Consider the following 56,340-nt stretch of genomic DNA (forward strand, 5'->3'; position numbering starts at 1 on the left):
ACAGCTGGGCTCGGTTCATCATCCGGCACGACGGTGATCGTCGGTTCAGGCTGGCGCCGATGCAGTCGGATGCGGGGCAGGCGGTCCTGCGACATTTCGGCCTGCCGACCACAACCTTCGATACGCTGCTGGTCGTCGAGGCGCGCACGGTCTATGGCAAGAGCGAGGCATTCCTGCGGGTCGTGGCCGGCCTCGGCTGGCCGTGGAAGGCACTGGTGATGCTCCGCGTGGTGCCGCGGCCGCTGCGGGACTGGATCTACGACCGGATCGCGCGCCGCCGATATCGGCTGTTCGGGCGCCACGCCTGCTGTGTCTCGCCGCCGCCGGATCATCCGGGGCGGTTCCTGGGCGACGACGGCCGGCACTGAGACGCGCCGAGCGGTGCGCTCACCGTTCGCGTGTTCGATGACGCCTCCGCGCCGGCTCGGGGAAACGCGCGTGGGCCGAGCGCGTCGCGGCTGCTCGCTACAGCGCGACCCGCGCCAGGCGCAGCACCGGGGCCGGGCAGCGCGGCTCAGCTCGGTGTCGGCGCGCTCTCGGCGATCAGGCCTTCGCTCTTGAGTTCATCCCAGAACGCTGCGGGAATCGACGCCCGCATGGAGGCCGCGTTCTCGTGCGCCTGCTCGGCGTTGCGCGCGCCCGGAATGGTCGCGCTCACGACGTCCGGCGCGGCCGTGAACTGCAGCGCCGCGGTGCGCAGGTCCACGTCGTGCGCCTTGGCGACGGCGCGCAGGCGCTCGCGCTTGTCGATCACGCCGTCGGGCATCTCGCCGCCGTAATGCCAGCGGTCGACGCCGGCAAGAAAGCCGGCGTTGTAGGGCGCGCCGATCACCACCGAGGCGTTGTTCTCGCGCACGCGCGGGAACAGGCGATCGAGCGCGTCCTCGTGCTTGACCAGCGAGTATTCGGTGGCCTGCAGGATCACGTCCGGGTCGGCCGCGTCGAGGGCGGCCAGCGCCGGTTCGATATCGTTCACGCCCATGCCCCAGGCCTTGATCATGCCTTCCTCGCGCATGCGGGTGAGCTCCGGCATGGCGCCGTCGATGGCGATCTGGAGCTGCTCGCGCCAGTCGTCGAAGTCGGTGTTGCTGGGCGCGAGATCGTGGATATAGACGATATCGATCTTCGGCACGCCCAGACGCTGCAGGCTGTCCTCGACCGAGCGGCGCACGCCGGCGGCGGTGTAGTCGTAGCGGTAGTCGAAGTTGAGATCGCCCTTCCAGTTGCCGACCGAATCCACCGAGGCGTCGGGGATGAGCAGGCGGCCGACCTTGGTCGAGAGCACGTAGTCGTCCGGGTTCTTGTCGTCGAGAAAATGCCCGAGCCGGCGCTCGCTCAGGCCCAGCCCGTACCAGGGTGAGGTGTCGAAATAGCGCACGCCCGCCTGCCATTGGGCGTCGAGCATGGCTTCGGCCTGGGCGTCGGGCGTGACCTTAAAGATGTTGCCCAGCTGGGTGGTGCCGGCGCCGAGCTTGTAGGGCGGCCGGTAGCGCGCGGCATCCTCGGGATTGGCCGGCAGGGTGTCGGGTTCGTATGCGGCGCCCGATCCGCTGTCGTCGCTGCGGCGGGCCGCAAGAAGAGGCGCGCTGACGGTCGCGGCCGCCGCAATGGCGGCGTTCTGTAGAAAACGACGGCGATCGATCATGACGGGTCTCGGTAAGGTGAAGACATCAATCTAACGTGGATGGCCATACCGATGCCGAAGCCAGGCCGGCAAAACAGCGCGCCGGTCTGCCGAGAGGCCGGCGGGCGGTCAAGCCGCGCCGCTGCATTCACCGGCCCGTGTGGCGCTCTTCGCGGCTCCGTGCGTTGTGGGTGCCCGGAGGCTATGGGATGATCCGCGCATGACGACACGCGGATTCTTCCTCGTCGGCTTCGCGCTGCCGGCGCTGGCTCTGGCTTTTGCCTACTATCTCGAATATGCGCTGGGTCTGGAACCGTGCCCGCTGTGCATCTTCCAGCGCGTGACGATGGCCGGCGTGGCGGTGTTCTGCCTGATTGGTCTGCTGCATGGGCCGGGCCCGCTGGGGCACCGCGTATATGCGGTGCTCGCGACGCTGTCGGCTCTGGCCGGCGCGGCGATCGCGGCGCGACACGTATGGCTGCTGCATCTGCCGGCCGATCAGGTGCCAGCCTGCGGGCCCGGGCTCGACTACCTGGTCGATGTGATGCCCCTCACGGAGGTGCTCGCCACGATCCTGCGCGGTGATGCCAGCTGCGCGACGGTCGAGGGTGCCTTCCTGGGCGTCAGTCTGCCGGCCTGGACCCTGCTGTGTTTTCTCGTGCTGTCGCTGTGGACGCTGGCCGGCGTGTTCGGCCTCGGCACGCGACGCGGCCACGACGACTGATTCGCGATTTTAGGAGACTCTGACCATGACGCCCGTAACCGATCTCTGCGACGAGTTCAGCGACAAGCTGCAGATCCTCGACCCGATCTTCACCGACTTCGGCGGCGCGCTGGACTTCGCCGGCCCGGTCAGCACCATCAAGTGCTTCGAGGACAATTCGCTCGTGCGCGCCGCCCTCGAGGAGCCCGGGGAGGGCCGGGTGCTGGTCGTCGACGGCGGCGGCTCCGAGCGCTGTGCGCTGCTCGGCGACAACCTCGCGCAGCTGGCGATCGACAACGAATGGGCGGGTATCCTGGTCTATGGCTGCATCCGCGATTCCGCCGATATTTCGCAGATGGGCGTGGCGGTGAAGGCGCTGAACGCGCACCCGAAGAAGTCGTACAAGAAGAATCAGGGCGAGCGCGACGCGCCGATACGATTCGCCGGCGTGTCCTTCATGCCCGGCGACTGGATCTACGCCGATCTGGACGGCGTGGTCGTGTCCGAATCGGAGCTCTCGCTCTGAACGATTCGATGGCCGGCGTTTCCGTCAAATCAGCCGCACAGGACGGTTAGTTGCAGTGAGGGCGAAGGCCATCGCGCGCCGGCCTCGGGGCACGGTCGGGCCGCAGCCCGCCGCCGTGTGACCTTGGGGGCGCCGCCCGAGCCGCCGTCGGACTGCGGCCGCTGCCCGCGGCTGGTGGCGTTGCGCGAGCGCGTGCGTCGGGACCACCCGGACCACCATGCCGCGCCCGTGCCCGGCTTCGGCCCGGGGGACGCGGCACTGCTGATCGTCGGCCTCGCACCGGGTCTGCACGGTGCGAATGCGAGCGGACGGCCGTTCACCGGCGATGGCGCCGGCGATCTGTTGTACCCGGCTTTGCACGCGCATGGCTTCGCGTCGGCGCCGTGCTCGCGCGGGCCCGGCGACGGCCTGACGCTGCGCGACTGTCGGCTGACCAACGCGGTGCGGTGTCTGCCGCCGGGCAATCGCCCGGTCGCGGCCGAGATCAATCAGTGCAACCACTTTCTGGCCGCGGAGATGCGGCGCCCGCGGGTGCTGCTCGCGCTTGGCGGTCTGGCACACAAGGCGGTGATCCGGGCGCTGGAGCTGCGCCAGGCGAGTCATCCCTTCGGCCATGCCGCCGAACACTCGCTGCCGGGTGAACGCGTACTGCTCGACTCCTATCATTGCAGCCGCTACAACACGAATACCGGCCGACTCACGCCGGCGATGTTCGCGGCCGTGTTCGCGCGGGCACGGCAACTGGTCGACGGACAGGGCTTGCCCGCGGATCGATAGACGCCATCATGCACGCATGACCACGGACACCGGTTTCGACCCCAATCGCTATGTGCGCCAGCTGACCCAGCGGCCCGGCGTGTATCGCATGTACGACGCCGAGGGCACCGTGCTCTACGTCGGCAAGGCGAAGAACCTCAAGAAGCGCGTTTCCAGCTATTTTCTCCGCGCCTCCGGCAACGCCAAGACCGAGTCGATGCTCGATCAGGTGGCCGATATCGAGGTCACCATCACGCATACCGAGGACGAGGCGCTGCTGCTGGAGTCGACGCTGATCAAGCGGCATCGACCGCGCTACAACGTCTATCTCAGGGACGACAAGAGCTATCCCTATCTGCTGATCACCGGCGACAACGATTTTCCGCGGGTGGTCTATCATCGCGGCGCACAGAAGCGCGAAGGGCACTACTTCGGGCCGTTCCCCAGTTCCGGTGCCGTGCGCCAGACGCAGGACACGCTCATGCGGCTGTTCAAGCTGCGCAACTGCCGCGACAGCTTCTTCGAGAATCGCACGCGGCCGTGTCTGCAGTATCAGATCAAGCGCTGTACCGCGCCCTGTGTCGGCTACATCAGCCAGGAAGACTATGCCCGGGATGTGCGGGATGCGGTCGAGCTGCTGCAAGGGCGCAACGAAAAGCTGATCGATCGGCTGGTCGGTGACATGGAGGCCGCGAGCGCGGCGCTCGATTTCGAGACCGCCGCCCATCTGCGCGAGAAGATCGCGGCGCTGCGCCGACTGCAGTCCCAGAGCCAGACGGTCGGCGGGCAGGGCGATTTCGACATCCTCTGTGCGGCCATCGACGGCGGCGTGGCGGCGGTCGTCGTGGTTACGGTGCGCGGCGGCATCAATCTGGGCCACCGCAGCTTCTTCCCGAACGCGCCGGCCGGAACCGAGGTGGCGGACATGATGGCCGCCTTCGTCAGCCAGTATTATCTCGACCGGCGACCGCCGCCGGAACTGCTGATCGACCCCTTGCCGAGCGACGATGCCTGGCTCGCCGAAAGCCTGTCGCAGCGCGCCGGCCGCAAGGTCGCGTTCAAGCCCCGGGTGCGCGGCGAGCGCCGCCGCTGGCTGGACAACACGCGCGCGACGCTCGAGCAGACGCTGTCCGCGCAGCTGGCGAGCCGCGCGGGCGTGGAGAAGCGTCTTGCGGCCCTGGCCGACGCCCTCGGGCTGGAAACACCGCCCATGCAGATGGCCTGCTTCGACATCAGCCATACGCGCGGCGAACGGGCCGTGGCCTCCTGCGTGGTCTTCGAGGGCGGGGCGCCGAACAAGTCCGCCTATCGGCGCTTCAACATCGACGGCATCGAGCCCGGCGACGACTATGCGGCGATGCGGCAGGCACTGACGCGACGCTTCAAGCGGGTCAGGAGCGGCGAGGCGCCGTTGCCGGATCTGCTGCTGATCGACGGCGGTAAAGGGCAGCTCGCCGTGGCCCGGGAGACGCTGGCAGAGCTCGGAATCGAGGGCGTGCAGCTGCTCGGCGTCGCCAAGGGGGCGACGCGCAAGCCCGGTCTGGAACAGCTGTTTTTGCCGGGCGACAACGCCCCTCTTATACTGCCGGCGGACTCTCCGGCACTGCATCTCATCCAGCAGATCCGTGACGAGGCGCATCGTTTCGCGATCGCCGCGCACCGCGGCCAGCGGGGCAAGGCGCGCAGCGGCTCGATGCTCGATGACGTGGAGGGCCTGGGACCGAAGCGCCGCAAGAAACTGCTGCAGACATTCGGCGGCCCGCGGCAGGTTGCGCGGGCCGGTGTGGCGGAACTCGCACGCGTGGACGGGATCAGTGCGAGAATGGCCCAGCGTATCTACGATCATTTTCACGACACGGCCTGACGCAGGGTCGTTACGGGCCCCGAGGAGACGCTCTTGAACCTCCCGATCTGGCTGACGCTCTTCCGGCTCGTGCTGATCCCGTTCGTCGTCGGGCTGATGTTCGTACCCATGTCCGGGTTCAACATCGCCGCGGCGATCCTGTTCGGTGTCGCCCTGGCGACGGACTGGCTGGACGGCCATCTGGCCCGGCGCTGGAACCAGACGTCCGCCTTCGGCGCGTTCCTCGACCCGGTGGCGGACAAACTCATCGTGTGCGCCGTGCTGGTCATCCTGGTGTATCGAGATCCGCACTATTACGTGGCGTTGCCCGCCGCGGTCACCGTCGGGCGCGAACTGACCGTGTCGGCGCTGCGCGAATGGATGGCCGAACTCGGCGAACGCGGCGTGGTGGCGGTCGGTTCGCTGGGCAAATACAAGACCGCGATCCAGATGGCCGCGATCTTCTGCATGCTGTTCCAGCTGACCGAGCAGGGGATCGTCTACGGCGTCGGCGTCGTGTTGCTGGTGATCTCCGCCGCGCTGACGATCTGCTCCATGATCGAGTATCTGCGCCAGGCCTGGCCGCGTCTGAGCATGGAGCGATAATCGATCAATACCAGCGTGGAAAATGGGTTGACACCCATCGCGCTGTGCCTACAATACGCACTCTCGATGAGCGGGAATAGCTCAGTGGTAGAGCACAACCTTGCCAAGGTTGGGGTCGCGAGTTCGAATCTCGTTTCCCGCTCCAACTGAACAAGCCGAAACCTCGGCCGAACGGTCGGGGTTTTTCTTTATCGGGGTCCGGCCGCTGCGCGCAAGCCGCCGGACCGTCGCCGGCCAGGTGGCAGAGTGGTGATGCAGCGGCCTGCAAAGCCGCGTACCTCGGTTCGATTCCGGGCCTGGCCTCCATCCCCGTTGCTCGTCCCGCAGTGCCCCGTCGCGGTCGGATGAACTGCTAGAATCCGGCGCTCGCGCCCGGATGGCGAAATGGGTAGACGCATGGGACTTAAAATCCCTTGGCCGCAAGGCCGTGCCGGTTCGAGTCCGGCTCCGGGCACCATAAAATCAGTAACTTACGAAATTTAGCTTGTTGAACGTTGTTGGCCGTGGGACACTCATGGGACAACAATAGCCAACAGGTGACAGTAAGTGGCAACGATCACACGGCGCGTGTCCCGCGACGGGACAGTGAGTTATCAGGCCAAGGTGCGAGTGCAAGGCGAGAAGCAGCGGTCTCGCACGTTCAAGCGCAAGACGGACGCGAAGCTCTGGGCGTCCAAAACCGAAACCGATCTAGGGCACGGCGCATACGTCCCCACAACGGCAGACCGCCGGCGCACGCTTGCCGAGGTTATCGACGCCTACAAATCCGATTACCTGCCGTATAAGACCCACAACAAAGACGCGACCAAACAGACCGCCATGCTCGGCTGGTGGCGGGACAACGCGGGACACGTCACGCTCGACAAGCTGACCCCGCAGACTATTGCGAGCTTCCGCGCCGACCTCGCGAAACGAAAGAACAAGCGCGGCGAGCCAATCAGCGGCCCGACGCAAAACCGCTATCTGGCCGCGCTGTCGGCGGTCTGCAAGTGGGCCTGGCGCGAACAGGGCTGGCTGCAATCCAACCCCGTCTTGAGCGTCACAAAGCGCGCCGAGAACACGAGTGCCGGCCGCTGCCTGTCGGATGCCGAGCGGCGGACGCTGCTGCGCGCCTGTCGCGACGATCACGATCCGAACATCTATACCGCCGTCATGCTCGCGCTGGCGACCGGCTGTCGCTACTCGAATATCCGCTACCTGCAATGGCGCGACGTGGACCTGGACGACTGGACGTTCAAGCTCGCCGCGACCAAGAACGGCGACGCCCGCACCGTGCCGATTGTCGGAGACGCGCAGAGCGCCATGCAGGCGCAATATGACGCCGACCCGACCGGCGAGGGCTGGGTATTCAAGGGCCAGCGTGACAACGCCCCCGCGACGCTGCACACCGCTTGGCAGCGCGTTCGGGAAAAGGCCGGGCTGCCCGACTTCCGGTTCCATGATCTGCGCCACAGCGTCGGCTCTTATCTGACCATGAACGGCGCGACACTGGCCGAAGTCGCCGAGGCGCTAGGGCACCGCACCCTGGTCATGGCGCGGCGCTATACGCACCTTACAGGCGAGCACACGCGCGGCGTGCTGGAGCGCGGGGTCAGGCTGGGCGCGGATGATGAGTAAACACATCACGCTCGATTGCACAACGCGCGACGAAGAAAAGCACGCGAAGATAGTTCAGTCACAGCGCGAGTACGTGCGAAAAATCGCCGACGTGCTGGATCGTGGCGATTCACTCGATATGTTGGACGACCCGAAGTTGGCGGGCGAGGTTGCGGCCGCCATACTCCGCGCGTGGGCTGACAACGTATCGGACAAGCCAAAACGCAAACGCGGACGCCCTGCGTACAAACTGAATCCGTTTAACGTCGCAATCGAGCATGAATTACTCAAAGCGCGGAAAGGGATGAGCGACAACGCGGCGAACGAGAACCTTGCCGAGAAACACGACGTTTCCGTTGAAGCAATCCGTGAGGCGATTAAAAAGAAGGGCGCTGACGCCCGATCCTTCCTTGAGTTTTTCGAGATGCCAAGAAAACCGGCCGAATAGTTCCCAAGTAATTCTTAGAATTACTTCCTAGAGGCATTTTCTAGCTTTCCGCAATCTTTGTCTTGCACGGCCAATAAGGGCCGAAACAGTGAGGCAAAGTTATGGGACGCAATCTACAGACCGTTGCGCAATTCGCTAACGGCACGCCATTCACCGAAGGACAAATCCGCTGGTGGATATTCAACTCTGCCAACAACGGCATGGACGATGCCGGGGTTATCTTACGTGTTGGCCGGCGCGTTTATCTCGACCCTGACAGATTTTTCGGAGTTTGGGTTGCTCGCCAGAATCGCGAGGGCGCGGCGTGATCGGCCGCACCTTCTACATGGTCGCCGAGGTCGAGCACGCCGACGACGGCCGCGTACTGCCGAAACGGTACGTATCCGGGCCGTATGGCGAATACCTGCTCGCGAAACAGGTTAGCGCCGAGCTGGGCGACGGCTACCACGTGTTCCAGGCGACCGACTTCGACGACGAGGTGCAGTCGTGAGCGTATCAGCGATTAATCAGGCCCGCCCGGTAAAACGCAAACGGCGCACCAAGGCGCAGGTCGAGCAACTAGAAAAACAGATATATGACGTGCTGAAGGATGACCATCCACAATCGGTACGTCACGTGTTTTACCGGATGACTGACCCGAGGCTAGATGAGCCGGTCGAGAAGTCAGAGCGTGGGTATAACCATGTTCAAGATCGCATGACCAAGATGCGACGCGCCGGCACATTGCCGTATGGCTGGATCACGGACTCGACGCGGCGCGGACACTTCACCTACACGTACCGCGACACCGCCGACTTTGTCCGGTCGGTCAAAGGGCTGTATCGCGGCGATCTGTGGATGCACGCCGATCATTACGTCGAAGTGTGGTGTGAATCGCGATCAATCGCGGGCGTGATCGAAAACACATGCCGCGAACTAGCCGTCAGTCTCTACCCGGCGGGCGGATTCACGAGCCTGTCATTCGCTCACGAGGCCGCGCAGTTCATCAGGGATGATGCACGCGGCCGGCCGGCGGAAATCATTTACATCGGCGACTTCGATCCGGCCGGCGTCACCATCGACAAATCCATCGAGACCGAACTGCGGCTGCATGTTGGTGATGAGGTCGATCTGAATTTTCACCGCATCGCGATCAACGAAGATCAGATTGCTGAATACGACTTGCCGACCAAACCAAGGAAGAAATCGGACAAGCGCGTCCTGCATCTCAAGGAGACCGTCGAAGCGGAGGCCCTGCCCGCATACATCATGCGCGACATGCTGCGCGATGCCGTCGAGCAGTTTCTGCCGCAAGGCGCGCTGCACGCAACGAAAGTTGCTGAAATCGAAGAATCGCGTTTTCTCGACGATCTTGCCTGCCGTCTTGATCGCGGGCTGGTATGAATCGTCCGATGCACTTCGATTAGATGCCGCCCGAGCTGATGGCGCGTGCCAACTGGCTTTTATGGCGACGGGAGAAGAAGGGCAAGGTGCCGTATCAGGCCGATGAGCCGCGCCGGCGGGCCAAGAGCACCGACCCTGCGACCTGGGCCTCGTTCGACGCCACACGCGCCGCCTACAAGCCACAGCGTGATGCGGGCGTCGGCTTTGCTCTGGATGGCGACGGTCTGGCTGTCATCGACATCGACGGCGATACCCGCGAGCAGGCTATCGACCTGCTGCACGACACCGGCTGTCGGTACATCGAGGCCAGCCCGTCCGGCAACGGACTACACGGCTGGGGCTTGTTCGATGGCGAGCTGCCCCGGAAGCAAGGCATCCACGACGGTATCAGCGTCGAGATATACAACTCGGCGCGATATATGAGCGTTACCGGAAACGTCATCAACGCCGGGCGCTTCAAAGAGCTGCACTCGCTGCATGAACTGTCGGCCTCGCTAAAAAGAGCTACCGCTACACAGAGCACACAAGAGACTCAAGAAACTCAGGAAGCACAAGAGACTCAAGTCAGGGGTGGCGTTGTGCCCATTGGCGATGAAGCTCTAAAACGGTTTTTACCGCCAACGGTCGGCACTCGAAACAAATACCTGTTTGCGCTCGCACGCCACCTGAAAGCACAAGTTCCTGATGCGAGCCGAGCCGATCTTCGCGGCATCATCAAGGACTGGCACAGGCTCGCGTTGCCAACAATCGGCACGCAAGACTTCACCGAATCGTGGGGCGACTTCATTCGTGGATGGGATGCCGTGCGCTGTCCCGAAGGTGAGCTGCTGGCCGAGCTACTCAAGGGCGTTGACGACGATCTGCTACCCGATGGCGTGCCAGATGACTACGGGCCGAAGTCACTGCGCCTGGTGAAGATATGCCAACGGCTTCAACATCATGCTGGAAATGAGCCTTTCTTCATTAGTGCGCGGACAACCGGCGACCTGCTAGGCATCCACTACACCAACGCCGCGAACATGCTGCGCGCCTTGATGGCCGACGAAGTAATCGAGCTTATACAGCGAGGCACGCGAAAGGATGGGCAGGCCAGCCAGTACCGGCTTGTAGCAGGCGCGGCGCACTGATGGCCGCCTGGCCGTACAACACACAGCAATGGCAACGCCTACGCCGGCTCAAGCTAAGCGACGAACCGTTGTGTGAACGATGCCGAGCACGCGATCGAGTGAAGCCCGCCAAGGCCGTTGACCATCGTGTCGCGATCAGCGCCGGGGGCGATCCATTCCCGACGCTGGACGCGCTGGCCTCGTTGTGTACGTCGTGCCACAGCATCAAGACCGCCGAAGACGAGGGCCGCGCCCGACCGACTATCGACCCGGCGACGGGCCGGCCGTTCGGCTCAAGCGAGTGGTGGTAGGCGTAACATGCTGAATATGCGAAATAAAATCGCTCAGGGCTGGTGGCTGAGTATCGCCCGTCCACCTATTTTTATAGTTAGTTTAGCCAAGGCTAAGTTTTAGGAGCCCAACATGGGACGACGAGGACCGGGCGCATCGGGCGCCGCCGAGCGTGACCCGAGTCAATTTGTCGATCTGACCGACGCCGCCGACTGGCGCGAGGATGGCATCGACCGGGCCGAAGCGGTGATTCGTTTCGTCGAGCAGTTGCCGATCACGGCGGGCGTGCTGGCAGGCGAGCGTATGCGCTTGCGCGACTGGCAGCGCGAGATCGTGCGCAGCATCTATGCCACCGACGACGACAACCGCCGTATCAAGCGCTCGGCTCTAATTACACTGCCGAGAAAGAACGGGAAGACCCAAGTATGCGCCGCGCTCGCCCTGGCGCATCTATGCGGACCAGAGGCCGAAAGCCGAGGCCAGATTATCTCCGCCGCCGCCGACCGCGAGCAGGCCGCGATCATCTTCGAGGAAATGCGCGCCATGATCGAGCGACACCCGGAGCTGACCGACCGCTGCAATATCCGTAGCTTCAACAAGCTGATCGAGGATGACGTGAGCGGCTCGACCTACCGGGCGCTCTCGGCGGATGCGCGAACGAAACATGGTCTGAACGCATCATTCGTTATTTATGACGAACTGGCGCAGGCACCGAACCGCAATCTCTATGACGTGCTGGCGACCAGTACGGCCGCCCGTGCCGAACCGTTGTTCGTGACGATCAGTACGCAATCGCCCGACCCGAATCACGTTCTGTCGGAGTTGGTGGCCTACGGCCGCAAGGTGCTCGACGGCAGCGTGGACGATCCGACCTTTCACGCCACGATCTATGCCGCGCCGGATGATGCCGACTGGCTGGATGAGAACGTCTGGCACGCCTGCAACCCGGCGCTGGGCGACTTCCGATCATTGGAGGAAATGCGCGTCGCCGCCCGACAGGCGCAGCACATCCCGGCGCGTGAATCATCATTCAGGGCGCTGTATCTGAACCAACCCGTCGAAGCCGATCACCGCTTCATCGCCGCCGCCGATTGGGATGGATGCCGCGACGAGATCGTTGTCGAAGCGCTCAAGGGCCGTCAGTGCGTCGCAGGGCTCGATCTGTCCGCAACCCGCGACCTGACCGCCCTGGTGCTGTACTTCCCCGACAGCGGCGCTGTGGTCCCGTATTTCTGGGCACCCGGCGAACGGATGGACGTGCGCGAGGAGACCGACCGCGTACCGTATCGCACCTGGCAGCGGCAAGGCTTGATCGAGGCCGCCGGCGAGCGGGCGATCGACAAGCGGGCTGTGGCGCTACGCATCGGCCAGATTGCGCAAGACTTCGATCTAACCGGCCTCGCCTTCGATCGCTGGGGCTTCGACGAGCTGAACCGGATTCTCGACGAGGAGGGCATCGACGGATTGCCGCTGGTCGAGTTTGGGCAGGGCTTCAAGGATATGTCACCGGCTGTCAGTGCCTTGGAGCGGGCCGTATTGCAACGAACCCTGATTCACGACGGCAACCCATGCCTGGCCTGGAATATGAGCAACATCGCAATCGACGAAGACCCCTCCGGCAACCGCAAGATCACGAAATCGAAAAGCCGCGACAAGGTAGACGGCGCAGTAGCGCTTGCGATGGCGGTCGGTCTGGCCGCGAAAATGCAGCCGGCACAGGAATATGACTTCGACCGCGATCTAGTGCTGGAAATATGAGGTTTACTCTCGCGCTCGCATATGCTACGTGATAACATTGCAATTGTACGTACATACACACGACGAGAAAGACCATGCCCAATATCCGCGATCTGCGCGAACAGCGCGCCCATACCGTCGAGGCCATGCGCGCCTTGTCCGACAAGCCCGCCGGCGACAACGGCGACCTGAGCACCGAACAGGCCGACAAGTTCGATGAACTGCGCGCCGACAACGAACGCATCGAGAAAGCGATCGAGCGACAGGCCGCGCTGGACGACGCCGAACGCCGGATGAGTGGCGCGACCGTCACCGGGCCTGAATCCCGCGACTACGCGCAGCTCGCCGAACGTGTGTCGATCGTGAAGGCGATTCGCGGCCAGATGCAGGGCGGCGCAGACGGCGCGGAGCTGGAATACTCCCGCGAGGCCGAACGGCGCAGCGGCCGAACGGCTCAAGGCTTGTTCATCCCGATGGCGAAGTTCGAGACTCGCACGACCACGACGGGCAATGCCGGCGAGCTGGTCGGCACCGATCACATGGGCAGCCAGTACATCGGCGCGCTGCGCAACAATCTGGTGGCGCGGCGCATGGGCGTTCGCATCATGTCCGGTCTTCAGGGCGATGTTGAGATCCCGAAGTTCAAGTCGGGCACGACCGCCGGATGGGTTGCCGAGGATTCGCCCGTACCCAGCGCAGATATGACGTTCGGCAGCGTCACCTTGAGCCCGAAGACCGCCGGCGGCATGTCGGAAATGTCGCGCAATCTGCTGCTGCAATCCTCGCCTGACATCGAGACGCTGGTTCGCGATGACCTGGGCTTCATGCTCGCCAAGATCATCGACGCCGCGATCATCAACGGCGGGGGCACCAATGAGCCGACCGGCGTTCTGAGCGCATCGGGCACGCAGTCGGGCAGCCTGGCGACACCGAGCTTTCAGGAAGTACTCGCCATGATCCAACTCGGCGAGGAGGCCAACGTCAACCCGAATAGCTGGCTGATGAGCCCGGCGGCCAAGGCCGTGCTGGCCGGCACGGAAAAAACCGCACAGACCGGCGAGTATCTGCTGACCGGCGGCACGCTGGCCGGTATCGGCGCGACCAGCACGAATCAGGTTCCCGAGGCCGGCGAAGGGCTGGCGAACGTGATTCTCGGCGACTGGAGTCAGATGTTGCTCGGCGTTTGGTCCGAAGCCGATCTGCTGGTCAATCCCTACGAATCCGACGCCTACGCACGCGGCGCGGTCAAAGTGCGCGTTATGTCCACGCTCGACACCGCGATCCGGCACGCCGAGGCATTCATCATCGCCAACGATCTGGGCACGGGCGCGGTTTAATGACCATCGAGACCCGCACCGTCACTGAGTACCGGGCGCAGGGGCGCACCCTGTCCGGCTACGCGGCGACGTTCGGCACCGAAGCCCGCATCGGCTCATTTAGTGAGTCGATCCGGGCCGGGGCCTTTAGCGACAGTCTGTCTACCGGTCGAGATATTCTCGCGCTGGTCGATCATGATGCGACGCGCGTGCTGGGGCGTACCAAGACCGGCACCTTGAAGCTGGTCGAGGATGCACGCGGCTTGCAGTTCGAGATCGACGTACCCGACACCGCCGCCGGCCGCGACGTGCTGACGATGGCCGAACGCGGCGACCTGGGCGGCATGTCTTTCGGCTTCAACGTCACCGATGAACATTGGACCGGCGAGCGGCGCGAGCTTCGAGCCGTCGATCTGCGCGAGATCAGCGTCGTGAACGCATGGCCCGCGTATGCCGGCACAAGCATCGACGCACGGGCCGCACGGCCGCGCCTGGCAGGTTTGCAGCGCTATCTAAGGACGATCTAGCTATGGGCCTACTGCGACGCATGGCCGACCGTTTCGACCCGGAAACCCGCGAGGCCGATCCGTCATGGGATGCGGTCAAGCAAGATCGGGGTCTGAACGTCTACGCGGCACGCCAAGCCGAAAATCTATCGACCGTTCTGGCCTGCACACAGGCCATTAGCAGCGCGATCGCCAGCCTGCCCGCGTATGTCTACCGCCGGGGCGATAGCGGCCGCGAGGTGGACGCACAGCATCCCGTCATGCGCCTGATTCATCTCGGGCCGAACCCGCGCCAGAGCTGGCCCGACTTCATGGAATGGATCGTCGCGCAAACCCTGCTGCGCGGTAACGGGCTGGCCCAAATCATGCCGGATTCGATGGGGCGGGTTAATTCGTTGATCCCGATCCCGTGGGAAGACGTGAGCGTTCAGGTATTGCCGTCGGGCCGCCTGGCGTTCGACGTGCACGACGGATACGGCTATCGGCGCCTGCTGCAAGACGAGGTGCTGCATCTCACCGATCGCACCGACGACGGCAAGATCGGGCGCAGCCGGCTCCAGCGGGCGCGTAGCGTCATCGGCGCGGGCCTTCAGGTGCAGGAATACGCCGAGTCCATGTTCGCGAATCAGGCCACGCCCAGCGGCGTTATCGAGGCCGACGGCAAGATCAACAACGAACAACTGCAAAGTCTGAAAAGCCAGTTCGCCAAGGCATACAGCGGTTCGGCCAACGCTCGAAAGGCGATGATTCTCGACCAAGGGCTGCACTTCAAGCCGGTATCGGTATCGCCCGAAGATGCCGAGCTGCTGGCGTCCCGGCGCTTCACCGTCGAGGAAATCGCGCGCGTCTACAGCGTCCCGCCGCCGATCATCGGCGATCTAAGCCACGGCACGTTCACCAACTCCGAAACCGCCGGGCGCTGGTTCGCCATGCACACCCTGACGCCCTGGTTGCGCAAGATCGAGGCGCAGATTGTGCGCAGCGTATTCAGCGAGCGCAGCCGCGCCACCCGCGAGTTTCAGTTCGATCTGTCCGGCTTTCTGCGCGGCGATCCTGAGCAGCGCTGGAACAGCCACAAGATCGCGGTCGATAGCGGCATCCTGACCGCCAACGAAGTCCGCGAGATCGAGGGTTACGAGCCGCGCCGCGACGGCGATCAACTGGAAGTGAACGATGCTCGAAATCACGACACCGCCACAGTCTGAACCGCTGTTGCTGGAAGAGGTGAAAGACCATCTCAGAATCGACACCGATGCGCACGACACCCGCCTCGCCGCGCTGATTCAGGCCGCACGCAAACAGGCCGAACGCTACCTGGGCCGATCCATTGGCCGGCAGACGCTGGCGCTCGCGCTCGACTATTTCCCCGACGAGATCGGGCTACCGCGCCCGCCCGTGGTGAGCGTGACTGAGATCGAATACACCGATCCCGAGGGCCTGCAAGAGACACTCGACCCATCCCTGTATCGCCAGTCTGGCGCGCGCCTGGCACCGCTGAATCACTGGCCGCGTACGGCGCGTTTCCCCGGCGTGGTCCGCGTCACCTATGAGGCCGGCGTTTCCATGACGCCCGAACCGATCCGACAGGCGATGCTGGTTATGATCGAGCGCTTGTTCGATCGGCACGTCGAGCAGTACGACGACACCCTCGCGCGCCTGTCCGACATGCTGCTGTGGCCGTATCGGCAGGTTGCGGTATGAGAGCGGGCGAACTGACCGAACGCATTACCGTCGAGGCTAAGACGATCATTCGCGACGGCGGTGGCGGCTACTATGAGGAATGGGCACCGTTCGCAACACTACGGGCGAAGATCATTCATCAAAAAGGCGAGGAGAGCTTTGTCGCGGCGCGAACGCAGGCCAAGGTAACCGTTAAGTTCAAGACCCGCTTTCAACCCGGCATTACCCCGTCGCACCGCATTCAGTGGCGCGACAAGACGTTCGATATCTACGACGTGGACGATACCCGCCGCCGGGATGATGAGTTATGGATCACGGCGACGGCTAAGAGCTAGATTTTCTACCCTGGCCGCGAGGGCCGGCATAGCCGGAAACGTGGCGACGGTCTTAGTCGGATAGTCACCGTCTCATGCAAGCAACCCCGACGACTCGCAGCGCAAAACCGGCATCGGGCCGGACTCCTCGCGCGTGGTGAGCGCCCGTCACGCTTCGCGCTGGCGGGCTTTTTATTGGTATCCTATTGTCACTCAAACACGGTACTTCAGGGCGTTGTCCGCGTGTCCCGTGGGACACTCATGGGACAACAGAGCCAAGAAAAGCCGTTAAGAGCCAATAAGACGAAAGCTATAAGTTGCTGTTTACAATAGCTTTCAATAGTTCTCAATGCCCGTAAATCCGGACTTAAAATCCCTTGGCCGCAAGGCCGTGCCGGTTCGAGTCCGGCTCCGGGCACCATCAGCGCGCCACGCCTGCCAGCCGACCACATCCGCCCATGCCGCGACTCGAGATCGACAATCTGTCCTGCGGTCGCGGCGAGAAGGCGTTGTTCGCCCGTCTCGATCTGACGCTTTGCGAAGGCGAGGTCGCCCGGGTCCTGGGGGAGAACGGCAGTGGCAAGACGACCCTGTTGCGCACCGTCGCCGGACTGTACCGGCCACTCGAGGGCACGATCCGCTGGCAGGAGCCGGCCGGCGCCGACGGTGAGCCCGCCACGCTCCACGAACGCCTCTGCTTCATCAGCCATGACAATGCGCTCAACGGCGCGTTGACGCCGGTGGAGAATCTCGATCTGTTGATGCGCGTCGCGGGGCGCCCGGCGAGTGAGGTGCAGATCCGCTCGATACTCGCCGACCTCGGCCTGAAACGGATCGCGCATCGCAGCTGCGAGCGGCTGTCGGCCGGTCAGCGCCGACGCGTGTCGCTGGCCCGGCTGTGGCTGACGGATGCACCGTTGTGGCTGCTCGACGAGCCGGCCTCGGCGCTGGACGTGGATGCGCGCGCGGTGCTGTGCGACCGCATCGCCGCCCATGTGCGCGGCGGCGGTCTCGCCCTGTTCACCACCCACGAGCGACTGGATCTGCCGGCGGTCACCCTCCGCGAGGTCACGCTGCCGGCATGCTAGGGGTCTTCTGGGCGGTACTGCGGCGCGATCTGCTGCTGGCGTTTCGCCAGCGCGGCGTGCTCGTGCATCACCTGCTGTTCTTCGTGCTGGTGGTGGCTCTGTTTCCGCTGGGCACCCGGGCGGAAGGCGCGATACTCGTGGCCGTGTCGCCGGCGCTGATATGGATGGCGGTGCTGCTGGCGGCGCTTTTGTCGCTGCAACGGCTGTTCCGGCCGGATTACGAGGACGGCACGCTCGAGCAGTATCTGCTCTCTCCGGAGCCGCTGGCCGTGATCGCGCTGGCCAAGGTCACGGCCTACTGGCTCGCCAGCGGGCTGATATTCGTGGTGGCGTCGCCGCTGTTGGTGCTGCTGCTGGGGGTGCCGGCCCATGCGGTAGGCGTTATCATGCTGAGCTTGCTGCTGGGCACGCCGACACTGGGGCTCGTGGGCGGCATCGGTACGGCGCTGACGCTGAGCCTGCCGCGCGCGGGCCTGCTGTTGAGTCTGCTGATCTTCCCGCTTTACGTGCCGGTGCTGATCTTCGGCGCGGGCGCGATGCAGGCCGTGATCGCGGGCTTGCCGGCGGCCGGCGCGCTCTATCTGCTGGGCGCGCTGCTCGCGCTCGGTGTGACCGCGGCGCCCTGGGCGATCGCGGCGGCACTGAAAATCAGTCTGGAATAGGGATCAAGTGCCTGTTTGCGTTGTCAGTAGCCACTGGGTGCGCGTTTGCGCCCGCGGGCCGCGCCCGCCGCGAGACGAGGAGATCACGGCACGCCGTGTCGAGCGTATGACGAGAACGATCCGACAAGGCGCCCCCGAGCGCGCCCGGCGCGAGGGCTGACGGCGCCATGGCCAAATCCGCTTTCATGCGCTGGTTTCATCGCTTCGGTTCACTGCCGTACTTCTACGGCGTGAGCGTGCCGATCGCGCGCGCGCTCGCCGTTCCGGGCGTGCTGCTGGCGGCCTGGGGAGTCTATGCGGGGCTCGTGCTCGCACCAGCCGACTACCAGCAGGGGGACGCCTTTCGCATCATCTACATCCACGTGCCCAGCGCCTGGCTGTCGATGTTCGGCTACACCTCGATGGCCGTCGCCGGCGTGGTCGCGCTGGTGTGGCGGCTCAAACTGGCCGAGATCTATATCGTGGCGGCCGCGCCCATCGGGGCGAGCTTCACGTTCCTGGCGCTGGCGACCGGCTCGATCTGGGGCAAACCGATGTGGGGCACCTGGTGGGTATGGGATGCGCGCCTGACCTCCGAGCTGATCCTGCTGTTTCTCTATCTGGGCGTGATCGCGCTTCATAACGCCATCGAGTCGCCGCGCACCGCGGCGCGGGCCTGTGCGCTGCTGTCGGTCGTCGGGGTGATCAACGTACCGATCATCCACTACTCGGTGGAGTGGTGGAATACGCTCCATCAAGGGCCGACCATCACCCGCTTCGACCGGCCGGCGATGGATCTGGACATGCTCTGGCCGCTGTTGTCGGCGGCACTCGGCTTCACGCTGATCTTCGGCTGGCTCACGCTCTGGGGCATGCGCGTGCAACTGCTCTGGCGGGAACGGCGTAGTCGCTGGGTCGGCCGCATGCTGGAGAATTCGCGATGACCTCCTGGCAGGCGTTCTGGGCCATGGGCGGATACGGCGCCTTCGTGTGGAGCAGCTACGGCATCGCCGCCGTCGTGCTGCTGGCCAACGTGATCGTACCGCTGGTCGCGCACCGCAGGCTCAAGCGGCGGATACGCAACGAGGAATTCGATGACTAGGACCCGACGTCGCCGATTGCTGCTGGTGGGCGGCCTGTTCGTGGGGCTGGCCGCGGCCGTGTCGCTGGCATTGACCGCCTTCAGCGAGAATCTGCTGTATTTCTATCAGCCCAGCGAGATCGCCTCCGGCCAGGTGCCGACCGACACACGTTTTCGTATCGGCGGTCTGGTCGAGGAGAATTCGGTGGAGCGCAACAGTGACGATCTGGTCGTGCGCTTCACACTGTCGGATTGCGATGCCAGCGTGCCGGTGCGGTTCAAGGGTACGCTGCCCGATCTGTTCCGCGAGGGGCAGGGCATCGTGGCCTACGGACAGCTCGAGCCCGGCGGCGATTTCGTTGCCGACGAGGTGCTGGCCAAGCATGACGAGAACTATATGTCACCGGACGTCGCCGAAGCCATGCAGGATGATCAGGGCGTGAGCTGCATGCCCACCAACATGCAGGCGCAACGATGATTCCCGAGATCGGCCATTTCGCGCTGTTTCTGGCACTGGGGCTGGCGCTGGTGCAGAGCGTGCTGCCGCTCTACGGCATCGCCCGCAATCGTGCCGACTGCCTCGCCGTGGCCGCGCCGGCCGCCATCGGTCAGTTCGTGATGCTGGCCGTGGCGTTCGTGGCGCTGTCGTTCGCGTTCTACGCCAACGACTTCAGCGTGACCTACGTGGCCCAGAATTCGAATACCGAACTGCCGTGGTTCTATCGGCTGGCGGCGGTCTGGGGTGCGCACGAGGGCTCGCTGCTGCTCTGGATGACGCTGCTGGCCTCCTGGAGTCTGGCCGTGGCGGCGGCCAGCCGCAGCCTGCCGCGCGAGGTCGCCAGCTGCGTGCTGGCGGTGATGGGCGCGGTCAGCGTGGGCTTTCTGGTGTTCACGCTGTTCACCTCCAACCCGTTCGCGCGGGAGTTCCCGGCGCCGGCGGAGGGGCGCGATCTGAATCCGCTGCTGCAGGATCCCGGTCTCGTGATCCATCCGCCCATGCTCTACATGGGCTATGTCGGCTTCTGTGTGGCGTTCGCATTCGCGATCACCGCGCTCATCACCGGCCGCGTGGACAGCGCCTGGACCCGCTGGACGCGGCCCTGGACGACGGCGGCCTGGGTGTTTCTGACCGTGGGCGTGACGCTGGGCAGCTGGTGGGCCTACAACGAACTGGGCTGGGGCGGCTGGTGGTTCTGGGACCCGGTTGAAAATGCCTCGTTCATGCCGTGGCTCGTGGGCACCGCCCTGATCCATTCGCTCGCGGTCACCGAGAAACGCGGCATCTTCAAGAGCTGGACCGTGCTGCTCGCGATCACGGCCTTCGCCCTGTCGCTGCTGGGGACCTTCCTCGTGCGTTCGGGCGTGCTCATATCGGTGCATGCGTTCGCGACCGACCCGACGCGCGGCGTCTATATTCTCGCGTTCTTCGCGGTCGTGGTCGGCGGTTCGCTGCTGCTCTACGCCATTCGCGCGCCGCGATTTGACGCCGGCACCGAGCCCGTGGCGGCGCTGTCCCGGGAAGGGCTGCTGCTGCTCAACAACATCTTTCTCGTGGTGGCCGCGGCCGGCGTGCTGCTCGGCACGCTCTATCCGATCCTTGCCGACGCCATGGGCATGGGCCGGATTTCGGTGGGCCCGCCGTACTTCAACAAGGTGTTCATTCCGTTGACCGTGCCGCTGGTGGTGCTCGTGGGCGTCGCGGCGGTGATGGCCTGGAAGCGCACGCGTGCGGAAGTGCTGCGTTCGCGGCTGTGGGCCCCGTTGCTCGTGGCCATCGCGCTCGGAGTGCTGCTGCCCTGGCTGGCACTGGGTACCAACGGCGTCGTGGCCGCGGCCGGCTGCGTGCTCGGCGGCTGGGCGATCGCGACCGCGTTCGAGGATGTCCTCCGTCGCATGCGCGGTCGGCGCGTCAAGCTGCCGCGAGCCGTCGTCGGGATGGCGCTCGCGCACGCCGGTGTGGGTGTATTCGTCATCGGCGTGAGCCTGGTCACCGCGTTCGGCGCCGAACACGACGTGCGGCTGGCGCCCGGCGAACAGGCGTCGCTCGCCGGCTACGACTTCACCTTCAAGGGCACCCGGCACGTGGAAGGGCCCAACTTCGTCTCCGAGATCGGCGATTTCATCGTTCGCGAGGACGGCGAGCAGATCGCCGAACTGTTTCCCGAGAAGCGCCGCTACAACGCCAGCGGCCAGACCATGACCGAGTCCGGCATCGACGCGGGTATCTTCCGTGACCTGTATGTCTCACTGGGCGAGCCGCTTTCGGGCGAGGCCTGGAGCGTGCGCATCTATCATCGACCGTTCGTGCGCTGGATCTGGGCCGGTGGCTTCCTGTCCGCGCTGGGCGGTCTCATCGCCCTGAGCGACAAGCGCTACCGTCGCCGTGAACGCGCCGCCAAGACGGTGACCGCGGATACCCGGGCGCGTGTCGCCACGGCGGAGGCCTGATGCGCTGGCGTCTGATCGTGCCGGTCGTCGTCGTGTTCGCCCTCATCGTGATGCTGGGCTACGGCCTCACGCGTAACCCGAGCGAGCTCCCGTCGGCGTTCATCGACAAGCCTGCGCCCTCGTTCGACGTGCCGACGCTGGACTCGGATCAGGAGCGGATCACCGACGCCGCCTTCCAGGGCAACATCACGCTGGTCAACGTCTGGGCGAGCTGGTGCGTGGCCTGTCGGGCCGAGCACGAACTGATTACCGAAATCTCGCGGCGGACGGGCGTACCCGTGATCGGGCTCAACTACAAGGACACCCGCGAGGGCGCCCTGCGCTGGCTCGGCCGCTACGGCAATCCGTTCGCGGTGGTCGCCTTCGATCCCGCCGGCGAGGTCGGCATCGACTGGGGCGTGGCGGCCGTGCCGGAGACGTTCGTGGTCGACCGGGACGGCACGATCCGATACAAGGTCGTCGGCGCGATCACGCGCGAGGAAATGAACGACACGCTCATTCCGAAACTCAGACAGCTCAAGCAGGCGTCATGAGACATGCGCTGTCGCTACTGCTGCTGCTCGTATGGTCCGCGCTGCCGACCGCGTTCGCACAGACCGCCGATCTCAACGACGCTCAGCTCGAGCGCTATCACGAACTCAATGCCGAACTGCGCTGCGTGATCTGTCAGAATCGCAGCATCGCGGAGTCCGATGCGCCGCTGGCCAAGGACCTGCGCGGGATCGTGGCGCGTCAGCTCGCCGAAGGTCGCAGTGACGACGAGATCAAGGCCTATCTGGTCGAACGCTACGGCGAATGGGTGCTCTATGATCCGCCGTTCTCCTGGTCCACCTGGGTGCTCTGGCTGGGGCCGTTCGTACTGTTGTTCGTCGGTCTGGTGTTCGTGATCGCCGTGATGCGCGGGCGCTATCGTGCGCCCGAGCCGCGGCCGCCGCTGGACCGGGAACGACTCGCACGGGTTCTGAAATCGCACGAAGCCGGGCCCGACGACACCGACAAGGATCGTTCATGACCGAATTTCTCGTGTTCGCGGCCCTGCTGGCGGCCGCGAGTCTGGTGTTCGTGCTGCTGCCGCTCTGGCGGGCCGGCCGACCCGCCGCGCATCGTCGTCGCGACGCCAACATCACGATCTATCATCAGCGCTACGCCGAGATCGAGAGAGAGGTCGCCGCCGGTCGTCTCGGTCGTCGCGAGGCCGAGGTCGAAAAGGACGAACTCGGCGCCCGGCTGCTCTCCGACCTCGATGAGACGCCGGCGCTTGCGCCGGACGCGACCGTTCGCCGCCGCCCCTGGGTCCTGACGCTGCTGGTGGTGATCCTCGTCGTCGGCCTGTCGTCCGGCGGCTACTGGCTGCGGGGCGACTGGGGGGCCATGCAGACCGACGATCGTCCCAATCTGCCCGCGATGATGGGCGAGCTGAAGCAAAGGATCGACGAATCCCCCGACGACCTGGAGGCGCGCGCGCTGCTCGCACGGGCCCAGGAATCGACCGGCGACTACGCCGGTGCGGCCGAGAATTATGGAGCCCTCAACGCCGCCATGCCGCAGCCGCAACCGGCGCTTCTGGCGGCGGAGGCCCGGGCGCGGCTGCAGGCCACCGATGACCTGCAGGGGCGTGCGAACGACCTGTATCGGCAGGTGCTCGAGCTCGACCCGGCCAGCCTGGAAGCGCTCTGGTACCTCGGTCTGGCGGCGGCCGAGCGCGGCGACGACGCGCAGGCCGTGTCCTATTGGGATCGGCTGCTTGCCGAGGAGCCGCCCGCGGAGTTCCGCGACATGGTGGAGACCCGTCGCGCCGAACTGGTCGGCGACAAGCCGCAGCTCCAGGACGGCTGACTGTATTGTTTCGGTACGGCAAAGGGGTTAACGTCGCGGCAGACGTTTCCGGCAGGCGCGCGCATCCATGACCTCTGACATCCGGCTCGACTACGATCAGTTGCCGCCGGTCGTGCCCGCCTACGTGCGGGCGGCCGTTACGTTGTCCGGCGGGCTGTCCGATGGCGAGACGATTCCGAACATCGTGGCCCGGCTACCGGGCATGGAGGTCCGGGCCGAGGCGCTCGCGCGGTACCGCCGCGTCTGCGGTTTCGATCACACCGAGCATCTGCCGGTGACGTATCCGCATGTGCTCGCCTTCCCGATGCACATGGCGGTGATGACGCACCGCCGGTTTCCGCTCAAACTGCTCGGCCTGATTCACGTGCGCAACGTGATCAATCAGTATCGTGCGATCCACGCGGAGGAAACCCTCCAGCTCGAGGTCGCGGTCGGTGGCCACCGCGATGTCGACAAGGGCATCGAGTTCGACCTGATCACGCGGGTTCGGGACACGGCCGGCGATATCATCTGGGACGAGACGGGCACCATGCTCTCCCGGCGCAAGACGAAACGATCGAGCGAGGGCAGCTCGTCCCGGAAAGCCGCCGAGACACTCGGCTTCGAGCCTTCGACGGAGAGCGACTGGCAGGTGCCGGAGAACATCGGGCGCCGCTATGCGGGCGCTGCCGGCGATTACAATCCGATTCATCTGAGTCCGATCACGGCCAAGGTGTTCGGCTTCCCGCGCCATATCGCGACCGGCATGTGGCTCAAGGCACATGCGGCGGCCGAGCTGGCGCCGGAGCTGTCCGGCGATGCCTATCGGCTCTCGGTGGCCTTTCGCAAACCGGTGTTCCTGCCCAGCCGACCGCGCCTGCTCTACGCGCATGCCGATAGCGGTCTGGATTTTGCATTGGTCGATCAGACAGGCGACGTTCAGCACCTGCTGGGCAGCGTCTCCCATCTTTAGACGCTTCGAGAATCAAAGGGCGGCGACGCCAAAGGACTGAATATGCGAATTCGCAAAGCGGTATTTCCAGTGGCCGGTCTCGGCACCCGATTCCTGCCGGCGACCAAGGCCAGTGCCAAGGAGATCCTGCCGGTGGTCGACAAGCCGCTCGTGCAGTATGCGGTCAAGGAGGCGATCGCCGCGGGCGCCGAAGAGATGGTGTTCATCACCAGCCATACCAAGAACTCGATCATGGACCATTTCGATCGGGACTATGAGCTGGAGGCCACGCTCGAGGAGAAGGGCAAGACCGAGCTGCTCAAGGCGGTTCGTGACGTCCTTCCGTCGGGGATCAGCTGTGTCTACATCCGGCAGCCGGAGCAGATGGGCCTCGGCCACGCCATCAGTTGCGCGATTCCCGCCGTCGGCGATCAGGATTTCGCCGTGATTCTGGCCGATGACCTGATCGCCGGCAGTTTCCAGCCCTGCATGGCCCAGATGCAGCGGGTGTATCAGGAATACGGCACCAGTGTGATCGCGGTCCAGCGCGTGCCCTGGGAGGAGACCTACAAGTACGGCATCGTCGAGGTCGAGCCGATCGGCCCGGGGCTGTCTGAGATCCGTGGCATCGTCGAGAAGCCCGACCCCGACCAGGCGCCCTCGAATCTCGCCGTCGTGGGCCGCTATATTCTGACGCCGCGCATCTTCCGGTTGCTGGACAAGACCAAGCCCGGCGCGGGCGGCGAGATCCAGCTCACCGATGCCATCGAGTCGTTGATGAGCGAGCAGACCGTGCTCGCCTATGAATTCGAGGGGACCCGCTACGACTGCGGCAGCAAGTTCGGTTATCTCAAGGCGAACGTCGAAATGGGTCTGCAGCATCCCGAGATCGGCGATGAGTTCCGCGACTATCTCAAGACGCTGACAGGGTCGTGGGACGATGACGACGACACCCCGGTCAAGGCGACAAGCTGACGTTTCAGTCATGACGGGCCCGCTCGCGGGCCCGTTTTGTTATCATTGCCCGTCTCCGGCGCCACCCGGAACACGCCGGTTCGGCACGGCACGCAAGAGGTGATTCCGGCGCCTCCCTCCGGCTACGAGCCCGTCTATGAAAAGCGAACTTAACGACAAGTTCATCGCCAATTCGCCGCTTTTCGGTGGCAACGCTTCCTACGTCGAAGCCTATTACGAACAGTATCTGAAGGATCCGGAATCGGTCGAGCCCAGTTGGCGCGACTATTTCAAGAGCCTCAACGGCGACGGATCGAACGACATCGCACACGGCCCGATCCGCGAATCCTTCGTGGACACGCAGGCCTCGGCGGGTCAGGGCGCCCGGCCGCGCACCGGCATGTCGCTGCAGGCCGCCCAGAAGCAGGCCGGCGTTCTGCGGCTGATCAACTATTACCGGGTTCGCGGTCATCAGGCAGCCGACCTCGATCCGCTCGGCCTGTACCAGCCGCCGCCCGTGCCGGATCTGGATCCCGCCTTCCACGGCCTCGGCAAGGCCGACATGGACACCGTGTTCAGCACCGGATCGCTCTTCGCGCCGGCCGACGAGATGCCGCTGCGCGACATCATCGATCTCTGCAAGCGAGTGTATACCGGCACGATCGGCGCCGAGTACATGTATATCACCGACACGCGGCAGAAGCGCTGGATCCAGCGCCGCCTGGAAGCCGGTGTCGACCAGGGGCTGCTTTCGGACAAGGATCGTTACGAGGTGCTTCGGCAGCTGACCGCGGCCGAGGGCATCGAGCGTTATCTGCACAAGAAATACGTCGGCCAGAAGCGCTTTTCGCTCGAGGGCGCGGATACCATGATCCCGGCGCTCGACGAGATGGTGCGCTCGGCCGCGCGCCACCACGTCGACGAGGTCGTGCTCGGCATGGCCCATCGCGGCCGACTCAACGTGCTGGTCAACATTCTCGGCAAGTCGCCGCAGGAGCTGTTCGCGGAGTTCGAGGGCGAATACGACCTCGACGAGCTCGATCTGTCGGGCGACGTCAAGTATCACCTCGGCTTCTCGACCGATATCGAGATCGAGGGCGAACGGGTACATATGGTGCTCGCCTTCAATCCGTCGCATCTGGAAGCGGTGAATCCGGTCGTCCAGGGCTCGGTCAAGGCGCGGCAGTCGCGCCGTGACGATGGCGCCGGCGAGACCGTGCTCCCGGTGCTCATCCACGGCGACGCCTCGTTCGCCGGGCAGGGCATCGTCATGGAGACCCTGCAGCTGTCCCAGGCCGAAGGCTACGCCACCGGCGGGACCGTTCATTTCATCGTGAACAATCAGCTCGGGTTCACGATGCAGAACCCGATCACGGCGCCCATGGGTGAAGTGTCGCGGACGTCGCAGTACTGCACGGACATCGCCAAGATGCTCGAGGCGCCCGTGTTTCACGTGAACGGCGACGATCCCGAGGCTGTGGTCTTCGTGACCCGGCTGGCGATGGACTATCGCGAGACGTTCGGCAAGGACGTGATCATCGACATGGTCTGTTACCGCCGTCACGGTCACAACGAAGCCGACGAGCCGGCAGTGACGCAGCCGCTGATGTATCAGAAGGTCAAGGAGACGCCGACCACGCGGGCCCGCTATGCCAAGCAGCTCGAATCCGCGGGCGTGATCGACAAGAACGAGGCGCAGCGGCTGTTCGACGCGTATCGCGACGGGCTCGACGAAGGCAAGAACATCTCGCGCACGACGCTCGGCCTGGTTGGCAACGAGCATACCGTCGACTGGCGGCGCTACACGCGCGATCACTGGTCGCATGTGGTTGACACCTCGGTGCCCGTGGAGACGCTGCAGCGGCTGTCCAACCAGCTGCATTCGCTGCCGGAGGGCTTCGAGCTGCACAAGCGCACGCAGCGCATCATCGACGACCGCCGCAAGATGGCGGCCGGCGCATCGCGCATCGACTGGGGCTTCGCCGAACACGTGGCCTACGCGTCGCTGCTCGACGACGGCTTCGACGTGCGTCTGTCCGGCCAGGATTCGGGGCGTGGCACGTTCTTTCACCGCCATTCGGTGCTCTACAACCAGAAGAATGGCGATGAGTTCATACCGTTGGCGCATGTGGGGCGTGACAACGCGCGCTTCGCCGTCAACGACACGCTGCTGTCCGAAGCCGGCGTGCTCGGCTTCGAATACGGCTACGCGACGGCCGACCCGGACACGCTGACCATCTGGGAGGCGCAGTTCGGCGATTTCGTCAACGGCGCGCAGGTCATCATCGATCAGTTCATCTCCAGTGGCCAAGCCAAATGGGGCCGGCTGTGCGGGCTGGTGATGTTCCTGCCGCACGGTTATGAAGGCCAGGGTCCGGAGCACTCCTCCGCGCGTCTCGAGCGCTTCCTGCAGCTGTGCGCGGAGCGACACATGCTCGTCTGCGTACCGTCCACGCCGGCCCAGTGGTTCCACCTGCTGCGCCAGCAGATGGTCCGCGATCTGCGCATGCCGCTGGTGGTGCTGACCCCGAAGAGTCTGCTGCGGCATCGGCTGTCGACCTCCACGCTCGAGGACCTGGCCGAAGGCCATTTCCAGTTCGTGATCGACGAACCGGCCGATATCGACGCCGACCGGATCGAGCGCGTCGTGTTCTGCAGCGGCAAGGTCTACTACGACCTGTACCAGGCACGCGAGGAGCGCGAGCTGGATTCCGTCGCGCTGGTGCGTATCGAACAGCTCTATCCGTTCCCGGCCGACGACTACTCGGCGGTGCTCGATCGCTACAAGAACGCCAATGAGGTGGTCTGGTGTCAGGAGGAGCCCGAGAACCAGGGCGCCTGGTATCAGATCAAGCATCGACTCCAGGTGCCGCTCGAGGACCGCCACCAGCTGATCTATGCGACCCGCCCGGGTGCGGCGACCACCGCGGTCGGCTACCACAAGCTGCACGTCAAGCAGCAGGAGGCGGTGATCGAGGCCGCGCTCACGGGCGGCGAGGCACTCCTGGACAAGGGCATGTCGCGCGATCTCAGTCGCGGCAAGAAGAACGCCACGCGCAAGAAAAAGTAGCGCGGGCCCAGTCAAATATCTGAACGCATTTTAGGAACGACAAGCATGGCGACAGAAGTCAAGGTCCCCGAGCTGCCGGAATCCGTCTCGGAAGCCACGGTCGGTGAATGGCAGAAGAAAAAGGGCGATCGCGTCGAACGCGACGAGAACCTGCTCGATCTCGAGACCGACAAGGTCGTACTCGAGGTGCCGGCGGCGGCATCGGGCGTGCTCGCCGAGGTCAAGGTCGCGGCCGGCGACACCGTCCAGGCCGGCGACGTGCTGGCCATTCTGGAAGAGGGCGAAGGCGGCGCCGGCGGCGACGACGAATCGGAGGCCGAAGACACGTCGTCCGATGAATCCGAAGCCGCCGAGTCGTCGTCGGAGGACACGGACGCCGGGGACGACAAGCCGGCCGGATCGGACGACGCCGTCGCCAGCCCCGCGGCCAAGAAGCTCATGGACGAGCACGACCTGGCCGCGCGCGACGTCTCGGGCACCGGCAAGGACGGGCGCATCACCAAGGCCGACGTACAGAAGGCCGTGGACGGCAAGAGCCAGGCCGAATCGTCGAGCGCCGAGGCGAAATCCGATGCCTCGGACGTGCCGGGCTCGGGCGTGGACGAGCGCGACGACCAGGCGGTCTCCGAAAAGGCCGATCGCCAGGCGCTCGCCGACGCGCCCGCCGAGCGCACCGAGCAGCGGGTGCCGATGACCCGCATTCGCCAGCGCATCGCCGAGCGCCTGCTGGACGCCAGCCAGAACACCGCCATGCTCACGACCTTCAACGAGGTCGACATGCAGGCGGTGACCGACCTGCGCAACCAGTACAAGGACAAGTTCGAGAAGGACCACGAGGTTCGTCTGGGCTTCATGTCGTTCTTCGTCAAGGCGGCGGTGGAATCGCTCAAGCGCTTCCCCATCGTCAACGCCTCGATCGACGAGGGCGACGTCGTCTACCACGGCTTCTATGACGTCGGCGTGGCCGTGTCCTCGCCGCGTGGCCTGGTGGTGCCGGTGCTGCGCGACGCCGACCAGCTGTCCTATGCCCAGGTCGAATCCACCATTCGCGATCTCGGCAAGCGGGCCCAGGACGGCAAGGTCACCATGGACGAAATGACCGGTGGCACCTTCACGATCACCAACGGCGGCGTGTTCGGCTCCTATCTCTCCACGCCGATCATCAACCCGCCGCAGGCGGCCATTCTCGGCATGCACGCGACCAAGGACCGCCCGGTGGTGGTCGACGGCGAAATCGTGGTGCGGCCCATGATGATGCTGGCGCTGTCCTATGATCACCGTCTCATCGACGGCCGTGATGCCGTGCTGTTCCTGCGCACGATCAAGGAGCTGATCGAGGATCCGGCGCGGCTGCTGCTTCAGGTCTAGCGGCGCGGCGCCGGCATTGCAGCCGGCGCGCGCCTGAATCGATCAAGACATTGCAAGGAAGAGCATGAGCAAGGAATTCGACGTCGTCGTCATCGGGGCCGGGCCGGCCGGTTACGTGGCCGCCATCCGCGCCGCACAGCTGGGCATGGACACGGCCTGCATCGACAAGTGGCTGGATCCGGACGACAAACCGTCGCTCGGCGGCACCTGTCTGAATGCCGGCTGTATTCCCTCCAAGGCGCTGCTCGAGTCCAGCGAGCTGTTCCATCGGGCCCAGCATGAATTCGCGGATCACGGCGTGCAGGTCGACAAGGTCGGCCTGGATCTCGCAGCGATGCAGAAGCGCAAGAGCGGCGTCGTATCCCAGCTCACGGGCGGTATCGCCAGCCTGTTCAAGGCCAACGGCGTGACCTCGTTCGCGGGTAGCGGCCAGGTCGTGGATTCGGGCGAGGTGCGCTACACCGATCACGAGGGCAAGGAGGACACCTTCAAGGCCGAACACGTGATCATCGCCTCGGGTTCGGAACCGGTGGCCCTGGATATCGCGCCCTTCGACAACGACCGTATCGTGGATTCCTGGGGCGCGCTGGAATTCGACGAGGTGCCGAAGAAGCTCGGCATCATCGGGGCCGGCTACATCGGCGTGGAACTCGGCAGCGTCTGGTCGCGTCTGGGCAGCGAGGTCACGCTGCTCGAGGCGGTCGACGAGTTCATGCCGGTCGCGGACCGGGACGTCGCCAAGGAGGGACTGCGGTCCTTCCGGAAGCAGGGGCTGGATATCCAGCTCGGTGCGCGCGTGACTTCGGCCAAGGCCAACAAGAAGAGCGTCTCCGTCGAATACACCCAGGGCGACGACAGTCAGAAGGTGTCGTTCGATCGGCTGATCGTGGCCGTCGGCCGCCGGCCGCACACCAGCAATCTGTTCGCCAAGGGCGCCCAGGTCGAGCTGGATGACAAGGGCTACATCGACGTCAACGACAACTTCCGCACCAGCCTGCCGGGCGTGTATGCCGTGGGCGATGTCATCGGCAATCCGATGCTCGCGCACAAGGGCATGGAAGAGGGCGTGACGGTCGCCGAGATCCTCGCCGGCCAGAAGCCGCACATCAATTACGACGTCATTCCGGCCGTGGTCTATACCGCGCCGGAGATGGCCTGGGTGGGCAAGAGCGAGGCCCAGGTCAAGGCGGCCGGCAACGACTATCGCATCGGCCAGGTGCCGTTCGCGGCGAACGGCCGCGCCAAGGCGCTGGGCCAACAGGGCGGTTTCGTCAAGATCATCGCCGACGCCGATTCCGACGAGATCCTCGGCGTGCACATGATCGGGCCCTATGTCTCCGAACTCGTGCAGGAGATGGTCGTCGCGATGGAATACCGGGCCTCGAGCGAGGATATCGCCCGCATCGTTCACGGCCATCCGACGCTGGGCGAGACCGTGCACGAAGCCGCGCTTGCCGTGGACGGCCGTCCGATCCACTTCCCGCCGCCGAAGCGCAAGAAGTAACCGGAGGTGGCCACCGAGAACGAGGACCGTTCTCTGGCCAAGGGCAGCCGGAACGGTCAGTCGACCGGTAACGGCAACGACGGAAGCCACGCGGCCGGTGATGACAGCGACAGCGGTGGGCAGCGCCTGCCGTTTCTCTGTCTCGCGGCGCTGGGCATCGTCTACGGCGACATCGGCACGAGCCCGATCTACGCCCTGCGCGAAGCCTTCTATGCGCACGACGGCATCGCGGTCGCGCCGGCCAACATCTACGGTGTGCTGTCGCTGATCTTCTGGGCGTTGATCATCGTCATCTCGATCAAGTATCTGACGGTGGTCATGCGTGCGGGCAACAACGGCGAGGGCGGCATCATCGCCCTCGTCGCACTGCTCAATCCCTGGAAGACGGAGAAGACGAGCCGACGCTACCTCCTCATGCTGCTGGGTCTGTTTGGCGCCGCGCTGCTCTACGGCGACGGCACCATCACCCCCGCGATATCGGTCCTGAGCGCGATCGAAGGGCTGGAAGTCGCGACCCCGGCCTTCACGCCCTACGTGGTGCCGATCACGATCGCGATACTCGTGGGTCTGTTCCTGATCCAGAAGCGCGGCACCGCGGCCGTCGGTTCGCTGTTCGGGCCGGTGATGCTGGTGTGGTTCTCTGCGCTCGCGTTGCTCGGCTCGGCCAGCATCGTCGAGCACCCGACGGTACTGGCCGCGCTCAACCCGGCCCATGCCGTGCAGTTCTTCGCCGCCAACGGAACGGCGGCGTTCTTCGTGCTGGGTACGGTGTTTCTGGTGGTCACCGGCGGCGAGGCGCTGTACGCGGACATGGGCCATTTCGGGATCACGCCGATCCGTATCGCCTGGTTCGGTCTCGTATTGCCGGCTCTGGTGCTCAACTACTTCGGGCAGGGCGCGCTCATGCTCGAGAACCCGGATCTGCGTCAGCCCTTCTACGAAATGGCGCCTTCCTGGGGGCTGTATCCGCTCGTGGGGCTCGCCACGCTGGCCACGGTCATCGCTTCGCAGGCGGTCATCTCCGGCGTCTTCTCGCTCACCCGCCAGACCGTCCAGCTCGGCCAGCTGCCGCGCCTGAACATCGTTCAGACGTCGCGCCAGTCCTACGGCCAGATCTACATCCCGGCGGTGAACTGGATCCTGATGATCGCGACCATCGGTCTGGTGATCGGTTTCGGCAGTTCCAGCAATCTGGCCGCGGCCTACGGTGTGGCCGTATCGATGGACATGGTGATCACCACGATCCTGGCGTTCTTCGTCGCCTATCGCTGGGACTGGTCGCCGCGGCTGGCCGGCGTGATCGCGGCGGTGCTGCTCGTGGTCGATCTGGCCTTCTTCGGAGCCAATCTGTTCAAGGTGCCGGACGGTGGCTGGTACCCGCTCGCGCTCGCCGCCGCGATCTTCTTCCTGATGGGGACCTGGCGGCGCGGCCGGGAGCTGGTCGGGCGGCAGCTGCGCGAGGACACCGAGCCGCTGGAGGACTTCATCGCCGGGCTCGACGACGACGCCTATCGCATCGACGGTAGCGCCATCTTCATGACCGACGCCGGCCCCCGGACGCCGCCGATGCTGCTGCATCACCTGCGCCACAACCGCGTGCTGCACGAACAGGTGATCCTGCTGACCGTCTACACCCAGGATGTACCACAGGTGCCGGCGGCGCGCCGGATGGAGATCGAGGATCTCGGTCGCGGCTTCGTCCGCGTCCAGCTGCACTACGGCTTCATGCAGGCGACCAACGTGCCCGTGGCACTGCGTTTCGCCAGCGAGTTCGGGCTCGATGTCGATCTCGAGGAGAGCACCTTCTACGTCGGGCGCGAGACGCTGATCCCCACCACCGAGCGGCCGGGCATGTGGATCTGGCGCGAGCGGCTGTTCGCCTTCATGTCGCGGAACGCCAATCGCGCGACGGCCTACTACCGCATCCCGCCCGAGCGCGTGGTCGAGCTCGGCATCCAGATCGAGATATAGGCGCGGCCGGGGCGTGCGCGCCTGTTAGAATCAGGCGACTTTTGTAGCGCAGGACGAGCGTTATGGCAGGTCACAGCAAGTGGGCGAACATCCAGCACCGGAAGAACGCGCAGGACAAGAAGCGCGGCAAGATCTTCACCAAGCTGATTCGCGAGATCACCGTCGCCGCCCGCCTGGGCGGCGGGGACCCGAACGACAATCCCCGTCTGCGGCTGGCCTACGACAAGGCGCTGGCCGCGAACATGCCCAAGGACAACATCGAGCGTGCGATCAAGCGCGGCACGGGCGACGGGCAGGCCGACAGCTACGAGGAGATCCGTTACGAGGGCTACGGCCCCAGCGGCGCGGCGATCATGGTCGACTGCATGACCGATAACAAGAACCGGACGGTCTCCGAAATCCGCTACACCTTCGACCGCAACGGCGGCAATCTCGGCGCCGACGGATCGGTGGGCTATCTGTTCGATCGCAAGGGCGTGCTCACCTACGGCCCGGACATCGACGACGAGGCCGTGCTCTCGCCGGCGCTGGAGGCCGGGGCCGAGGATCTGGTCGAGTACGAGGACGGCTCCTTCGAGGTGCTGACCGCTCCCAACGACTACAGCACGGTGAAAGCGGCGGTCGAGGCCGCCGGCTTCCCGCCCGCCGATGCCGATGTGACCATGCGCCCGGCGACCACCGTGGAGTTGGACGGCGACACCGCCCGGACCTGCATGAGGCTGATCGAATCGCTCGAGGATCTGGACGACGTGCAGAACGTCTACACCAACGTCGAATTCGACGAAGCCTCGCTCGCCGAAGCGCCGGCCTGACGCGCCGTGCCGCGGATACTCGGCATCGATCCCGGCTCGACGATCACCGGCTATGCGGTGATCGAGGGCGATGCGTCGCTGTCGGCCCGGGTGATCGACTGCATTCGGCTGCCGCGGACTGACTTCCCGACCCGGCTCGGGTTGATCTTCTCGGGCCTGTCGGACGTGATCATCGCCCACCAGCCCGACGAGATGGCCATCGAGGATGTGTTCGTCTCCCGCAATGCGGCCAGCGCGCTCAAGCTGGGCCAGGCGCGCGGCGCGGCCATCTGTGCCGCGGCCGCCCGGGGACTGGCGGTTTCGGAATACACCGCGACCCAGGTCAAGCAGGCGATCGTCGGGCGCGGCCATGCGGACAAGGTCCAGATCCAGCACATGATCGGCATGCTGCTCGGCGTGCGCGGCCCGCTCCAGGCCGATGCCGCCGACGCGGCCGCGGTGGCGGTATGCCACGCCCATCACGCGCGCACCGCCGGACGCATGCGGGTCGCGCCGACGGATACGGGACGACGCGCATGATCGGCCGGCTGCGTGGACACATCGTCGAAAAGCAGCCGCCGCGGCTGGTGCTCGACGTGGGCGGCGTGGGCTATGAGCTCGAAGCCCCCATGTCGACGTTCTTCACGCTCGGCCAGAGCAGCGGCGAGGTCACGCTGCTCACCCAGATGGTGGTGCGCGAGGATGCGCTGCTGCTCTACGGCTTCGCCAGTGCCGACGAACGCAGCCTGTTCCGGGAGCTGATCAAGGTCTCGGGTGTGGGCGCAAAGCTGGCGCTGACCGTGCTCTCCGGCATGAGTGTGGCCGATTTCGTGGCCACCATCGAGGCCGACGACGCGGCCCGCCTGACCGGTCTGCCCGGCGTCGGCAAGAAGACCGCGGCGCGCCTGCTCGTGGAGATGCGCGACAAGCTATCCGGCACCGGGCTCGCGCCGGCACTGTCGCCCACGCCGGCGGCGGCCGACGGCACCGCGGCCGGCAATGCGATCGACGACGCGCGCCATGCCCTGATGGCGCTGGGCTACAAGCCCGCCGAGGCCGACCGGCTGATGCGCGGCCTGGATGACGAGGCCGACGACAGCGAGGCGCTGATCCGCGAGGCGCTGCGCCGGGCGGTGCGTTCGTGAGCGAATCGGAACGTCTGATCGACCCGGACGCCCGCGGCGACGACGCGCGCATCGACCGCGCCCTGAGGCCCAAGGGGCTGGCTGAATACATCGGCCAGCCGGCGGTGCGCGAGCAGATGGAGATATTCGTCTCCGCGGCACGCGCCCGCGGCGAGGCGCTCGATCACGTGCTCATCTTCGGCCCTCCGGGCCTCGGCAAGACCACGCTTGCGCACGTGATCGCCAACGAAATGCAGGTCGGCTTTCGTCAGACTTCCGGCCCGGTGCTCGAGCGCCCGGGCGACCTGGCCGCGCTGCTGACCAACCTCGAGCCCAACGACGTCCTGTTCATCGACGAGATCCACCGCCTCGCCCCGGTCGTCGAGGAGGTGCTGTATCCCGCACTCGAGGACTATCAGATCGACATCGTCATCGGCGAGGGCCCCGCGGCGCGCTCGATCAAGCTCGACCTGCCGCCGTTCACACTCGTCGGCGCCACCACGCGCGCCGGCGCGCTCACCTCGCCGCTGCGGGACCGCTTCGGCATCGTGCAGCGGCTGGAGTTCTACAGTCAGGCGGATCTCGGCACGATCGTGGGCCGCTCGGCGGCCATTCTCGGCGTGGAGATTGCCGACGGCGGCGCTGCCGAGCTTGCCCGCCGGGCGCGGGGCACGCCGCGTGTGGCCAACCGCCTCCTGCGGCGCGTGCGTGACTACGCCGAGGTCAAGGCCGACGGCCGGGTCAGCGAGGCCGTCGCCGCCCGGGCCATGGACATGCTCAAGGTCGACGACAACGGCTTCGACGTCATGGATCGCAAGCTCCTCGGTGCGCTGGTCGAGACCTTCGAGGGCGGCCCGGTCGGGGTGGACAGTCTCGCGGCGGCCATCGGCGAGGCCCGCGAGACCATCGAGGACGTCATCGAACCCTACCTGATCCAGCAGGGCTTCATGATGCGCACGCCGCGCGGACGTGTCGCCACGCCCGCAGCTTATCGGTACCACGGCCTGCCGGCGCCGGGCGGTGGCCCGGACGCGCCGGCCGACCTGTTCAACGGCGATGGCTGAAGACGCGGCGCCGAACCCGACACCCCCGGCCCGCACGCGGGTGCGCGTGTTCTATGAGGACACCGATGCCACGGGGGTCGTCTACCACGCCAACTACCTGAAGTATTTCGAGCGCGCGCGCACGCTGTGGATGGAGTCGCGCGGGGCGACGCATCGCGCCCTCGCGGACACGCACGGCGTGGCCTTCACCCTGGCCGACGCGCAGGTGCGTTTCCGTGCGCCCGCGCGGCTGGACGACGAACTCGAGATCGTCACCGAAGTCATTGAACGACGGCGCGCACGCATTGTCTTTTCGCAGGAAATATACTGCGTGGATCGCCTGCTCATTAAGGCTCGATTCACGGTCGCCTGTGTCAGACTCCGCGGCTTCAAGCCGTGTGCGTTGCCACCCGAGCTGTACAAGGAGATGGAATGAGCGTCGCGACGGACATGTCTTTATGGGGGCTGGTCATGCAGGCCAGCCTGCTGGTTCAGCTCGTGATGCTGTCGCTGCTGCTGGCCTCCATCGCGTCCTGGGTCGTCATCTTCAGCAAGCGTCGCCTGTTCAAGCGCACCCGGGCCGAGATGGAGTGGTTCGAGGATCGCTTCTGGTCCGGCGGCAACATCAAGGACATCTACGACGAGACCGACCAGAGCGCCGGGGCATCGGAAGGCATGTCCGCGCTCTTCCGGGCGGGCTACGAGGAGCTGCGTCGCCAGCGCAAGCACGGCAACGCCTCGCCGCATGAGATCGTGCCTTCGGTGCAGCGGGCGATGCGGGTCGCCCTGTCGCGGGAGCTCGAACGGCTCGAGCGCGGGCTGGCCCTGCTGGCGACGGTGGGTTCGATCAGTCCCTACGTCGGCCTGTTCGGCACGGTCTGGGGCATCATGAGTGCGTTCATCGCGCTCGGCAACGTCAAGCAGGCGAGCCTGGCGATGGTCGCCCCCGGCATCGCCGAGGCCCTGATCGCCACGGCAATGGGTCTTTTCGCCGCGATTCCGGCCGTGGTGGCCTACAACTTCTTCAGCAATCGCGTGGATTTTCTGGAGAACCGCTTCCAGACGTTCATGGAAGAGATGAGCGGGATCGTCGAGCGCGGCATGAGTGCCGCCAACCCCACGCCGCGGGCGGCGCCCAAGCCGCCGCCCGCCGATCCGGAGCCGGTGCGCCGGCCGCCGGAACTCTGAGCGCGACGGTAACCGACGATGCAATCGATGCGCATGCGGGGCAAACGCCGACTCAACGCCGAAATCAACGTCGTGCCCTATATCGACGTGATGCTGGTGCTGCTGATCATCTTCATGGTCACGGCGCCGCTGCTGACCAACGGCGTCGAGGTGGATCTGCCGGACGCGCCGGCGGAGACGCTCGATGTCGAGAACGACGAGGCGATCGTGCTGACGGTGACCGCGGACGGCGAGCTGTCGCTCAACGTGGGCGACAACCCCGACACGCCGCTGTCGCCGGGCGAAGTCCAGCGGATCGCGGCGCGGATCATCAGCGCCCGCCCGGACGCCCCCGTCGCGGTGCGCGGCGACGGCGCCGGCAGCTACGGCAACGTGGTTCGGGGCATGGTGATGCTTCAGCAGGCCGGGGCCGAGCGGGTCGGTCTGCTCACCGATCAGGTCGAAACGGACGGAGGTTCCGACTGAAGTGTTGACAACGCTCCGGGACAACTGGCGCGCGGTCATTCTGGCTGTCGGCGTACACGCAGTCGTCGCCGCGCTTCTCTTTGTCGGCGTCAATTTCGCCACGGATTCCGCGAGCTCCCGGGGCAATCGCGGCCAGGAAATCGTGCAGGCCCGAGTGATCGAGCCGGCCGGCGCCGATAAGGACGAGGCGTCCGATCCGTCGGCTTCCGACACTGAACCGACCGAGACCGAATCGGAGCCCGAACCGGAAACCCCGAGTCCGGCCGAATCGGAACAGGCCGAGGCGTCGGAACGCGAGGCAGAAGCGGAGGCCCAAGAGAAAAAGGCCGAGGCCGAACGGCGCGAAGCCGAGGCCAAGCGTCAGGCCGAAGCGAAAGCCGAAGCCGAGCGCAAGCGCGAAGCGGCCGAACGCGAGGCCGAGGCAGAAGCGGAGCGCAAGGCGAAGGAAGAGGCCGAGGCGGAACGCCGGGCCGAAGCCGAGGCCAAGCGCAAGGCGGAAGCGGAAGCCGAGCGCAAGGCCGAAGCCGAGGCTGAGCGAAAAGCCGAGGCCGAAGCCGAACGCGAGGCCGAGGAAGAGGCCAGAAAGCAGGCCGAGCGTGAAGCCCGGGAGAAAGCCGAACGTGAAGCCCAAGCAGAAGCCGAGCGCAAGGCCAAGGAGGAAGCCGAACGCGAAGCGCGTGAGGAAGCCGAGCAAAAGGCCCGTGAGGAAGCGCAGCGCAAGGCCGAGGCGGAGGCCGAGCGCAAGGCGAAAGCCGAAGCGGAGCGGCGGGCCCGCGAAAAGGCGGCTCAGGAAGCGGCCGCCGCCGAGCAGCGTGCGCGGGAACAGGCGATGCGCGAAGCCATGGCCGAAGAGGCGGCGGGGCGGCGCGATGCCGCCACCTCGCGCGAGCGTGGTGCCTATATTCAGGCCATCAAGGATCGCGTCGAATCGAACTGGATCCGCCCGCCGGGTGCGAACGAGATTTCCTGTAAAGTGCGCGTAGAACAATTGCCGGGCGGGCAGATCTCGGGATTCGAGCTGCTGGGTAACTGTGGCGGCGCGGCCGCCGAACGCTCGGTGGAACAGGCGATCCGCAAGTCCGATCCGCTGCCGCGTGCGCCCTCGGACGCGGTCTTCGAGTCAGAAATCGAGTTCAACTTCGAGCCGGATACATGAAAGTAACGACGCCCCGATCGATTCTTTTCGGCACGGCCGCGCTGGCCCTGAGTCTGCTGGCGATCATGCCCGCACGCGCCGCGCTCCAGGTCGACATCACCGAGAGTGCGGACGGCGCGGTGCCGATCGCCATCTCACCGTTCGCCTCGAGCGGCCAGGCGCTGCCGCTGGACATGGCCCAGGTCGCCAGCGACGATCTCGAGTCGACCGGCCTGTTCGATGTCCTCGATCGAGACAGCATGGTCGCTACGCCGAGCGATCCCGACGAGGTCAACTATCAGAACTGGCGGAGTGCATCGGTCGACAACCTCGTCGTCGGCTCGGCCGAGGCCAACGGCAGCGGCGGCTATCGCATCCGCTTCGACCTGCTGGACGTCTACCAGGGGCGCTCGAGCTCCAGTTTCCAGCTCAATGCGGGTGGCAACGAGCTGCGTGATGCTGCACATACCATCGCGAATCTCGTCTACGAGAAATTCATCGGCGAGAAGGGCTATTTCCTCTCGCGGATCGCCTACATCACCATGGCGCAGGAAAGCGGCGGACTGCGTTACCGGCTGATCGTCTCGGATTACGACGGCTACAACCCGGCGACGGTCTACTCCTCGCGCGATCCGATCATGTCGCCGGCGTGGTCGCCGGACGGCTCGAAGCTCGCCTATGTGGCGTTCGACGTCGATCGGGGACGTTCCAGCCTGCGGGTGCAGGACCTCGCCAGCGGCAACATCCGCGAGATCTCCGCGCGCGAGGGCATCAACGGCGCACCGGCCTGGTCGCCCGACGGCGACGCCCTGGCGCTGACGCTGTCCTATCGCGGCAGTCCGGATATCTACCGCTACGATCTGAACACCAATCAGCTGACGCAGCTGACCAATAACGGCGCCATCGATACCGAGGCCACCTGGTCGCCGGACGGCCAGCACATCGCCTTCACCTCGGATCGTGGCGGCAAGCCCCAGGTCTATCGCATGCGCCGGGACGGCAGTCAGGTCGAGCGGATGACCTACGACGGCGAATCCAATCAGCGCGCGGACTTCTCGCCCGACGGCGACAAGCTGGCCATGGTGCAGAAGAGCGGCAACGGTTTCCGCATTGCGGTGCAGGACCTGGAGAACAATAATATTCGTATCGTCAGCGAGGGCCCGCTGGACGACAGCCCGAATTTCGCACCGAACGGGCAGGCGATCATGTTCGCCAAGCAAGGCCGCAACAACGAGTTGGCCACGGTTACGATCGACGGCGAGACCAAGACGCGTCTGTCCCAGAGCGGTGAGGTTCGCGAGCCGGCGTGGGGACCGCTCGGCTACTAGAGCCGACTCGGACTGATGCCACAATCACTAGCGGCCTGGGGCCGATTCACCGTAAAGGAGTTCTTAAAGGGATGAGTGTCATGACCAATCAAGTGGGGCGGCGCTGTGCGCTGGCAGTTGTGATGGTGCTTGCCGCGTTCGCGCTTGCGGCCTGCGGCGGCGACAAGAACCTGCGCGACGGCGAGGATCTGCCGGCGGCCGGCATGGACGGCGGCGATGATCAGGGCATGGGCATGCAGTCCGGCCGCGATATCGATGTGCGCGGTCTGGAAGGGATCGATCCCGAGGATCGCAGCATGTTCACCGACCCGGACAATCCGCTGTCCACCCGGATCATCTATTTCGACCTCGACAGCAGCGCGATTCCGTCGCGTTTCTCGCAGGCCATCTCCGCCCATGGTCGCTATCTGAGCGAACATCCGGACGTCAAGCTGCGTCTCGAAGGCCACACCGACGAGCGCGGCACCCGCGAATACAACGTCGCACTCGGCGAGCGTCGTGCCGAGTCGGTGCAGCAGGCTCTGGTACTGTCCGGCGCGAGCGACGGCCAGCTGTCCACGCTGTCGTTCGGCGAGGAACGCCCGGCCGAGCTCGGTTCCGGTGAGGAAGCCTATTCGAAGAACCGTCGGGTCGAGTTCATCTACACCAAGTAGGCGGAAATCATGCGTCACGCTCTATCGATAGCGGTCGTGACGGGGGTCGTCGCGGTTTCGGCCGGGCTGAGTGCCCGGCCGGCCGTGGCCGCGCCGTCCGATACGGGCCAGCCGATGCGGGTCGCTCAGAACAGCGGCGGCGGGCCCAATGTGTTCTCGCTGCTGCAGGATATTCAGCGTCTGCAGGAGCAGGTCCGCAATCTGCGCGGTCAGGTCGATACGCTGCAGTACAAGCTGCGCCAGAGTGAACAGGGCCAGCGCGATCTCTATAAGAACCTCGACAAGCGACTGAGCGCGCTCGAGGACGGTGATGCCGGTCGCGGCAATGATGCGAGCGGCGAGTTCCAGCCGATCGGCGAAAGCGACGCCGGTGCCGGCTCGGACTCGGGCGGCGGTTACGGAAGCTCCGGCGGCGGCTACGGCAGCGCCGGACAGGATGACACCGGCCGATCCGAGGCGAGCGGCAGTGGCAGTGATTCGGCCGGCGCGGAGCAGGCCTACACGGCTGCGTTCGACGAACTCAAGAACGGCAAATACGACGCCGCGATCAGCGGCTTCGAGGGTTTTCTCGACGCTCATCCGGAATCGCGCTACAGCGATAATGCCTGGTACTGGCTCGGCGAGGCGAACTACGTTCAGCGGAACTACGACGCCGCGCTAGAGGCCTTTCGAACCGTCGTCAACCGCTTCAAGGAAAGCGACAAGGTTTCGGGTTCGCTGTACAAGATCGGCATGATCCAGGACGAGCAGGGCGAGGCCGACAACGCGCGCAGCACGCTCCAGCGCGTGATCGATCAGTATCCGGACGACAACGCGGCGGAACTCGCCCGCAAGCGTCTGGACGCGATCGGCGACTGAATGCCCGTGGCCCTGAGCCCCGGCGCCGGGGCAGCCAGGGCGCCCCGGGCCACCGGGCGTCGCCCGGAACGCGTGGACGCGCTGCGCATCACCGAGATCTTCTGCTCGCTTCAGGGGGAGGCGCGCGACGCTGGTGCGCTCACCACATTCGTTCGTCTCACGGGCTGCCCGCTTCGGTGCCATTACTGCGACACCGCCTACGCGTTCAGCGGTGGCGACTGGATGCCGCTGGACGCGATCATCCAGCGTGTTCGTAGCCTCGGGGCGCGCCAGGTCTGTGTCACCGGCGGCGAACCGCTGGCCCAGCCCAACTGCGCAGCGCTGGTTGGCCGCCTGTGCGACGCCGGCTACAGGGTGTCCGTCGAGACGGCCGGAGCGCTGGATATCCGGGCCGTGGACAGCCGCGCTTCGCGCGTGGTCGATATCAAGACGCCCGATTCCGGCGAAGCGGCCCGCAACCGCTGGGACAACATCGAGGCGTTGACCGATCACGATCAGCTGAAGTTCGTGATCTGTTCGCGGGCGGATTATGTCTGGGCGCGTGATCGCGTCGCGGAGCTGCACCTGCCGGCGGGCTGCGATGTCTGGTTCTCGCCGAGCAGCGAGCAGATGCCGGCCCGGGATCTCGCGGACTGGATCGTGGCCGATCGTCTGCCGGTGCGTTTCCAGTTGCAGCTGCACAAGCAGCTCTGGGGCGAGGCGCCGGGACGATGACGGTAGCGCAGGACAGGGCCGATACGCCCCGCGCGGTCGTGCTGTTCTCCGGCGGGCTGGACTCGACCACCTGTCTCGCGGAAGCGGCCGCCGACGGCTGTGAGTGCCACGCGCTGAGCTTCGACTACGGCCAGCGCCACACCGCCGAGATCGAAGCCGCCCGGCGGATTGCGGCCGCAATGCCGCATGTCGCCGACCACAAGTGCGTGACGATCGATTTCGACGGCATGGGTGGCTCGGCCCTGACCGATCCCACAATCGACGTGCCGGAGACAGCCACCAACGGCATCCCACCGACCTATGTGCCGGCGCGCAACACCGTGTTTCTGTCGATTGCGCTGGGGTGGGCCGAGATCCTGGAGGCCGAGGCGATCTACATCGGCGTGAATGCCGTCGACTATTCGGGCTATCCCGACTGTCGGCCCGCATTCATCCAGGCGTTCGAGTCCCTGGCGTCGCTCGCCACCCGAGCGGCGGTGGAAACCGGTCGCGGTGTTGCGGTCCGCACGCCGCTCATGGATCTCAGCAAGGCCGAGATCGTGCAGCGTGGCGCAGCGCTCGGGGTGGACTACGCCGACACCGTCACCTGCTATCAGGCCGACGCCGAAGGTCGTGCCTGCGGCCGCTGCGATGCCTGCCGTCTCCGGCGCCAGGGCTTTCGTGAAGCCGGTATCGCGGACCCGACGCGATATCGCTGAATGCACACCACGGACGCTGATTTTCGGCGTCGGATCGGGTATCATGCGCGCCGATCGGGGCCGTTAGCTCAGTTGGTAGAGCAGTAGACTTTTAATCTATTGGTCGATGGTTCGAATCCATCACGGCCCACCAGATACGCCAGCCCGCAGTGGCTCCGGAGCCGCATCGCCGAATCGCGTTGCGGCTTTTTTGTGGTCGGCTCTCGCATATACGCGCGCGTGGCTCGGCGTGACAGAGTGGAATGCCAGCGTGCATCGGCGGGGCGCCGAGCAGCCCAGACCGGTATCTCGTGAGCAGCGGATTTCCCATAGCCGCTTCGCCAGACGCCGGCGGGTCGAGATCTTCAACGATTCGGAATCGTGGCAAGACGCCGACGTTCGAAAGGATAGGGCCGATGGCGACGCGCGCAATCGCATATCCGCTATAGTCGAGCGCAGGCAAGGGGCGGGAGGAGAGCGCGATTCTGCTACAGCGCTCGCCTGGCAGGCGACGCTTTCGTGCGCCGGCCCTTCGAGCGGCATGCCGGAAGCAGGTTCAGGGAGTCGGGGAGGATGAGCAACAACGAAACCGCGAGCTCAAGCGGCCGGATCGCCTCGGCCAAACACGTCTATGCCGAGATCCGGAACATGATCCTCGAGTTCGAGCTCTATCCGGGCTCGCGTGTCACCGAGACCGAGCTGGCCGCGCGTTTCAATGTCAGCCGCACCCCGATTCGCGAGGCGGTGCAACGGCTGGAGGCCGAAGGCTATCTGTCGATACGGCCCAAGCAGGGCTGTTTCATCCGGGATCTGGATGTCGGCCGGCTGATGCACTATTACGACGTACGGATCGCGCTGGAAATGCTGTCACTCGACAAGGCCGCCTTGTTCATGCCGACGGCGGAGCTCGAGCAACTCGCGGGGGCGTGGGATCCCCGCACGCAGCCGGGGCGCTCGGACAGTTCCGAAGCCATGGAGGCGCGCGACGAGACCTTCCATCTGCGGCTGGCCGAAGGCGGCGGGAATGTCGCCCTCGGCGAGTACCTGCGTGACGTGAACAATCACATCCGCGTGATCCGGCGTCTCGATTTCACCGAGAGCAGCCGTATCGAGCAGACCTACGCGGAGCACCACGCCATTTGCACGCATCTGCTCGAGCGGGACGTGCAGAGCGCCCGACAGCTCATGACCCGGCATATCCGACGAAGCGAGGAATTCGCGAAGACGTTGACGCTGACACAGCTCGCGCAGAAGCGGATTCGGTCGCGTTCGCCGCGCTGAGCCCGGCCGGCGCCACATCCACGACCTTGGGTCGGTCCGGCAAAGGCGCCGGAAACTCTTCTTGAGTCGCGGGCCGGCGCGAACAGGCTGAATCAACGTCGACCCGCGCGAAGCGGGACAAGGCTGTGTCGCAGCGATGCGGGCGTCATGCCGGTCGACTGCGAGGACGCGCCGGAAAGGTCGTGGCGGGTGATGACGACCTGGGATGAAGACCGAAGCAGGGCCGCATCCACCCGCGGAGGCGCGGGGCGGATGCGGCCGTCTGCGGTCCGAGCGATTCAACCGCGGCGGGCGACCAGTTCGATCCAGTAGCCGTCGGGATCGCGCACGAAGGCGATGTGGTTCATGCGCCCGTCCTCGGGGCGTTTCTGGAACACGACGCCGTTCTCGTCCATCCAGCGGCAGGCCGCTTCGAGATCCGGCACGGTGAAACAGATGTGACCATAGCCCTGCGGCTCGTCGTTGCCGTTGTGGTAGCCGGCGTCCGGGTCGTTCTCGGTGCCCCAGTTGTGGGTGAGCTCGAGCACGCCCTCCCGTCCGTTGACGTACTGCGCCCGCGCGTCCTTGTCCTCGGGCACGTCGTCGTTGCCGGTACAGGCGAGGAAATAGAGCGTGAACTCGCCCTCGGGCATGTCCACCTTGCGCAGCAGTCGCATGCCGAAGACCCGGGTGTAGAAGGCCAGCGAAGCCTCCGGGTCGACGATGCGGACCATCGTGTGATTGAAGATGAATCCCCGCGTGGCGTCCGGAGCCTCGGGCTCGACGCCGGGTGCGTTCTCGGTATTGAATGCCATGGGATGCAGGATCTTTGGAAAGGGTGGCGTATACTATGCCTCAGGGGCATGCACACTTGAAGAGGGAGGCTCGGTGGCACGACGCTGGTTCGAACCCGTCGATCTGGACGAACTCAATGCGCTGAACGACCGCGACATGATCTCGCGGCTGGGTCTCGTCTATACCGCGATCGGCGACGCGCATCTGGAAGCCGAATTCACGATCGACGAACGCACGCGCCAGCCGTTCGGTCTGTTGCATGGGGGCGTATCCTGTGCGGTATCGGAGTCGATGGGCAGCATCGCGGCGAACCTCTGTGTCGACCGGAGCCGCTACGGCTGCGTCGGCGTGGAACTCAATGCCAGCCATCTGAGCGGCGCCAGCGCCGGCCGCGTGCAGGCCCGCTGTCATCCGCTTCGCGTGGGGCGTCGTATGCATGTCTGGCAGACGGATCTTTTCGACGCCGAGGGCCGACAACTCTGCGTTTCACGGCTCACGGTCGCGGTGGTGACGGCGCGCGACGGGCCGCGCAGCGACTAGAAACCGCATCGAGGCGCCAGACGCCGGGCTTTCGGCTATGCTCGGTAAGGTGCGATAACCGGGAGCAGACGTTGAAGGCACCGGATCTGTTTGTACGCTGCCTCGAAGAGGAGGGCGTGGACTACGTGTTCGGCGTGCCGGGCGAGGAGAATCTCGACCTGCTGGAGTCGCTGCGCAATAGTCGCATACGGCTCATCGTCACGCGTCATGAACAGCATGCGGCCTTCATGGCCGCGACCTACGGCCGGCTGACCGGGCGGGCGGGCGTGTGTCTGTCCACTCTCGGGCCAGGGGCGACCAATCTCCTCACGGGCGTGGCCTTCGCGCAGCTCGGCGGCATGCCGATGCTCGCGATCACGGGCCAGAAGGCCATTCGCGACAACAAGCAGGGCAAATTCCAGCTCATCGACGTGGTCGACACCTTTCGACCTGTGACGAAATGGAACAGCTCGCTGACCGACAGCGGCGTGATTCCGCGCAGCATCCGCCACGCCTTCAAGGTCGCCGAGGCCGAGCGGCCGGGCGCGGTGCATCTGGAACTGCCCGAAGACATCGCCGGCGAGACCATCGAACCCTCGGTGCCCCAGAAACGCGTGATGCTGCGCCGTCCCAACGCCGACGAGCAGGCGCTGGCCCAGGCGGCCGACATGATCCAGTCGGCGCAGCAGCCGCTGATCGTCTACTCCGCGGGGGCCAATCGAAAACGCATCACACAGCAGCTGCAGGCGCTGGTCGAAGCGACCGGACTGTTCGCGATCGGTACGCAGATGGGCAAGGGCGTGCTCGCCGACGATCATCCGCAGAGCCTGTTCTGCATGGGCATCCACAAACACGATTACGTGCACAGCGCGATCGACGAGGCGGACCTCGTGATCACGCTCGGCTACGACGTCGTGGAGTACCCGCCGGCGGTATGGAACGCCGGCATGAACAAGACGATCCTTCACATCGACTTCGTATCCGCGGATCCGGACGAATACTACAGCCCCGCGCATGAGGTCATCGGCGACATCTCGAACACGCTCAAGGCGCTGCGAACGCTGCTGGACGGCGTCCACTTCGAGCGCGAGCGCCTGGCCCGGATGCGCGCCTACATCAACGAGCGCCTGCACGAATGCGAGTTCGACTACAGCCACCCGCTCAAACCGCAGCGGGTGGTCAATCAGGTGCGTCGCGTGATGGGGCGACACGACATCATCAGTCTCGATAACGGCATCTACAAGGTCTGGTTCGCCCGCATGTATCCCGCCTACGGCAATAACACCGTGTTGCTGGACAACGCTCTGGCCAGCATGGGCGCGGGGCTTGGCGCGGCCATGGCCGCGCGCATGGTGCACGGCGACCGCCGCGTGCTCGCCATCTGCGGCGACGGCGGGTTCATGATGAACAGTCAGGATCTGGAGACGGCCGTACGGCTCGAGATGGATCTCGTGGTCCTGGTCCTGCGGGATGACGGGTACGGCTTCATCCGCTGGAAGCAGGCCGGCGAGGGCTTTCCCGACTTCGGCATGTCCTTCGGCAACCCCGACTTCGTCGCCTACGCCGAGGCCTACGGCGCGCACGGCATGCGGGTGACCGCCGGCACGCATCTGGCCGATGTTCTGGAAGCCGCCTTCGAGCGCGGTGGTGTCGTGCTCGTCGACTGCCCGATCGATTACAGCGCCAACCACGAACTCGACCAGGCCCACTACGTCCCCCGCGACGCCTTCGACAACGACGGACCGAACTGATCATGGGCGTTCACCATCGCGACGATCACCGGCCATGAACGCGACGCCGGAGAACGATGGCGGTGACGATATCCGCATCGAGACGCTTGCCAGCACCCATTTCGACGATATCGGTCGGGCCTACGCGGGCATCGCGCGCACGGCCGCAGCCGCGCTGGGCGTCGACCGGGTTTCGATATGGCTGTTCTCCGCCGATTTCCAGCGTCTGCACCGCGTTCACGACCACCGCGAGACCGGTCGCAACGATTTCGGCCTGAGCCTGGATCTGTCGCAGCGGCCGGATTATGTCGAAACGCTCGCCGCGGGCGCCTTGTTCAGCGTGGAGCAGGCCGACGAGGCGCCGCATGCAGGCGACGCGCTGACGGACTACATGGTCGCCAAGGGCATTCGCTCGATGCTGGATGCGCCCATCCGCGTCGGTGACGAGCTCACCGGTGTGGTCTGTCACGAACAAGCTGAGAGACGTACCTGGAGCGGCGTCGAACGTGATCGCGCCCTGCGCATCGGCGCGATCGCGGCACGCATCATCGCCGCGGATCGCCGGCACCGCTCCGCGGCCCTGTCCCGCCAGGCGCGCCTGCTGGTGGAGGACAGTGCCGACGCGATGGCGATCGCCTCGCCCCGCGGCGCGCTCGAATATCTCAACCCGCGCGCCCGTACGCTGCTCGGCCTGGCCCCGGACGAGCCGTTGTTCGGGCTGCGCCTGGTCGATTTCCTGCAGCCGGCCAGCCGGACGCAGGGCACGCAACGAATCTATCCCGCGGCTCGCGAGAATGGCAGCTGGACGGGCCGGGTGCACCTGCGGACCCGGCAGGACAGCGCGGTCGAGGCCACCGCCACGCTCAACGTGTACCGCGGCTCAGGCGGCCACATCGAGCATCTGTTCTGTGTCCTGCGCGATATCGCCGCCGGGCGCCACCTCGACGCGCGAATCGAGGAGATGCGCCATCGTCATGCGCAGGTGCTCTCCCAGGCGGGTGAGTGCCTGATCGTGATTGATCCGGTCACGCTGGCGCTGCGCAACGCCAGCAGCGGCCTCGAGCGCGTGCTCGGCTACGACGACCAGCAGACGCGCGCGCTCTCGCTCTACGACATCTGCGCCGAGCCGGCGGCCACGCTGGAAACCTTCGTGCGCCGGGTCAAGCGCGACGAGCATCTGCTATGCGGCGAGACCCGCGTACGTCACGCCGAGGGGCACTGGGTGGACGTCGAGATGTCGATGGTGTGGCGCGCGGCGGGCGGCCGTCGGCGCGCGTCGATCTCGGTGCAGCTGCACGACATCACCGAGCGCATCCAGCGGCGCCGCGATATCGAACGTCTGGCCTACTATGATCCGCTGACCGGGCTCGCGAACGCCAATCTCCTGCGTGAGCGGGCCGAAGGCATGCTCGCGGACTGCGTCCAGCACGGCCGCTCGGTCGGCTTTCTGCTGCTGCAGCTGGATCGCTGGCAGCGCATCCTCGACATCCAGGGCTATCAGATCGCGGAGTCGCTGATCCGCCAGGTCGGGCGCCGCCTGAAGCGGGCGTTCCGCCAGCGCGAGGTGCTGCTCGCCCGCGTGCTCGGCGGTGTCGAGTTCGGCGTGCTCTACGACGCGAGCGTGGACGATGCGCAGAATCTGGCGCGGATCGCGCACGAGGCATTCCGAGAACCGTTTCGAGCCGATCGCGCCCATCTCCATCTATCGATACGCACGGCCAACGCCCGCGCGCCCCTGCATGCGGTCAACTTCAAGGATCTGACCAAGCGCGCCGGTATCGCCCTGCGCAACGCCTATCTTCGCAATCTCGCCCACTGCGAATACGACACGACCCAGTCGAGCCGACTCCACGACGAGCGGCTGATCGAAGAGGATCTGCGCACCGCGATCACGACCGGCGATCTGCCGCTGCGATTCCAGCCGATCCGGTCGGTGGCGCCGGGCCGGACGTCGATCGGCGCCGAGGCGCTGATCCGGTGGCGTCATCCGCAGCTGGGCCTGCTGGCACCGCAGGATTTCGTCCCCGTTGCGGAGGAAAACCAGCTTATCATGGCGCTGGACCGCTATGTTCTGCGCTCGGCCGCGGCGAGCGCGGCGCGCTGGTACGGCGATTTCGGCACGCTGTCGGTCGCGGTCAACGTCTCCGTCGTCACGCTGTTGAACGGCGATCTGCCGTCACTGATCGCCGAAGTGCTCGACACCAGCGGCCTGGTGCCGGCGCGCCTGTGTCTGGAGATCACCGAAACCGCGGTCATGCACGATCATCGAACGGCGACGCGCATCCTGACCGCGATCAAGCAGCAGGGCGTACATGTCGCGCTCGACGACTTCGGCACCGGCTACTCGTCGCTGGCCTATCTGAAGGATCTGCCCATCGACACGCTCAAGATCGATCGCGACTTCGTGCGCGGCATCGGCGCGGACAGTCGCGACGAACACACCATCGAGACCATCATCCGGCTGGGCCATGATCTGGGCATCGAGGTCCTCGCGGAAGGCGTCGAGACCCGGTTCCAGCTCGAGTGGCTGACCGCCCGCGACATCGACTACGCCCAGGGTTTCTACATCAGCATGCCGCTGACCGAGCGCTCGCTGCTGACCGGCCGTTTCAAGACCCGCCACACGCGCCACTGAGGCTGCTTGGCGACCGCGCATCGGTTACGATAGCCGCCGCACGCCGCCGTGGTGGAATGGGTAGACACGCCAGGTTTAGGTCCTGGTGGCCGAAAGGCCATGGGGGTTCAAGTCCCTCCGGCGGCACCACGCGATATAGTCCTTTGTTAATAAAGGAATTTTAGCCGTTTATCTAGTGTATGACGTGGCTGGTACAAAGCCACGGTACATATGCGTCGATACCCCGCACCTTCCTATCTCCTACACAGAGCCTCGGGCTGGTACTTCCGGTACGTGGTCCCCGCTCCGGTTTCGCGCCTCATCGGCCGCCGTGAACTGCGTGTCTCGCTGCGGACGCGCCAGCGTCGAATTGCACGGCGCCGCGCCGCTCCGCTAGTGTCGGCGGCCGCGACACTGGCCGAACTTGGGGACCGGCTCCGCATGGACATCATCGACCCGGACACGGCGGCGGCCCTTGGCGAACGGGTTATTCGTGAGTCACTGGAAGACTTCGAGCGCAAGCGCGCCAGACTCCAGCCAATAACCGACGACGTGGCCGATGCGTTGCGTGAAGACTGCTGGGGATGCAAGAACGGTTATCTTGAGGCGCTGGCGCGCGGGCATTGGGAAGGCTTCCACCACCATGTCGATGACTTCATCGCCGAGCATGGGCTATCGATCCAACGCGGTACGCTGCCTTACTGGGAGCTGTGCCGGTCTGTCGCGAAGGCCGCCGCCGATGGCGAACGGATAGCCGAAACGCGGCTGACAAACGACCTTGAAGGCGAACGGGAGATACTGGCCAAGTATCAGCCCAGCGCGGAGCCGTCAGCCGAACGGGCACCGTCCACCGACGCGCCACGCCGTCCGCCAACGAAAGGCCGCGAGAGAAAGCGGCGGCGGTTCGCAGACCATCTTGACGAGTTCGCCCAGGACAAGCTGGAGCTAGGCGAGTGGGGCGACAGCACGGCCGAACAGCAGACCAGCCGCAACCAACGTTTCCTTGATCTGGTCGGCAACTGGCCGCTTGACGACATCGAGCCCCGGACAGTACGCGACTACCGGAGCCAGCTTGGACAATTGCCCGTCCACATGAACAAGCGCAAGGCGTATCGCGACAAGTCGGCGGTCGAGCTGGTCGACATGGAGATTCCCGAATCCGACCTGATGAGTCCCCGGACGGTCGGCGAGTACCTCGACGCCCTGTCTAGCTATTTATCGTGGTGCGTCCAAATGGGCTATGCGCAGACCAATCCGGCCCGGGAGATTCGCAAGCCAAAATGGAAGCAGAACCCCCGCATTCCGTTTGAGGCTCCGGAGCTGAGGTCTTTACTGCTTAACGACGACATGCGTAATGGGCGGATGGGCCGCGCCTGGCGTCACTGGTCCCCACTCATCGCGCTGCTTTCGGGGACGCGGGCCGGTGAGATTGCGCAGCTACGTGTGGCCGACGTGCGTGGAAGAGGGCAGGGAGAGCCTGTTCTATCGATCAACGATGACGATGGAAAGAAACTGAAGACGGACCACGCCCGCCGCGAAATACCGGTCCATTCGCAGCTGATTGAGGCTGGCTTTCTCGAGTACGTGGACGACATCGAGCGGCGTGGGTACGCACGGCTTTTCCCACACCTCACCGTGCCGGACGAGCGTCCCCACCGGAACTTATCGCGTTGGTTCGCGGAATATCGGCTGTCATGTGGCATCGGTGGTGGGGAAGACGACAATAAGCAGTTTCATAGCTTCCGTGGTACAGCCCGGACAGCTATGGGCCGCGCTGGGGTTCCGAAGCCGCACATCGACGAAGTTATCGGACACGCGCCTCAAGAAATCGGCGAACGTCACTACCAGCACGGATACACGTTCGACCAGCGCAAAAAGGCGATAGAAGCCATACAGATTGACGGTCTGGACCTGTCCCCGCTGCGCGGGGTGTGGCGGCACTACGTGTGACGAAAAAAGCAGGGCCATGGCAGGCAGCCCACGCCGGAGCCGCAGGGGCTCCGGACATGGGCGGGACCGGTCTAGTAACGACCACCCGGTGCGCCTTGCGGCGGCTGTTCCGGAGGCTGGCCGGTTAGTTTGTCCCGCACGGCCTGCAGACCATCCGCAATAGACTGCCGGACAGCTTCGCGGTCTTCCTCGGTCGCTGCCTCGACCATACTGGACCGCCTGGCAGGCGACCCGCCGGGCACCGGCACCGGCCGTGCCGCTCTGGCGTCGGCCTCGGTCGGCCGTTCGGCGTTGGCGTCGGACAGTACTTTGTCCGAATACGCTTGCACGGCTTCCGCCATGTCGAACGTCAGTGGCTTGGTCCGGCCATCGCCGTTATCGACAATGGCCGGTGAGCTGTTGTTGAGAAAAACCACCATCTCGCCCTCGCGGCCCGGTACGATCTTGAGGTCGTCCATCTCCACGTCGCCGCCGCTGCCCTCTTGGATGGCCGGTAGCTCAGCGGCTAGCTTGGCGTTGACCGCTTCCGTGGCGTTGCTCCCGAACTGCCCACGGATATACGTCCCCCGGACAAGCGTATGCGTCGCCTTATATCGATCCTTCGCGGTCTCCAACGCTTGGTCGAGGCTGGCGCGGGCGTACCGCATTTCCCGGGTCGCCATCTTGCGTATGTCCTGCTTGACGTCGAGGGCATTGGTTACCCGGCCGACATCGCCGCCATAGTCCGAACCTAGCCCGAGGAAAGACGACACGTCGGTGACCTCGCCCACGGTCCTGCGCAGATTCTCGAAGCTCTCGGAGCTGTAGAAGGTCTTTTCGTCGATGGGGTTGGCGAGGTCTCTCGTCGCCTTGACGTAGGCCGGGGTCAGGTCGGGGCCGGACTCCGAATCACCCGGCACGTAATCCCCCGACCGCTCATAGGCTTCGACCCGCTCATACATGCGACGGGCATCGGGCCGCAACAGGTTGTCGAGCAGGCCGCGCGTTCGGGGGTCGTCTTTCAGCGCCCGGTAGCGTGAATATCCCGCGCGGAATGCATCCGGCATCGAGCCGTCGGCGGAAGGCGCTTCAGCTCCGGCGTTCAACTGGGCGGCTAGCCAATCATCTTTGACACCGCCGACACCTCCGGACAGCTCGGCGACGCGCGTAGCGTAGTCCACGAATGCCTGTTGTCGCCCCTCGGGCGTCTCTTCGTGCTGACTGAAGATGCCCCGCCGCATGTGGCCGAACACTTCCTGTTGCTCACTGTGGGTCTTCATGCGCATGGATACCGGCGAGACCTGCCCCGATGTCGCGGCTGCCGCCTCGCGGCGTCGTGCGGCTGCCTGTCGGGCGGTATCTTGCGACCGGGACAACATCGACGCGAGCTGATTGGGCGAATACCAGTCGGGGTGCTCGCGGTTCACCCGCTGAATATCGTCCATGGTCAACGCGCCGCTTTCCATCTTGCGACGTAGCGAGTAATGCTCGGTCAGCTCAGCGGCGGATGTCCGTTGTTCGGCCTCGGATTCGATCTGGTCTCGTGCGCGTAGGAGGCTGTCGTGCAGCTCCGGGTTGTCAGCGATGGCCACGCCGTCCTCGTTCTCCTCGAACAGGAAGTCGAGCTTCGACGGGTCCGTGGACTCTTCGGCCCGGCGTATGGCGGCGTTCGCCACCATGGCGTGGACTCGATTCTGGCTGACGTTGAGCTTGGCGCCCGCGTTCTCCAGAATCTCCATGCTGTCGGCCGAGCCGAGGACGCCTTGCTCGGCCAGGTCATCGATCTGGGCGTTGAGCTTGGCGCGGCCGTCCTGCTGCTGGCGCTTGATGGCCACGTCCCGCGCTTCGGCCTTGAGCTTCTGGGCGTCGGATGACAGCCGGTTCGCGTAGACGTCCACGGCCTCGGGGTCTTCAACGCCCTGAATCGCGCCGCTGGCCGTAGCGTCGAGGTAGGTTTCGACCTCGTCGACGCCGACCTCCGGGTCGTTCATCATCCGCTCGGCCTGCTCGGCCATGTCGGCGGATACGTCCTTGGCCTGCTGCGAGTAGGACAGCCGCATATAGGTCCGGCTGTAATCCTCGTTGCCGAACTCGGCGCGCTCCTTGGCCTGTTCCATGTCGACGTCCTTGTTGACATCCGCATGGAAGTCCTTGAACGCCTGCAGACGCTGCTGCTTGGCTTCTTCCTTCTGGGCCTTGGCGCTCTGCTTCTGGGCGATGCCCGATACCGTGTCGGCGACGGACACCAGCGCGTCGGCCGTCTGCTGTGTCTTGGTCCGACCGGGGCGTTCGGCAACGACGCCGCCTTGGGTTCGCTCCTGGCGCTGGCCGAAGTCGGAATCAGGGCGGGCGTTGGCTTGGCTTCGGTTACCTCGTGGCAATGGGGTGGCTCCGTTGTTGGGGACAGAAAGCCGCCGCGCTGCTGCAGGCGGGCGGCCGCTTAGTGCAGGGCGACCAGTTCGGGGGCGTGCTCCTGCATCGCGTTTTCGATGTGGCGGTAGGCAGCCCGGGCCAGCTCGGCGACCTCGCGGGCGCGGTCTAGGTGGGGCTGCGTCGCGCTCTTGGCGGCGGCCTGTCGGATATGAAACGCGCAGTAGACACGGCCCCGCGTGTCTTCGTGACACGTACTGCCGTCAGCCCGGTGGGCGGACGCATCGCGCAGCGTGTGCATTGCGCGGCGCGCCATCGCTGCACGCTCTTCCGCCTGTGAACGTTCGAGGCGTGCAACCTCGGCCTCTGCCTCCGACAAGGCGGTTTCGGCCAGATAAAGCGAGTCATCCGGCTCAGTCCGGACGAATGCCAGCGCGGCGGCAACAAGGTCGGGGATAGTGGGTTCACTTTGGTCGGTCATGGTCCGTGGCTCCTCGGTATGCGGGTAAGTAGGGCGTCGTCGTTTCATGCTCGGCTTGCACGCCAGAGCGCAAGACACAAGACGTTCTAGGTGGCTTGGTGAGACTCTTTGCTTCGCAGCATGGCCGTGAACGCTGGGTCCACCGGTTCCCCCCATCGGGTGCCGTTGGGGCTGTTCAAGATGGCGTAGCCAAGCTCGGCGGGGTCGAGACAGACCCGGCGGTCACCGCGCCACACGCGGTGCTCGTCGAATGCTCTTAGTCCGCCGAAGACTTCGCCGCAACCGGTGCACTGCGAGAGCTTTCCGGTCAGCCGGGTCACGGCTGTGCGGGGCTGTGCGGGCTGTGCCATGGTTCGGCTCCTTTGGTTGGGCTGGCGGGTGGTCAGGGCGTCGTCGCGGCTTCGGTGGGCTCTTGGCGAACGTGGTGACGCTCGCGGCGGCGGTCTGCAGTGGCCCCGCGAAAGCGCTTCCGGTGGAGATTGCTCCGCCGAAGGTCCAGCGGGTTACCGTTGTCGGTCAGCACGCGCTCGTCGGGGCGGGCGTCCATAATCAGCCGGGACATGGAAGCCATGGAGAGGGTGCCGTCCGGAAACGTCACGGCTTTGCGGGCATAGACGTAGCCGTTGGCGACGGCGGCGCACCATCGGGAGCCGTACTGACGCGCAATGCGGTGCCAGTCGGCGGGCTCGACTATCGCCTCGTGTCCCTTGGTTAGGGGCACGAACAGCACCCGCGTGCCGTGGTAGAAGCCTTCGCGTACTGTGGCCGGGCGCTGGCCGGGGCGGTCTGTGGTCTGGAGCATGGCGGGTCTCCTTTGTTTGTGGATACAAAGCGGGATTTACTGGGCGGTACGAACAGACGCGCGTGGATGGCAGACCGGGGCCTCATCGCCTTGACCGCGACCAGACAGCGCGCGGCTATAGATCGGCGCGTCGGCTCGGCTCTGGTCGCGGGCGGACGGCACCGGGGCGGCCCATGGGTCAGCACTACCCGCACAACTGCCCCCATGGTTGGCCCCCGGTGATATGCCGACGTGTGCGCGGTCGGCAGTGGGCTGCTGGCTGTTGTCTGCTCGCAGGGACCACGGCGCGACGGCGGCGCGTCATCGACCTAACCTTGGCGAGCCCTGGGCGAGCGCGTGACGCGGGCCTATCGAAGAGGACACCGCCACATGTCCGCACCGGCATGGCTACGGCTTAGGCAGCTCCAAAGGAAAGACCACGAACGTCTGCGGGGAGTCGAGGTCTGGGCCTTTGCTCGGGCCTAAGTATTCAGCCTTTGCATGGGTATCCCCTCTCGGGGATGTCCCCTCTACTGAGTAGAAGGCTGCGGTGGCGTA

At 65.4% G+C, this 56,340-nt stretch carries 58 protein-coding genes, 5 tRNA genes and 1 pseudogene; 58 read left to right on the forward strand and 6 right to left on the reverse strand.

From position 1 onward, the window contains the following. Window positions 1-368, forward strand: a 368-nt coding sequence (locus SAHL_RS12110) for a thiol-disulfide oxidoreductase DCC family protein (RefSeq protein ID WP_123591679.1), incomplete at its 5' end; no start/stop codon positions are given. A gap of 146 nt (window positions 369-514) precedes the next feature. Here the strand turns inward: SAHL_RS12110 and SAHL_RS12115 are convergent. Then, a complete protein-coding gene (locus tag SAHL_RS12115) occupies window positions 515-1,645 on the reverse strand; it encodes an aldo/keto reductase (protein ID WP_123591680.1) in 1,131 nt (376 codons plus the stop codon). 199 nt (window positions 1,646-1,844) lie between these two features. On the opposite strand from SAHL_RS12115, the gene SAHL_RS12120 reads away from it, so the two are divergent. The 51 genes from SAHL_RS12120 to SAHL_RS12370 all read left to right on the forward strand — a co-directional run bounded on the left by SAHL_RS12120 (window position 1,845) and on the right by SAHL_RS12370 (window position 44,584). Further along, the gene (locus tag SAHL_RS12120) at window positions 1,845-2,348 is read left to right on the forward strand and encodes a disulfide bond formation protein B (protein ID WP_123591681.1); all 504 of its coding nucleotides are present in this window, start codon (window positions 1,845-1,847) and stop codon (window positions 2,346-2,348) included. Window positions 2,349-2,373: 25 nt separating this feature from the next. Next, window positions 2,374-2,853 (forward strand): ribonuclease E activity regulator RraA, encoded by a 480-nt coding sequence (gene rraA / locus SAHL_RS12125; protein WP_123591682.1) that lies wholly within the window; start codon window positions 2,374-2,376, stop codon window positions 2,851-2,853. Window positions 2,854-2,976: 123 nt separating this feature from the next. Continuing rightward, window positions 2,977-3,630: a uracil-DNA glycosylase gene (locus tag SAHL_RS12130; RefSeq protein ID WP_245968512.1), complete on the forward strand. Its 654-nt coding sequence runs from the start codon at window positions 2,977-2,979 to the stop codon at window positions 3,628-3,630. Between the two features lie 16 nt (window positions 3,631-3,646). Beyond that, entirely contained in the window at window positions 3,647-5,473 is a 1,827-nt protein-coding gene (gene uvrC / locus SAHL_RS12135; RefSeq protein ID WP_123591683.1) for an excinuclease ABC subunit UvrC, read from the forward strand. A gap of 33 nt (window positions 5,474-5,506) precedes the next feature. After that, window positions 5,507-6,058 (forward strand): CDP-diacylglycerol--glycerol-3-phosphate 3-phosphatidyltransferase, encoded by a 552-nt coding sequence (gene pgsA / locus SAHL_RS12140; RefSeq protein WP_123591684.1) that lies wholly within the window; start codon window positions 5,507-5,509, stop codon window positions 6,056-6,058. 70 nt (window positions 6,059-6,128) lie between these two features. Then, window positions 6,129-6,203, forward strand: a tRNA-Gly gene (locus SAHL_RS12145). 87 nt (window positions 6,204-6,290) lie between these two features. Next, window positions 6,291-6,364 (forward strand) — tRNA-Cys (locus SAHL_RS12150). A 64-nt stretch (window positions 6,365-6,428) separates the two neighbouring features. Continuing rightward, window positions 6,429-6,515: transfer RNA gene (locus SAHL_RS12155), tRNA-Leu, on the forward strand. A gap of 89 nt (window positions 6,516-6,604) precedes the next feature. Continuing rightward, a complete protein-coding gene (locus SAHL_RS12160) occupies window positions 6,605-7,675 on the forward strand; it encodes a tyrosine-type recombinase/integrase (protein WP_123591685.1) in 1,071 nt (356 codons plus the stop codon). Beyond that, on the forward strand, window positions 7,668-8,102 hold the full coding sequence (locus tag SAHL_RS12165) for a hypothetical protein (protein WP_148045563.1): 435 nt from the start codon (window positions 7,668-7,670) through the stop codon (window positions 8,100-8,102). Before SAHL_RS12160 ends, SAHL_RS12165 begins: the two co-directional genes overlap by 8 nt. A 101-nt stretch (window positions 8,103-8,203) precedes the next feature. Next, the gene (locus tag SAHL_RS12170; protein WP_123591687.1) at window positions 8,204-8,410 is read left to right on the forward strand and encodes a DNA-binding protein; all 207 of its coding nucleotides are present in this window, start codon (window positions 8,204-8,206) and stop codon (window positions 8,408-8,410) included. Then, window positions 8,407-8,592, forward strand: a complete 186-nt coding sequence (locus tag SAHL_RS12175) for a hypothetical protein (protein ID WP_123591688.1) — start codon at window positions 8,407-8,409, stop codon at window positions 8,590-8,592. Before SAHL_RS12170 ends, SAHL_RS12175 begins: the two co-directional genes overlap by 4 nt. Then, window positions 8,589-9,485, forward strand: coding sequence for a hypothetical protein (locus SAHL_RS12180; RefSeq protein ID WP_123591689.1), 897 nt, complete (start codon window positions 8,589-8,591; stop codon window positions 9,483-9,485). Before SAHL_RS12175 ends, SAHL_RS12180 begins: the two co-directional genes overlap by 4 nt. A gap of 38 nt (window positions 9,486-9,523) precedes the next feature. Then, window positions 9,524-10,612, forward strand: coding sequence for a hypothetical protein (locus SAHL_RS12185; RefSeq protein ID WP_148045564.1), 1,089 nt, complete (start codon window positions 9,524-9,526; stop codon window positions 10,610-10,612). Beyond that, the gene (locus SAHL_RS18420) at window positions 10,612-10,902 is read left to right on the forward strand and encodes an HNH endonuclease signature motif containing protein (protein ID WP_123591691.1); all 291 of its coding nucleotides are present in this window, start codon (window positions 10,612-10,614) and stop codon (window positions 10,900-10,902) included. The genes SAHL_RS12185 and SAHL_RS18420 overlap by 1 nt, the downstream gene beginning before the upstream one ends. Window positions 10,903-11,014: 112 nt before the next feature. Further along, complete coding sequence (locus SAHL_RS12195) at window positions 11,015-12,640, forward strand: terminase large subunit (protein WP_123591692.1); 1,626 nt, start codon at window positions 11,015-11,017, stop codon at window positions 12,638-12,640. 74 nt (window positions 12,641-12,714) lie between these two features. Further along, window positions 12,715-13,956 carry a phage major capsid protein gene (locus SAHL_RS12200; protein WP_123591693.1) on the forward strand — a complete coding sequence of 414 codons (1,242 nt, stop codon included), beginning with the start codon at window positions 12,715-12,717 and terminating at the stop codon, window positions 13,954-13,956. Further along, window positions 13,956-14,462 (forward strand): HK97 family phage prohead protease, encoded by a 507-nt coding sequence (locus SAHL_RS12205; protein ID WP_123591694.1) that lies wholly within the window; start codon window positions 13,956-13,958, stop codon window positions 14,460-14,462. Before SAHL_RS12200 ends, SAHL_RS12205 begins: the two co-directional genes overlap by 1 nt. A 20-nt stretch (window positions 14,463-14,482) precedes the next feature. Further along, complete coding sequence (locus tag SAHL_RS12210; RefSeq protein ID WP_221177949.1) at window positions 14,483-15,646, forward strand: phage portal protein; 1,164 nt, start codon at window positions 14,483-14,485, stop codon at window positions 15,644-15,646. After that, window positions 15,615-16,142 (forward strand): head-tail connector protein, encoded by a 528-nt coding sequence (locus SAHL_RS12215; protein ID WP_123591696.1) that lies wholly within the window; start codon window positions 15,615-15,617, stop codon window positions 16,140-16,142. The genes SAHL_RS12210 and SAHL_RS12215 overlap by 32 nt, the downstream gene beginning before the upstream one ends. Next, on the forward strand, window positions 16,139-16,456 hold the full coding sequence (locus SAHL_RS12220; RefSeq protein WP_123591697.1) for a phage head closure protein: 318 nt from the start codon (window positions 16,139-16,141) through the stop codon (window positions 16,454-16,456). The genes SAHL_RS12215 and SAHL_RS12220 overlap by 4 nt, the downstream gene beginning before the upstream one ends. A 437-nt stretch (window positions 16,457-16,893) precedes the next feature. After that, complete coding sequence (gene ccmA, locus SAHL_RS12225) at window positions 16,894-17,523, forward strand: cytochrome c biogenesis heme-transporting ATPase CcmA (RefSeq protein WP_123591698.1); 630 nt, start codon at window positions 16,894-16,896, stop codon at window positions 17,521-17,523. Beyond that, window positions 17,517-18,185, forward strand: a complete 669-nt coding sequence (gene ccmB, locus SAHL_RS12230) for a heme exporter protein CcmB (protein ID WP_123591699.1) — start codon at window positions 17,517-17,519, stop codon at window positions 18,183-18,185. The genes ccmA and ccmB overlap by 7 nt, the downstream gene beginning before the upstream one ends. 167 nt (window positions 18,186-18,352) lie before the next feature. Then, window positions 18,353-19,108 (forward strand): heme ABC transporter permease, encoded by a 756-nt coding sequence (locus SAHL_RS12235; protein ID WP_245968514.1) that lies wholly within the window; start codon window positions 18,353-18,355, stop codon window positions 19,106-19,108. Beyond that, window positions 19,105-19,266: a heme exporter protein CcmD gene (gene ccmD, locus SAHL_RS12240; RefSeq protein ID WP_123591700.1), complete on the forward strand. Its 162-nt coding sequence runs from the start codon at window positions 19,105-19,107 to the stop codon at window positions 19,264-19,266. The genes SAHL_RS12235 and ccmD overlap by 4 nt, the downstream gene beginning before the upstream one ends. Further along, a complete protein-coding gene (gene ccmE / locus SAHL_RS12245; protein WP_123591701.1) occupies window positions 19,259-19,723 on the forward strand; it encodes a cytochrome c maturation protein CcmE in 465 nt (154 codons plus the stop codon). Before ccmD ends, ccmE begins: the two co-directional genes overlap by 8 nt. After that, the gene (locus SAHL_RS12250; RefSeq protein ID WP_123591702.1) at window positions 19,720-21,693 is read left to right on the forward strand and encodes a heme lyase CcmF/NrfE family subunit; all 1,974 of its coding nucleotides are present in this window, start codon (window positions 19,720-19,722) and stop codon (window positions 21,691-21,693) included. The genes ccmE and SAHL_RS12250 overlap by 4 nt, the downstream gene beginning before the upstream one ends. Then, window positions 21,693-22,226 (forward strand): DsbE family thiol:disulfide interchange protein, encoded by a 534-nt coding sequence (locus SAHL_RS12255; protein ID WP_245968516.1) that lies wholly within the window; start codon window positions 21,693-21,695, stop codon window positions 22,224-22,226. Before SAHL_RS12250 ends, SAHL_RS12255 begins: the two co-directional genes overlap by 1 nt. Beyond that, window positions 22,223-22,705 carry a cytochrome c-type biogenesis protein gene (locus SAHL_RS12260; protein ID WP_123591704.1) on the forward strand — a complete coding sequence of 161 codons (483 nt, stop codon included), beginning with the start codon at window positions 22,223-22,225 and terminating at the stop codon, window positions 22,703-22,705. The genes SAHL_RS12255 and SAHL_RS12260 overlap by 4 nt, the downstream gene beginning before the upstream one ends. After that, the gene (gene ccmI, locus SAHL_RS12265) at window positions 22,702-23,529 is read left to right on the forward strand and encodes a c-type cytochrome biogenesis protein CcmI (RefSeq protein ID WP_123591705.1); all 828 of its coding nucleotides are present in this window, start codon (window positions 22,702-22,704) and stop codon (window positions 23,527-23,529) included. Before SAHL_RS12260 ends, ccmI begins: the two co-directional genes overlap by 4 nt. 67 nt (window positions 23,530-23,596) lie before the next feature. Next, window positions 23,597-24,481, forward strand: coding sequence for a MaoC/PaaZ C-terminal domain-containing protein (locus SAHL_RS12270; RefSeq protein ID WP_123591706.1), 885 nt, complete (start codon window positions 23,597-23,599; stop codon window positions 24,479-24,481). 42 nt (window positions 24,482-24,523) lie between these two features. Beyond that, window positions 24,524-25,435 carry a UTP--glucose-1-phosphate uridylyltransferase GalU gene (galU, locus tag SAHL_RS12275; protein ID WP_123591707.1) on the forward strand — a complete coding sequence of 304 codons (912 nt, stop codon included), beginning with the start codon at window positions 24,524-24,526 and terminating at the stop codon, window positions 25,433-25,435. 136 nt (window positions 25,436-25,571) lie between these two features. Next, window positions 25,572-28,484, forward strand: a complete 2,913-nt coding sequence (locus tag SAHL_RS12280) for a 2-oxoglutarate dehydrogenase E1 component (protein ID WP_123591708.1) — start codon at window positions 25,572-25,574, stop codon at window positions 28,482-28,484. Between the two features lie 45 nt (window positions 28,485-28,529). Next, window positions 28,530-29,852, forward strand: coding sequence for a 2-oxoglutarate dehydrogenase complex dihydrolipoyllysine-residue succinyltransferase (odhB, locus tag SAHL_RS12285; protein WP_123591709.1), 1,323 nt, complete (start codon window positions 28,530-28,532; stop codon window positions 29,850-29,852). Between the two features lie 64 nt (window positions 29,853-29,916). Further along, window positions 29,917-31,356 (forward strand): dihydrolipoyl dehydrogenase, encoded by a 1,440-nt coding sequence (gene lpdA, locus SAHL_RS12290; RefSeq protein WP_123591710.1) that lies wholly within the window; start codon window positions 29,917-29,919, stop codon window positions 31,354-31,356. A gap of 126 nt (window positions 31,357-31,482) precedes the next feature. Beyond that, on the forward strand, window positions 31,483-33,327 hold the full coding sequence (locus tag SAHL_RS12295; protein ID WP_342782266.1) for a potassium transporter Kup: 1,845 nt from the start codon (window positions 31,483-31,485) through the stop codon (window positions 33,325-33,327). A 62-nt stretch (window positions 33,328-33,389) separates the two neighbouring features. Then, a complete protein-coding gene (locus tag SAHL_RS12300) occupies window positions 33,390-34,139 on the forward strand; it encodes a YebC/PmpR family DNA-binding transcriptional regulator (RefSeq protein ID WP_123591712.1) in 750 nt (249 codons plus the stop codon). A gap of 6 nt (window positions 34,140-34,145) precedes the next feature. Continuing rightward, complete coding sequence (ruvC, locus tag SAHL_RS12305; RefSeq protein WP_123591713.1) at window positions 34,146-34,658, forward strand: crossover junction endodeoxyribonuclease RuvC; 513 nt, start codon at window positions 34,146-34,148, stop codon at window positions 34,656-34,658. Beyond that, window positions 34,655-35,263: a Holliday junction branch migration protein RuvA gene (gene ruvA, locus SAHL_RS12310; protein WP_123591714.1), complete on the forward strand. Its 609-nt coding sequence runs from the start codon at window positions 34,655-34,657 to the stop codon at window positions 35,261-35,263. The genes ruvC and ruvA overlap by 4 nt, the downstream gene beginning before the upstream one ends. Next, window positions 35,260-36,306 (forward strand): Holliday junction branch migration DNA helicase RuvB, encoded by a 1,047-nt coding sequence (gene ruvB, locus SAHL_RS12315; protein WP_123591715.1) that lies wholly within the window; start codon window positions 35,260-35,262, stop codon window positions 36,304-36,306. Before ruvA ends, ruvB begins: the two co-directional genes overlap by 4 nt. Continuing rightward, complete coding sequence (gene ybgC / locus SAHL_RS12320; RefSeq protein ID WP_123591716.1) at window positions 36,299-36,721, forward strand: tol-pal system-associated acyl-CoA thioesterase; 423 nt, start codon at window positions 36,299-36,301, stop codon at window positions 36,719-36,721. The genes ruvB and ybgC overlap by 8 nt, the downstream gene beginning before the upstream one ends. Continuing rightward, complete coding sequence (gene tolQ, locus SAHL_RS12325) at window positions 36,718-37,473, forward strand: protein TolQ (RefSeq protein ID WP_123591717.1); 756 nt, start codon at window positions 36,718-36,720, stop codon at window positions 37,471-37,473. Before ybgC ends, tolQ begins: the two co-directional genes overlap by 4 nt. Before the next feature lie 27 nt (window positions 37,474-37,500). Next, window positions 37,501-37,938 carry a protein TolR gene (gene tolR, locus SAHL_RS12330; protein ID WP_221177950.1) on the forward strand — a complete coding sequence of 146 codons (438 nt, stop codon included), beginning with the start codon at window positions 37,501-37,503 and terminating at the stop codon, window positions 37,936-37,938. Between the two features lies 1 nt (window position 37,939). Beyond that, window positions 37,940-39,094, forward strand: a complete 1,155-nt coding sequence (gene tolA / locus SAHL_RS12335) for a cell envelope integrity protein TolA (protein ID WP_123591719.1) — start codon at window positions 37,940-37,942, stop codon at window positions 39,092-39,094. Continuing rightward, window positions 39,091-40,401, forward strand: a complete 1,311-nt coding sequence (gene tolB, locus SAHL_RS12340; RefSeq protein ID WP_123591720.1) for a Tol-Pal system beta propeller repeat protein TolB — start codon at window positions 39,091-39,093, stop codon at window positions 40,399-40,401. The genes tolA and tolB overlap by 4 nt, the downstream gene beginning before the upstream one ends. A gap of 80 nt (window positions 40,402-40,481) precedes the next feature. Next, the gene (gene pal, locus SAHL_RS12345) at window positions 40,482-41,054 is read left to right on the forward strand and encodes a peptidoglycan-associated lipoprotein Pal (RefSeq protein WP_245968518.1); all 573 of its coding nucleotides are present in this window, start codon (window positions 40,482-40,484) and stop codon (window positions 41,052-41,054) included. A 9-nt stretch (window positions 41,055-41,063) separates the two neighbouring features. After that, a complete protein-coding gene (gene ybgF / locus SAHL_RS12350; RefSeq protein WP_123591722.1) occupies window positions 41,064-41,912 on the forward strand; it encodes a tol-pal system protein YbgF in 849 nt (282 codons plus the stop codon). Then, window positions 41,913-42,626, forward strand: a complete 714-nt coding sequence (queE, locus tag SAHL_RS12355; protein ID WP_123591723.1) for a 7-carboxy-7-deazaguanine synthase QueE — start codon at window positions 41,913-41,915, stop codon at window positions 42,624-42,626. Next, on the forward strand, window positions 42,623-43,324 hold the full coding sequence (gene queC / locus SAHL_RS12360) for a 7-cyano-7-deazaguanine synthase QueC (protein ID WP_123591724.1): 702 nt from the start codon (window positions 42,623-42,625) through the stop codon (window positions 43,322-43,324). The genes queE and queC overlap by 4 nt, the downstream gene beginning before the upstream one ends. 57 nt (window positions 43,325-43,381) lie before the next feature. Further along, a tRNA-Lys gene (locus SAHL_RS12365) sits at window positions 43,382-43,457 on the forward strand. Window positions 43,458-43,876: 419 nt separating this feature from the next. Beyond that, window positions 43,877-44,584 carry a GntR family transcriptional regulator gene (locus tag SAHL_RS12370; RefSeq protein ID WP_123591725.1) on the forward strand — a complete coding sequence of 236 codons (708 nt, stop codon included), beginning with the start codon at window positions 43,877-43,879 and terminating at the stop codon, window positions 44,582-44,584. Window positions 44,585-44,862: 278 nt separating this feature from the next. Here SAHL_RS12370 and gloA read toward each other — a convergent pair whose 3' ends face one another. Then, entirely contained in the window at window positions 44,863-45,378 is a 516-nt protein-coding gene (gene gloA, locus SAHL_RS12375) for a lactoylglutathione lyase (RefSeq protein WP_123591726.1), read from the reverse strand. A 73-nt stretch (window positions 45,379-45,451) separates the two neighbouring features. Here gloA and SAHL_RS12380 point away from each other — a divergent pair, with 73 nt between their 5' ends. The 6 genes and pseudogenes from SAHL_RS12380 (at window position 45,452) to SAHL_RS12400 (ending at window position 52,171) form a co-directional block, all read left to right on the forward strand. Continuing rightward, a complete protein-coding gene (locus SAHL_RS12380) occupies window positions 45,452-45,898 on the forward strand; it encodes a hotdog fold thioesterase (RefSeq protein WP_245968519.1) in 447 nt (148 codons plus the stop codon). Between the two features lie 71 nt (window positions 45,899-45,969). Next, window positions 45,970-47,628, forward strand: coding sequence for an acetolactate synthase large subunit (locus SAHL_RS12385; RefSeq protein WP_123591728.1), 1,659 nt, complete (start codon window positions 45,970-45,972; stop codon window positions 47,626-47,628). A 34-nt stretch (window positions 47,629-47,662) separates the two neighbouring features. Further along, the gene (locus SAHL_RS12390; protein ID WP_184947664.1) at window positions 47,663-50,242 is read left to right on the forward strand and encodes a sensor domain-containing phosphodiesterase; all 2,580 of its coding nucleotides are present in this window, start codon (window positions 47,663-47,665) and stop codon (window positions 50,240-50,242) included. A gap of 42 nt (window positions 50,243-50,284) precedes the next feature. Continuing rightward, a tRNA-Leu gene (locus SAHL_RS12395) sits at window positions 50,285-50,371 on the forward strand. Between the two features lie 81 nt (window positions 50,372-50,452). Further along, a pseudogene (locus SAHL_RS18535) lies at window positions 50,453-50,617 on the forward strand (DUF6538 domain-containing protein); the annotation flags it as partial. Window positions 50,618-50,662: 45 nt separating this feature from the next. Continuing rightward, window positions 50,663-52,171: a tyrosine-type recombinase/integrase gene (locus tag SAHL_RS12400; protein WP_184947666.1), complete on the forward strand. Its 1,509-nt coding sequence runs from the start codon at window positions 50,663-50,665 to the stop codon at window positions 52,169-52,171. Window positions 52,172-52,242: 71 nt separating this feature from the next. Here SAHL_RS12400 and SAHL_RS12405 read toward each other — a convergent pair whose 3' ends face one another. The 4 genes from SAHL_RS12405 to SAHL_RS12415 form a co-directional block, all read right to left on the reverse strand. After that, window positions 52,243-54,531 carry a hypothetical protein gene (locus SAHL_RS12405; RefSeq protein WP_148045565.1) on the reverse strand — a complete coding sequence of 763 codons (2,289 nt, stop codon included), beginning with the start codon at window positions 54,529-54,531 and terminating at the stop codon, window positions 52,243-52,245. A gap of 59 nt (window positions 54,532-54,590) precedes the next feature. Beyond that, window positions 54,591-55,001, reverse strand: coding sequence for a hypothetical protein (locus tag SAHL_RS12410; RefSeq protein WP_123591732.1), 411 nt, complete (start codon window positions 54,999-55,001; stop codon window positions 54,591-54,593). A gap of 86 nt (window positions 55,002-55,087) precedes the next feature. Beyond that, window positions 55,088-55,351, reverse strand: a complete 264-nt coding sequence (locus SAHL_RS17575; RefSeq protein WP_148045566.1) for an FDXHR family putative zinc-binding protein — start codon at window positions 55,349-55,351, stop codon at window positions 55,088-55,090. 32 nt (window positions 55,352-55,383) lie between these two features. Beyond that, a complete protein-coding gene (locus tag SAHL_RS12415; RefSeq protein ID WP_123591733.1) occupies window positions 55,384-55,803 on the reverse strand; it encodes a hypothetical protein in 420 nt (139 codons plus the stop codon). Window positions 55,804-56,340: the final 537 nt, after the last annotated feature.

Origin of the sequence: Salinisphaera orenii subsp. halophila YIM 95161, from assembly GCF_003732545.1 — a bacterium.
Lineage (GTDB): Bacteria > Pseudomonadota > Gammaproteobacteria > Nevskiales > Salinisphaeraceae > Salinisphaera > Salinisphaera orenii_A.

Coding starts and splice junctions, on each gene's coding strand:
- SAHL_RS12390 (WP_184947664.1), top strand. CDS start 47,663: ATGAACGCGACGCCGGAGAACGATGGCGGTGACGATATCCGCATCGAG.
- ccmD (WP_123591700.1), top strand. CDS start 19,105: ATGACCTCCTGGCAGGCGTTCTGGGCCATGGGCGGATACGGCGCCTTC.
- SAHL_RS12370 (WP_123591725.1), top strand. CDS start 43,877: ATGAGCAACAACGAAACCGCGAGCTCAAGCGGCCGGATCGCCTCGGCC.
- SAHL_RS12410 (WP_123591732.1), bottom strand. CDS start 55,001: ATGACCGACCAAAGTGAACCCACTATCCCCGACCTTGTTGCCGCCGCG.
- gloA (WP_123591726.1), bottom strand. CDS start 45,378: ATGGCATTCAATACCGAGAACGCACCCGGCGTCGAGCCCGAGGCTCCG.
- SAHL_RS12205 (WP_123591694.1), top strand. CDS start 13,956: ATGACCATCGAGACCCGCACCGTCACTGAGTACCGGGCGCAGGGGCGC.
- ruvA (WP_123591714.1), top strand. CDS start 34,655: ATGATCGGCCGGCTGCGTGGACACATCGTCGAAAAGCAGCCGCCGCGG.
- SAHL_RS12400 (WP_184947666.1), top strand. CDS start 50,663: ATGGACATCATCGACCCGGACACGGCGGCGGCCCTTGGCGAACGGGTT.
- ybgF (WP_123591722.1), top strand. CDS start 41,064: ATGCGTCACGCTCTATCGATAGCGGTCGTGACGGGGGTCGTCGCGGTT.
- ccmI (WP_123591705.1), top strand. CDS start 22,702: ATGACCGAATTTCTCGTGTTCGCGGCCCTGCTGGCGGCCGCGAGTCTG.
- SAHL_RS12235 (WP_245968514.1), top strand. CDS start 18,353: ATGGCCAAATCCGCTTTCATGCGCTGGTTTCATCGCTTCGGTTCACTG.
- SAHL_RS12185 (WP_148045564.1), top strand. CDS start 9,524: ATGGCGCGTGCCAACTGGCTTTTATGGCGACGGGAGAAGAAGGGCAAG.
- queC (WP_123591724.1), top strand. CDS start 42,623: ATGACGGTAGCGCAGGACAGGGCCGATACGCCCCGCGCGGTCGTGCTG.
- ccmB (WP_123591699.1), top strand. CDS start 17,517: ATGCTAGGGGTCTTCTGGGCGGTACTGCGGCGCGATCTGCTGCTGGCG.
- lpdA (WP_123591710.1), top strand. CDS start 29,917: ATGAGCAAGGAATTCGACGTCGTCGTCATCGGGGCCGGGCCGGCCGGT.
- SAHL_RS12280 (WP_123591708.1), top strand. CDS start 25,572: ATGAAAAGCGAACTTAACGACAAGTTCATCGCCAATTCGCCGCTTTTC.
- SAHL_RS12210 (WP_221177949.1), top strand. CDS start 14,483: ATGGCCGACCGTTTCGACCCGGAAACCCGCGAGGCCGATCCGTCATGG.
- queE (WP_123591723.1), top strand. CDS start 41,913: ATGCCCGTGGCCCTGAGCCCCGGCGCCGGGGCAGCCAGGGCGCCCCGG.
- SAHL_RS12200 (WP_123591693.1), top strand. CDS start 12,715: ATGCCCAATATCCGCGATCTGCGCGAACAGCGCGCCCATACCGTCGAG.
- uvrC (WP_123591683.1), top strand. CDS start 3,647: ATGACCACGGACACCGGTTTCGACCCCAATCGCTATGTGCGCCAGCTG.
- SAHL_RS12270 (WP_123591706.1), top strand. CDS start 23,597: ATGACCTCTGACATCCGGCTCGACTACGATCAGTTGCCGCCGGTCGTG.
- SAHL_RS12220 (WP_123591697.1), top strand. CDS start 16,139: ATGAGAGCGGGCGAACTGACCGAACGCATTACCGTCGAGGCTAAGACG.
- tolQ (WP_123591717.1), top strand. CDS start 36,718: ATGAGCGTCGCGACGGACATGTCTTTATGGGGGCTGGTCATGCAGGCC.
- SAHL_RS12215 (WP_123591696.1), top strand. CDS start 15,615: ATGCTCGAAATCACGACACCGCCACAGTCTGAACCGCTGTTGCTGGAA.
- galU (WP_123591707.1), top strand. CDS start 24,524: ATGCGAATTCGCAAAGCGGTATTTCCAGTGGCCGGTCTCGGCACCCGA.
- SAHL_RS12255 (WP_245968516.1), top strand. CDS start 21,693: ATGCGCTGGCGTCTGATCGTGCCGGTCGTCGTCGTGTTCGCCCTCATC.
- SAHL_RS12260 (WP_123591704.1), top strand. CDS start 22,223: ATGAGACATGCGCTGTCGCTACTGCTGCTGCTCGTATGGTCCGCGCTG.
- ybgC (WP_123591716.1), top strand. CDS start 36,299: ATGGCTGAAGACGCGGCGCCGAACCCGACACCCCCGGCCCGCACGCGG.
- ccmE (WP_123591701.1), top strand. CDS start 19,259: ATGACTAGGACCCGACGTCGCCGATTGCTGCTGGTGGGCGGCCTGTTC.
- ccmA (WP_123591698.1), top strand. CDS start 16,894: ATGCCGCGACTCGAGATCGACAATCTGTCCTGCGGTCGCGGCGAGAAG.
- odhB (WP_123591709.1), top strand. CDS start 28,530: ATGGCGACAGAAGTCAAGGTCCCCGAGCTGCCGGAATCCGTCTCGGAA.
- tolB (WP_123591720.1), top strand. CDS start 39,091: ATGAAAGTAACGACGCCCCGATCGATTCTTTTCGGCACGGCCGCGCTG.
- SAHL_RS12415 (WP_123591733.1), bottom strand. CDS start 55,803: ATGCTCCAGACCACAGACCGCCCCGGCCAGCGCCCGGCCACAGTACGC.
- SAHL_RS12165 (WP_148045563.1), top strand. CDS start 7,668: ATGAGTAAACACATCACGCTCGATTGCACAACGCGCGACGAAGAAAAG.
- rraA (WP_123591682.1), top strand. CDS start 2,374: ATGACGCCCGTAACCGATCTCTGCGACGAGTTCAGCGACAAGCTGCAG.
- SAHL_RS12115 (WP_123591680.1), bottom strand. CDS start 1,645: ATGATCGATCGCCGTCGTTTTCTACAGAACGCCGCCATTGCGGCGGCC.
- SAHL_RS12300 (WP_123591712.1), top strand. CDS start 33,390: ATGGCAGGTCACAGCAAGTGGGCGAACATCCAGCACCGGAAGAACGCG.
- SAHL_RS17575 (WP_148045566.1), bottom strand. CDS start 55,351: ATGGCACAGCCCGCACAGCCCCGCACAGCCGTGACCCGGCTGACCGGA.
- SAHL_RS12195 (WP_123591692.1), top strand. CDS start 11,015: ATGGGACGACGAGGACCGGGCGCATCGGGCGCCGCCGAGCGTGACCCG.
- pal (WP_245968518.1), top strand. CDS start 40,482: ATGACCAATCAAGTGGGGCGGCGCTGTGCGCTGGCAGTTGTGATGGTG.
- SAHL_RS18420 (WP_123591691.1), top strand. CDS start 10,612: ATGGCCGCCTGGCCGTACAACACACAGCAATGGCAACGCCTACGCCGG.
- SAHL_RS12120 (WP_123591681.1), top strand. CDS start 1,845: ATGACGACACGCGGATTCTTCCTCGTCGGCTTCGCGCTGCCGGCGCTG.
- SAHL_RS12170 (WP_123591687.1), top strand. CDS start 8,204: ATGGGACGCAATCTACAGACCGTTGCGCAATTCGCTAACGGCACGCCA.
- SAHL_RS12250 (WP_123591702.1), top strand. CDS start 19,720: ATGATTCCCGAGATCGGCCATTTCGCGCTGTTTCTGGCACTGGGGCTG.
- tolR (WP_221177950.1), top strand. CDS start 37,501: ATGCGCATGCGGGGCAAACGCCGACTCAACGCCGAAATCAACGTCGTG.